The sequence below is a fragment of the Actinoplanes sp. NPDC051851 genome, from assembly GCF_040681165.1.
Taxonomy (GTDB): Bacteria; Actinomycetota; Actinomycetes; order Mycobacteriales; family Micromonosporaceae; genus Actinoplanes.
Map to the genome: position 1 here is coordinate 57,672 of NZ_JBFAYF010000037.1, position 43,896 is coordinate 101,567.

At 70.9% G+C, this 43,896-nt stretch carries 39 protein-coding genes (1 of these 39 cut by a window edge); 17 read left to right on the forward strand and 22 right to left on the reverse strand.

Going from position 1 to position 43,896, the window contains the following annotated elements; all coding sequences use genetic code 11:
* Both AB0M08_RS30125 and AB0M08_RS30130 read left to right on the forward strand, forming a co-directional pair.
* On the forward strand, positions 1–998 hold the final stretch of the coding sequence (locus AB0M08_RS30125; protein ID WP_364500378.1) for a hypothetical protein. 2,311 nt of this gene lie to the left of the window's left edge; 998 of the gene's 3,309 nt are visible here — the last part of the coding sequence; its start codon lies off the left edge, out of view; it ends in the stop codon at positions 996–998.
* 70 nt (positions 999–1,068) lie between these two features.
* A complete protein-coding gene (locus tag AB0M08_RS30130) occupies positions 1,069–3,546 on the forward strand; it encodes an NACHT domain-containing protein (RefSeq protein ID WP_364500380.1) in 2,478 nt (825 codons plus the stop codon).
* Positions 3,547–3,839: 293 nt separating this feature from the next.
* Here AB0M08_RS30130 and AB0M08_RS30135 read toward each other — a convergent pair whose 3' ends face one another.
* The 7 genes from AB0M08_RS30135 to AB0M08_RS30165 form a co-directional block, all read right to left on the reverse strand.
* The gene (locus tag AB0M08_RS30135) at positions 3,840–5,627 is read right to left on the reverse strand and encodes a CocE/NonD family hydrolase (protein WP_364500383.1); all 1,788 of its coding nucleotides are present in this window, start codon (positions 5,625–5,627) and stop codon (positions 3,840–3,842) included.
* A gap of 22 nt (positions 5,628–5,649) precedes the next feature.
* Entirely contained in the window at positions 5,650–6,786 is a 1,137-nt protein-coding gene (locus AB0M08_RS30140; RefSeq protein ID WP_364500386.1) for a hypothetical protein, read from the reverse strand.
* Between the two features lie 112 nt (positions 6,787–6,898).
* Positions 6,899–7,924 carry a hypothetical protein gene (locus AB0M08_RS30145; protein WP_364500389.1) on the reverse strand — a complete coding sequence of 342 codons (1,026 nt, stop codon included), beginning with the start codon at positions 7,922–7,924 and terminating at the stop codon, positions 6,899–6,901.
* 129 nt (positions 7,925–8,053) lie between these two features.
* Positions 8,054–8,515 (reverse strand): SUKH-4 family immunity protein, encoded by a 462-nt coding sequence (locus AB0M08_RS30150; protein WP_364500391.1) that lies wholly within the window; start codon positions 8,513–8,515, stop codon positions 8,054–8,056.
* A 46-nt stretch (positions 8,516–8,561) separates the two neighbouring features.
* Entirely contained in the window at positions 8,562–9,011 is a 450-nt protein-coding gene (locus tag AB0M08_RS30155) for a hypothetical protein (protein ID WP_364500393.1), read from the reverse strand.
* Between the two features lie 172 nt (positions 9,012–9,183).
* Positions 9,184–9,651, reverse strand: a complete 468-nt coding sequence (locus AB0M08_RS30160) for a hypothetical protein (protein ID WP_364500395.1) — start codon at positions 9,649–9,651, stop codon at positions 9,184–9,186.
* Between the two features lie 33 nt (positions 9,652–9,684).
* Complete coding sequence (locus AB0M08_RS30165) at positions 9,685–10,008, reverse strand: hypothetical protein (protein WP_364500398.1); 324 nt, start codon at positions 10,006–10,008, stop codon at positions 9,685–9,687.
* 634 nt (positions 10,009–10,642) lie between these two features.
* Here AB0M08_RS30165 and AB0M08_RS30170 point away from each other — a divergent pair.
* A complete protein-coding gene (locus AB0M08_RS30170) occupies positions 10,643–11,365 on the forward strand; it encodes an alpha/beta hydrolase (RefSeq protein WP_364500401.1) in 723 nt (240 codons plus the stop codon).
* A 58-nt stretch (positions 11,366–11,423) separates the two neighbouring features.
* Here AB0M08_RS30170 and AB0M08_RS30175 read toward each other — a convergent pair whose 3' ends face one another.
* The 5 genes from AB0M08_RS30175 to AB0M08_RS30195 all read right to left on the reverse strand — a co-directional run bounded on the left by AB0M08_RS30175 (position 11,424) and on the right by AB0M08_RS30195 (position 16,886).
* Positions 11,424–12,395: an arabinan endo-1,5-alpha-L-arabinosidase gene (locus AB0M08_RS30175; protein ID WP_364500404.1), complete on the reverse strand. Its 972-nt coding sequence runs from the start codon at positions 12,393–12,395 to the stop codon at positions 11,424–11,426.
* Positions 12,396–12,438: 43 nt separating this feature from the next.
* The gene (locus tag AB0M08_RS30180; RefSeq protein ID WP_364500407.1) at positions 12,439–13,422 is read right to left on the reverse strand and encodes an arabinan endo-1,5-alpha-L-arabinosidase; all 984 of its coding nucleotides are present in this window, start codon (positions 13,420–13,422) and stop codon (positions 12,439–12,441) included.
* A gap of 216 nt (positions 13,423–13,638) precedes the next feature.
* Complete coding sequence (locus AB0M08_RS30185) at positions 13,639–14,847, reverse strand: S8 family peptidase (RefSeq protein WP_364500410.1); 1,209 nt, start codon at positions 14,845–14,847, stop codon at positions 13,639–13,641.
* A gap of 127 nt (positions 14,848–14,974) precedes the next feature.
* A complete protein-coding gene (locus AB0M08_RS30190) occupies positions 14,975–15,604 on the reverse strand; it encodes a ThuA domain-containing protein (RefSeq protein ID WP_364500413.1) in 630 nt (209 codons plus the stop codon).
* 10 nt (positions 15,605–15,614) lie between these two features.
* On the reverse strand, positions 15,615–16,886 hold the full coding sequence (locus tag AB0M08_RS30195; protein WP_364500416.1) for an MFS transporter: 1,272 nt from the start codon (positions 16,884–16,886) through the stop codon (positions 15,615–15,617).
* 25 nt (positions 16,887–16,911) lie between these two features.
* Here AB0M08_RS30195 and AB0M08_RS30200 point away from each other — a divergent pair, with 25 nt between their 5' ends.
* Both AB0M08_RS30200 and AB0M08_RS30205 read left to right on the forward strand, forming a co-directional pair.
* Positions 16,912–17,790 (forward strand): winged helix-turn-helix transcriptional regulator, encoded by an 879-nt coding sequence (locus AB0M08_RS30200; RefSeq protein WP_364500419.1) that lies wholly within the window; start codon positions 16,912–16,914, stop codon positions 17,788–17,790.
* A 435-nt stretch (positions 17,791–18,225) separates the two neighbouring features.
* Positions 18,226–19,587 (forward strand): NAD(P)/FAD-dependent oxidoreductase, encoded by a 1,362-nt coding sequence (locus AB0M08_RS30205; protein ID WP_364500422.1) that lies wholly within the window; start codon positions 18,226–18,228, stop codon positions 19,585–19,587.
* A 69-nt stretch (positions 19,588–19,656) separates the two neighbouring features.
* Here AB0M08_RS30205 and AB0M08_RS30210 read toward each other — a convergent pair whose 3' ends face one another.
* Genes AB0M08_RS30210 through AB0M08_RS30220 form a run of 3 tightly spaced genes read right to left on the reverse strand, consistent with a single transcriptional unit; the run spans position 19,657 to position 23,022 of the window.
* The gene (locus AB0M08_RS30210; protein ID WP_364500425.1) at positions 19,657–21,882 is read right to left on the reverse strand and encodes a bifunctional diguanylate cyclase/phosphodiesterase; all 2,226 of its coding nucleotides are present in this window, start codon (positions 21,880–21,882) and stop codon (positions 19,657–19,659) included.
* Positions 21,883–21,936: 54 nt separating this feature from the next.
* Complete coding sequence (locus AB0M08_RS30215) at positions 21,937–22,059, reverse strand: hypothetical protein (protein WP_364500428.1); 123 nt, start codon at positions 22,057–22,059, stop codon at positions 21,937–21,939.
* 39 nt (positions 22,060–22,098) lie between these two features.
* Positions 22,099–23,022 carry a LysR family transcriptional regulator gene (locus AB0M08_RS30220; protein ID WP_364500430.1) on the reverse strand — a complete coding sequence of 308 codons (924 nt, stop codon included), beginning with the start codon at positions 23,020–23,022 and terminating at the stop codon, positions 22,099–22,101.
* A 124-nt stretch (positions 23,023–23,146) separates the two neighbouring features.
* On the opposite strand from AB0M08_RS30220, the gene AB0M08_RS30225 reads away from it, so the two are divergent.
* Genes AB0M08_RS30225 through AB0M08_RS30250 form a run of 6 tightly spaced genes read left to right on the forward strand, consistent with a single transcriptional unit; the run spans position 23,147 to position 28,198 of the window.
* Entirely contained in the window at positions 23,147–23,863 is a 717-nt protein-coding gene (locus tag AB0M08_RS30225) for an SDR family oxidoreductase (RefSeq protein WP_364500432.1), read from the forward strand.
* Positions 23,864–23,895: 32 nt separating this feature from the next.
* The gene (locus AB0M08_RS30230; protein WP_364500435.1) at positions 23,896–24,750 is read left to right on the forward strand and encodes a transporter substrate-binding domain-containing protein; all 855 of its coding nucleotides are present in this window, start codon (positions 23,896–23,898) and stop codon (positions 24,748–24,750) included.
* A 59-nt stretch (positions 24,751–24,809) separates the two neighbouring features.
* Positions 24,810–25,595 carry an amino acid ABC transporter ATP-binding protein gene (locus tag AB0M08_RS30235; RefSeq protein WP_364500437.1) on the forward strand — a complete coding sequence of 262 codons (786 nt, stop codon included), beginning with the start codon at positions 24,810–24,812 and terminating at the stop codon, positions 25,593–25,595.
* 1 nt (position 25,596) lies between these two features.
* The gene (locus AB0M08_RS30240; RefSeq protein ID WP_364500439.1) at positions 25,597–26,238 is read left to right on the forward strand and encodes an amino acid ABC transporter permease; all 642 of its coding nucleotides are present in this window, start codon (positions 25,597–25,599) and stop codon (positions 26,236–26,238) included.
* A complete protein-coding gene (locus AB0M08_RS30245; RefSeq protein WP_364500441.1) occupies positions 26,238–26,882 on the forward strand; it encodes an amino acid ABC transporter permease in 645 nt (214 codons plus the stop codon). Before AB0M08_RS30240 ends, AB0M08_RS30245 begins: the two co-directional genes overlap by 1 nt.
* Positions 26,883–26,923: 41 nt before the next feature.
* Complete coding sequence (locus AB0M08_RS30250; protein ID WP_364500443.1) at positions 26,924–28,198, forward strand: FAD-dependent oxidoreductase; 1,275 nt, start codon at positions 26,924–26,926, stop codon at positions 28,196–28,198.
* Between the two features lie 177 nt (positions 28,199–28,375).
* Here the strand turns inward: AB0M08_RS30250 and AB0M08_RS30255 are convergent, their stop codons facing one another.
* Both AB0M08_RS30255 and AB0M08_RS30260 read right to left on the reverse strand, forming a co-directional pair.
* Positions 28,376–32,164: a hypothetical protein gene (locus tag AB0M08_RS30255; RefSeq protein ID WP_364500446.1), complete on the reverse strand. Its 3,789-nt coding sequence runs from the start codon at positions 32,162–32,164 to the stop codon at positions 28,376–28,378.
* A complete protein-coding gene (locus AB0M08_RS30260; RefSeq protein ID WP_364500447.1) occupies positions 32,151–33,260 on the reverse strand; it encodes a hypothetical protein in 1,110 nt (369 codons plus the stop codon). Before AB0M08_RS30260 ends, AB0M08_RS30255 begins: the two co-directional genes overlap by 14 nt.
* A 257-nt stretch (positions 33,261–33,517) precedes the next feature.
* Between AB0M08_RS30260 and AB0M08_RS30265 the strand changes: the two genes are divergently transcribed.
* On the forward strand, positions 33,518–34,771 hold the full coding sequence (locus AB0M08_RS30265; protein ID WP_364500449.1) for a WD40 repeat domain-containing protein: 1,254 nt from the start codon (positions 33,518–33,520) through the stop codon (positions 34,769–34,771).
* Here AB0M08_RS30265 and AB0M08_RS30270 read toward each other — a convergent pair.
* Entirely contained in the window at positions 34,721–35,308 is a 588-nt protein-coding gene (locus tag AB0M08_RS30270; RefSeq protein ID WP_364500451.1) for a TetR family transcriptional regulator, read from the reverse strand. The two genes, AB0M08_RS30265 and AB0M08_RS30270, sit on opposite strands and share 51 nt — an antisense overlap.
* 382 nt (positions 35,309–35,690) lie before the next feature.
* Positions 35,691–36,752, reverse strand: coding sequence for a hypothetical protein (locus AB0M08_RS30275; RefSeq protein WP_364500454.1), 1,062 nt, complete (start codon positions 36,750–36,752; stop codon positions 35,691–35,693).
* Positions 36,753–37,006: 254 nt separating this feature from the next.
* Here AB0M08_RS30275 and AB0M08_RS30280 point away from each other — a divergent pair, with 254 nt between their 5' ends.
* Positions 37,007–37,666, forward strand: a complete 660-nt coding sequence (locus AB0M08_RS30280) for a 2-phosphosulfolactate phosphatase (protein ID WP_364500457.1) — start codon at positions 37,007–37,009, stop codon at positions 37,664–37,666.
* A gap of 69 nt (positions 37,667–37,735) precedes the next feature.
* On the opposite strand, the gene AB0M08_RS30285 is transcribed toward AB0M08_RS30280, so the two are convergent.
* Both AB0M08_RS30285 and AB0M08_RS30290 read right to left on the reverse strand, forming a co-directional pair.
* Positions 37,736–38,587, reverse strand: a complete 852-nt coding sequence (locus tag AB0M08_RS30285) for a methyltransferase domain-containing protein (protein ID WP_364500460.1) — start codon at positions 38,585–38,587, stop codon at positions 37,736–37,738.
* Positions 38,588–38,728: 141 nt separating this feature from the next.
* Entirely contained in the window at positions 38,729–39,286 is a 558-nt protein-coding gene (locus AB0M08_RS30290; RefSeq protein ID WP_364500462.1) for an XRE family transcriptional regulator, read from the reverse strand.
* Positions 39,287–39,350: 64 nt separating this feature from the next.
* Here AB0M08_RS30290 and AB0M08_RS30295 point away from each other — a divergent pair, with 64 nt between their 5' ends.
* Together AB0M08_RS30295 and AB0M08_RS30300 are read left to right on the forward strand one after the other, a co-directional pair.
* The gene (locus AB0M08_RS30295; protein ID WP_364500465.1) at positions 39,351–40,571 is read left to right on the forward strand and encodes a benzoate/H(+) symporter BenE family transporter; all 1,221 of its coding nucleotides are present in this window, start codon (positions 39,351–39,353) and stop codon (positions 40,569–40,571) included.
* A 4-nt stretch (positions 40,572–40,575) separates the two neighbouring features.
* Positions 40,576–41,166, forward strand: a complete 591-nt coding sequence (locus AB0M08_RS30300) for a DinB family protein (protein WP_364500467.1) — start codon at positions 40,576–40,578, stop codon at positions 41,164–41,166.
* 66 nt (positions 41,167–41,232) lie between these two features.
* Here AB0M08_RS30300 and AB0M08_RS30305 read toward each other — a convergent pair whose 3' ends face one another.
* Positions 41,233–41,898 carry a TMEM175 family protein gene (locus tag AB0M08_RS30305; protein ID WP_364500470.1) on the reverse strand — a complete coding sequence of 222 codons (666 nt, stop codon included), beginning with the start codon at positions 41,896–41,898 and terminating at the stop codon, positions 41,233–41,235.
* Positions 41,899–42,108: 210 nt separating this feature from the next.
* Here AB0M08_RS30305 and AB0M08_RS30310 point away from each other — a divergent pair, with 210 nt between their 5' ends.
* Together AB0M08_RS30310 and AB0M08_RS30315 are read left to right on the forward strand one after the other, a co-directional pair.
* The gene (locus tag AB0M08_RS30310) at positions 42,109–42,747 is read left to right on the forward strand and encodes a DUF4360 domain-containing protein (protein ID WP_364500473.1); all 639 of its coding nucleotides are present in this window, start codon (positions 42,109–42,111) and stop codon (positions 42,745–42,747) included.
* 524 nt (positions 42,748–43,271) lie between these two features.
* Positions 43,272–43,802 carry a transposase domain-containing protein gene (locus AB0M08_RS30315; protein WP_364500481.1) on the forward strand — a complete coding sequence of 177 codons (531 nt, stop codon included), beginning with the start codon at positions 43,272–43,274 and terminating at the stop codon, positions 43,800–43,802.
* Positions 43,803–43,896: the final 94 nt, after the last annotated feature.

Here is a 43,896-nt window from a genome sequence, read left to right on the forward strand (position 1 = left end):
GCACGGTACGGATCCGGGAGGTCGGCGGGGCCGCGGAGAGGACGATTCCGGCCACCGAGCAGCCTGCGGCGCTGCGATTCTCGCCCGACGGCCGTACCGTGAGCGCCGCGGTCCTCGACGAGGAAGCGGTGGATGCCCTGGACCTCGACCCCATCGCCGCGGTCGTCTTCCCGCAGCAGGCGGCCCGTGACCTGACGGAGGTCGCGTTCGGCGCGGACGGCACGGTGGCGACGGCGGGTATCCAGTTCCTCCGGGTGCAGAGCTGGGATGCGGTCTCCGGAAAGGCCACGACCTCCGCTCCGGCCCGCGGCTTGTGCCGGGGAGATCGGTCGTGGGTGGAGCCCGGTGGCGTTGAGGACCAGGTCAACCTGTGGCGGGCCGGGACCTGCTGGACGCGGGGGACGCGGGTGCGGGCGGATGTCGGCGAGACCGTGACGTCGCTCGCGGTCAGCCCGGACGGGACGATCCTGGCGGCCGGGACCCGGGCGGGATCGATCGCTCTCCTGGACGCCGGGAGCGGTGCGCCGCTGGCCGCCCTCGCCACACCCGACGCCCCGGTCACCGCCCTGGCGTTCGGCCCGGACGGCCGGACGCTGGCCGGTGGTGACACCGACGGTGACGTCCTGCTGTGGGACACCCGCGGTCGCACGGTACGGGCGATCCTCGCCGGGGACCAGCCGGTCGCCGCCCTGGCGTTCGGGCCGGACGGCCGGATCCTGGCGAGCGGCGGCGGGAACGGGGACGTCCGGCTCTGGGACGCCGGCACCGGCATGCGGCGCGGCGGCCTGACCGGCACCGGCGGGCCGGTGCGCGCGCTGGCGTTCAGCCCCGACGGGCGGACGCTGGCCGGTGCGGAGCAGACGATCCGGCTCTGGCCGATCCCGGTCACGCCGGAGGACGCGGTGGCGCACATCTGCGCGGTGATCGGGAACGATCTCAGCCCCGAGCAGTTCGCGCGCTACCTGCCCGGGCAGCCGGCGACCGCGGCGTGTGCGTAGCACCCGAACGGGGGAGCACGCCGGATGATCGACGTGACACGGGCGGATACCCGCTGTCACCATGGCCGCCGTGCAGACCACGTTCGCGGCCGTCGCGGCGGTGCTGGTCGTGACGGCCGTCGCGATACTCGCCGGCGGTGATCCGGTGGACATGATGGACAAGCTCGCCAGCATCGGGAGCCTGGCGCTCGCCGCGGCCGCCGCCGCGATGGCCCGGCGGGAGGCACCGGACCCGCCACGCGCGGTGTCCCGGTGGCTGCCGCGGCGGCACCGGCACGAGTACCTGCGGTGGGTCATCGCCCGGAACCGGGACGTGGACATCCGCGGTCTCGGGACGCAGGGGCCGTTCTCGCTGGAGGTCGAGGACGTCTACGTCGACGTGAGCCTGATACCCCGGCCCCTTCACGAGACGAGCGGTGATCCCCTCGCCGAGGTGGGTGACGGCGAGTCGGTGGAGCGGCGCGAGGTCGGGAGCTTCCTCGCCGAGTGGCCGCCGCGCACCCTCGCGATCGTCGGACCGCCCGGCGGGGGTAAGACCACGCTCCTCCGGCACCTGACGCTGGCCCTGGCCGACCGGCGGCCGCCGAACCGGGCGCTGCGGAAGCGGATTCCGGTCCTTCTCGCCGTACGGGAGAAGGCGCAGGCCATCGCCGAGGATGCCGACCTGCCGCTCGCCGCCGTGCTGCCGTCGGAGTCACCGGGGTCCGCGGCGTGGTTCGACCGGCAGCTCGCGAACGGCCGGTGCCTGATCATGCTGGACGGGCTCGACGAGGTCGCGGATCCGGCCCAGCGGCGGCTGGTGGCGGAGTGGGTGGAGCGCCAGATCGCCCTCCACCACACCAACGGCTTCGTGATCACCTCCCGGCCGTACGGCTACCAGAGCAGCCCGCTCGCGGCGGCGGACGTACTCCAGGTCCGGCCGTTCACCGGGGAGCAGATCGAGCGCTTCATCCTGCGCTGGTACGCGGCGACCGAGGTGCGGTGGACCGGGCGCCGGGACGAGGCGGTCCTCGCCGGGGCCCGGAGGAGCGGCGAGGACCTGCTGCGCCGCCTGCGGGAGAACCTGCCGCTGTACGACCTGGCGATGAACCCGCTGCTGCTGACGATGATCGCCCACGTCCACCGGTACCGGGGCGTGCTGCCGGGCGGGCGCGCCGAGTTGTACCGGGAGATCAGCCGGGTCTTCCTGGGCAGCCGGGACGCGGCCAAGGGAATCGGCGGCGGCCTCTCCGTGGACCAGCGGGAGTCGGTGCTCAAGCACCTCGCGCTGGAGATGATGAAGGCCCGGACCGGTCAGGTCGAGGCGGTCACCGCCGCCCGGTTGATCAGCGACCGGGTGGCGAGGGTCGCGCCGGACACCCGGCCCGAGGCTTTCATGGTCGAGATCGAGCAGAAGTGCGGGCTGCTCGTCGAGCGGGAGACCGGCGTCTACGCCTTCGCCCACCTCACCTTCCAGGAGTACCTGGCCGCGGTCTGGCTGCGAGAGCGGGGCGGCGACGGCTTCCTCGCGGAACACACCGACGACCAGTGGTGGCGCGAGGTCACGCTGCTGTACTGCGCGGACGCGGACGCCGGGCCGATCGTCGAGGCGTGCCTGAAGGAGGACACCGCACGGGCTCTGCTGCTCGCCTCCGACTGCGCCGAGGTGGCCCGGGAGCTGGACCCGCTGATCCGTTCCCGGCTGGACGGGGTGCTCTCCGCCGAGGCGCACTCGGCCGACGCCACCCGTGCCCTGGTGGTCGGGCAGGTCCTGCTCGTCCGCAAGCTGCGCCGTCGCCGGCACCGCGACGACGGCGTCGTGGTGGCCGGCGACCCGATCACGAACGCCGAGTTCGCCCTCTTCCTCCGGGCGACCGGGAACGATGCGCACCGGCCGGCGTGGTGGACCGAGACGCTCGCCGCCCGGCGGCCCGGCCGGCCCGTCATGGGGCTCACCCCGGCCGAGCAGCGGGGCTTCTGCTCGTGGGCGGGCTCGGCCAGCGACGGGAGCTACGAACCCGGCCCCGACGAGGACGGTGGGGACGGGTTGCGGACCGCGGTCCCGGAGGACGGCATGCTGCGCGCGCTGGGCCTGGTCTTCATGTCGATGTTGCGCGACGCCGTCGAGACGCGAGAGCTGCTCGACCCGAAGCTCATGTATCTCGCGCGGCTCGCGAGGGTGACTCTGATGGCCGACGTGTTCCTGCCGGTCGTCCCGCAGATCTCCGACCGTTTGATCGCCGAGCCGCGCTTCGTGGCCGCCGACGACGTGACCGCGGCCTTCTACGACCTGGACGCGAAGCTCACCCTCGCCACGCACAGCCGTGCCGAACTGGCGCTCCTGAGACAGTTCCACGGGAATTGGCTCGACTGGACGGACCGGTCCGATCGGGGTGCCGACGACGTGGTGCCGATCGTGGTCGGTGCCCTGCGGCTCGCCGTACGCATGGTGGAGAAGCCCTCGATGCTCGCGGAGGCGGTGAGCATCCTGGATCGGGCGATCATGCTGCACTGGCAGGCGGGGGGAATCCTCACCCCGGGGAATAAGCTCTGGCTGCGGCGTACCTGAATCGCGACGACGAGAACGGTCTGCGGGAGACGGGCGGCGCACGCGCACGAACGGCGGGGCACGGGCGGCCCGTGCACACGATCAGCCGGGAAACGGGGCGGCCCGCGCACACGATGCGTGATCGTGCGCGCGGGCCGCCCTCATCGCGGCGCGGGAAGGACTCGATCAGCGATCGCGGATCCCCAGCGCCCCGGCGAGCCATGATCGTGTAACGGACCGCCCCTGTGTGCCATCGCCGCGACCCGGCGGCCCGGTGAGGATCAGGACGGGTGCGGCGAGGCGGTCCGAGCGGCTCAGCGTATGTTCTGGATGCGGAAGGTTCCCGGGCCGACGTCGCCGAGCGTCGCGGTGTACTGGCTCAGGTAGGTGTCGAGGAACGGCGACCGGTCACCCTGCGTGGGCACGTCCTTCCGCGGATCCTGTACGGCCAGGTCCAGCCGTGCCCGGGTCACCGCGATGGTGTTGCCGCTCGGGGTGTCCAGCCAGCCTCCGGTGCTGATGGTGCCGATCTGCACGCCGAGCTGGTGTCCGCTCTCGATCAGCCAGTCGGTGGACTTCAGGTCGAACGCGACCGGGCCCGCGCGCTCGATCAGCGCCACGTTCTCGTCGAACATCACCGCGGTCCCGTCCGGGGCGACGTCCCAGAGCCGGACCATCACGTTGCCGGTCGCGCTCGCGGTCAGGCTGATCCGGGGCGTGGCGGTGAGCCGGAGACGGGACGTCACCGGCGTGGACCAGACGAAGTAGCCGTCCTCCCCGGTCAGGCTCCGGATGCCGACCGGCGCCGGATCCGCGCCGTGCTCCATGTCCCACTCCTGGCCGGCCGAGGCCGCGAGCAGTGCCCCGTCGTCGACGAAACGACCATCGGTCAAAGGCGCCTTCCGGTACGCCGTGGGCATCGGCCACTCCGGCTGGGCGCGCCACGCCCCGGTGCTGTCCTCGATCGCGAAGGCCGGCCCGGTCACCGCCGTACGGCCGTCCTTGAGGTAGTGGTCGTAGAGGCGCATGACCTCGTCGAAGAACCCGGCACGGCCCATCTTGAGCCGTCCGTCGGCGTCCGTCTCGTTGCCGCGGACGTGCTCCCACTGCCCGAGCCAGCCGCGCTCGACGCCGTGGTGGTTGTCCAGGTACTCCTGCATGTCCTCCGGTTTGGTGTTGTTCTCGATGAACCCCTGTGTCACGAAGAGCGGCGTGTCCGTGCCCCGGGCCTGGGCCGCCAGGTTCCGGTCCCGCCAGTACGCCGCGTCGAGATCGGGTTCGTCGTTGTTCGCCAGGTTGTCCGAGAGGCATTCCGGGTGGCTCGCCTCGTACGCCGCGTTGGCCCGGTAGTGCGCGGTGTCGTCGGCCATCGGCGTCATCGTGGCGATGCCGTTGTAGGCGTTCGGCGTGCCGGTCACGTTCGGCCGGGGCACCCCGTTGCTGAACAGGTAGTCGTACATGTTCCACACCGGCTCCTGCGCCACCACCGCCTTGAGCTGCGGGAGCCCCAGGTTGTTGCCGACCAGCCCGGTCACCGCGTCGTAGGACTTGCCGTACATCCCGACCCGGCCGGTCGACCAGGGCTGCTTCGCGGCCCACTGGATCGCGGCCTTGACGTCGGCCTGCTCACCCGGCCCCACCCAGTCGAGACAGCCGGTGCTCCCTCCGAAACCCCGCAGATCCACCATCACGTACGTGTATCCGCGGGCGAAGACGCCGGCCCCACCGGTGAAGTCGGCGAACCGGCTCGACGGCCCGGCCTGCGCCCACCCCTCCGGCCCGGTCTGCCCGGCGTGGCTGAAGTAGGGCCCGACCGCGAGGATCACCGGCGTCCTGCCGTGCGGCGGCAGGTTCGCGGGCCGCAGCACGTCGGCGTGCAGCTCGACACCGCTGTGATCCGACGAGGGGAAGTAGGCCTCGGTCCACACGGCACCCTCGGGCACCCGCGGATTCTCCTCGTGGGTGACGCCGTCCGGCGCGGGGCTCGCGGCGACCGCCGGCCCGCTCATCGCCAGGATCACCGCGGCCACCAGCGCTCCGGCGACGGCCGTCCCTCGTCTGCTCGTGCTCAACCCGACCCCCAGGCAATCGATGAATGTCACTGCCTGGCTGACGTTACCGGGTCTACGTCCGTGCGGAGCCGTTCTTCTTCCGGGAGAACATCCGGCGGAGACGGCGGAAGAAGGCGATGACCGGGCTGCGGCTGCCGGGGCGGGTCTGGGCGGCGGGCGCCGTGGTGGTGGGGGCCGGCGGTGCGGGGTTGAGGGCCGCCTTGGCCGCCGTGTGCCGGGTGAGCTCCGCGTCGAAGTCGGCGTCGGTGGTGGCCGGGGTGACCTGCCCGTTCGCGCGCCAGGCGGCGGCCTCGGTCACGGCGGTGGTGAGGCGGGTGTAGTACTCGGAGGTGGTGGGGACGTCGTCGAGGTCGGCCCAGGCGAGCAGGTGGGTGAGGACCGCGTCGTACTCCTTCATCGGCCTCGACGCGGTGTGCGAGGCGAGCTTCTCCTCGATCTGCTTCATCCGATCGGGGCTGAAGCCCGCGCCCGGCAACCGCTCCAGCAGATCCGCGGTGGTGCGGAACACGTGCGCGCTGAACGCCTCCTTGTCGGCTTTCGGAGTTGCGGCCAGGCGGGCGTCCTGCCGGTTCTCCTCGGCGCGCGAGTCGTCCTCGATGGTCACGCCCGCGGGCACCGGCGGCACCGGATAGTTGAGCATGTCCGAGTCGTAGGCCTCGTTGATGGCGATGTGGGTGACCTCGTGCACCAGGACCGCGAGCCGGTCGTCGCCCACGGCGGCGGCCGGGTAGTTGACCCGGTAGCGGTTGGGGCCGCCGGCAGGCCCCGGACCGAGGTTCTGGGTTGTCGCGCCGGAGGCGGACGCGGTCTCCTGGTGCCAGAGGTCGACCTGGTCCAGGTACGGCACCAGTTCGGCGAGCAGCGCCAGCATCTCGGGGTTCGTGGTGTTCTGCTGGTAGTCGAGCACGAGCTGTTTCTCCGCCGGGGTGGGCGGGCCCACCGCGGCGCCGGCCTGCTGTTGCTGCTGGCCGCCGGCGGGTGTCTGCAGCATCCGCTGCACGGTGAGCATCCGGCCGACGTTCGCGTTGCCGACGCTGCGCTGCAGGGCGAGCACGGCGGCCGGATCGGTCAGGTCGTGGGCGCCGGGCGCGGCAGGGGTGCCGGTGGTACGCCGTTCGCGGGGCTCCCGGGCCGGACGGTCGGGTGTGGTGTTCTGGCGCCCACGGTGCTGCATCCGGCGTTGTTGCATCCGGCCACTATGTCCGATGAAGGCCGGACGTCGACAGGGTGAACGGTGAGGTCTGCCCCTGCGGCGGGTGAGGTCTGCCCCTGCCGTCCGCGCGGGTGGCCGGGCCGGGCGGTCAGCGCGGGACGAGCTTGCGGAGGACGGCCAGGACCCGGTCCCGGCGACGGTCGGGCGGCGGCGGCGGAGTGGCGGCGGCGATCGCGGCGTCGACGGCCGGCCTGGCCGCCGTGATCCGGTTCCGTTCGGCCTCGAGGGGTGCCGCGATGCCCGGGGTGATCGCGCCGGCCTGTCGCCATGCCGTGGTCTCGTTCACGGCGGCCACCAGGCGCTGGTAGAACTGCGACGTGGTGGGGATGTCGTCCTGATCGGACCAGACGAGCACGTGGGCGAGGACGCCGTCGTACTCGGAAAGGGTGTTCTGCATGGTGTGGATGCCCAGCTTGTTGGAGATCTCGCGCATCCGGGCCGGGCCGAACCCGGAGCTCGGCAGCAGCGTGATGAGATCGGCGATCGTCCGCGTCGCGTAGGCGCTGAAGCGCTGGAGTTCGGCCGGGTCGGTGAGTCCGATCCGCTCCTGCTGCCGCTGGCCCTCGTGCTGGGCGACGGGCCCGATGGCGGGTAGCGGTTGTACCGGGTAGTTGAGCATCTCCGCGTCGTAGGACTCGTTGATCAGGATGTGGGTGACCTCGTGCACCAGGATCGCGACCTGCTGCTCGACCGTGCCACCGGCGCCGTAGTTGATGGTGTACCGGTTGGCGCCGGCGGCGGTGGTGGCCGCGTCGTCGATGTGGGTGTTCCCGCCGCTGGTCGAGGTCGGCGCCCGGGTGAAGGACGAGATCCGGTGCAGGTGCGGCATCAGCTGGTTGAGCAGGTTCCGGACGTCCTGGTTCGCGGTGTTCGCCAGGTAGTTCTGGATCTCCTGGACCTCGTTGATGGTGATCGGCACGGCCGGCGGCGTCTGGTTCGCGGGCAGCGGCGGCTGCGTCACCCGCTGCACGGCGAGCATCCGGCCGACGGTCGCGTTCCCGGCCGCACGCTGGAGGGCCAGGACGGCGGCGGGACCGGCGGGGGTACGGCGATCGCGGGGCTGGTGGGTCGGCGCGCCGCCGGTCCGGGTGTCCTGATGCCCGTGCTGATGCATGCTATCCACTGTGCCCGATGAAGGCCGGGCGTCGGGCGCGTGAACGGGAGATCTGCCCCGGCGGTGCGTGATGCTGCCCTCGTCGTCCCCGGGCGATCTCCTTCACATCTCGGACAAAGTAGGATCGGGCTAGTGCTCTGTGTAGTCGCCGTTCGAGATGTCCCAGATGAGTGCGCGCCAGAACGAGTCGGGGTCGGCGAGGGTTTCCGGGTCGATCGCGGTCAGCAGGCCGCGGGCGTGGTCGGCGGCGGCGTCGTCGGATTCGTACCGCTGGTCGGAGAGGGGCCGGGCGGCGTTGAGGGCGGCGAGGCTCTCGGCGAGCTGCCGCACGGTGGCGTTGAGCGGGTCGATCTCCGCTGACCAGGATGGTGCGGTCCAGACGGAGCCGTCGGTGATGTCGACGATGACGTCGATGCCGGAGTCACCCCAGGTCCCGATGACCGCGTAGCCCGGGTTGCGCTGCCAGACCGTGATCCGCTCGTCCGGGTGAAAGGAGACGGCACTGTCGTCGGGAAGGCCAGCGCCGGTCAGAACCGCGACGCTGTCCGCGTGACGGATCAGGGCAGCATCCTGAGGTGTGTAGACGGTCATTGCGGTCCGGCGCTGCCTTTCGTGAACAGTTTGTCGATGGCGTCTTTCAGGCGACCTTGGCGGCGTCGCGTACGGACTCGGGCTGCCAGCCCCAACTGTAGGAGACATCGGCTCCGGGAGTGAATTCATCGATCAGGTCCTGGCAGCGGTTCCCCGTCGGACAGGGGGAGTATTCGACATACATCTTGACGTCACTCGCCTCGGTCCTGAGGTCGACGTCCTCCTGCCTGATCTCGGGCTCGCCGGGGGCGCGACGGGCGTTCCTCTCCGCGGCGATCTTCTCACGCATCTTCTTCATCATGTCGTTCTCGGCATGGTGATCGGCGTTTGACTTGCCGTCGACCTCGTGGGTGTTGCCGTAGCGGTCTTTGAAGGTGGTACCGCCGTAGGTGTTCTTCCGGCCGTTGCCCGCCACCCCTGCGGCACGGTCGTTGAGACGGGCCTGCTGCGCGAGGCGGCTCTCCCGGCTGTGCCCGTACCCCTCCTTGCGGTACACCGACGGGACCGGGTCATTTGTTCTGCGTGCGGGTACACCGTTTGACGGCCGGGGATACGACGGATCTTTCGGCTTTCTCGGTGCACGGACCCGCCTTGGCGGCTCGTCCACGAGTCTGACGGCTTTGGCGACGACCTTCGAGAGTCCGGCAGGCGGATCGACTGCCTTGCGCCTAGCCACCAAGCACCGCGTTGGTCGCCATGTCGATCAGTTGGTCGAGGACAGCCGAGGTGATGATCTTAAAAATCGGAATCTCAAGCAGGGAGGCGCCGAATGTGGCCACCGCGGTGGCGATCGCCTGGGCGATCTCGATGACGAGCACCGCGAGTTGCACGATGACCTGGATCTTCAACGCGAGGACGATCGCTGCGCACACGATCAGGCCCGCGCCGGCCGCGATCGCACCATTCGCGGAGTCGGCGAGCGTGGCGTTCGGGCTATCCTCGTGGCTCCACCAGTTCTGGAACGCGGTGACCGCGCTACCGCTGTTCACCGACCACACACTGGAGGCGACCCGCGATGCGTCACCGACGGTCACCCCGATCTCCTGGCCGAATGTGATCCACTCCTGGCCGAGCTGGAAGAGCTTCTCCTCATCGGAAGTGGGCCAGTCGTAACCCAGCATCGCGATGACGGACACGAGTTCACCGGGTAGTTCGAGTCCCATCCGGGCTCAGGCCAGTCGTCCGGCAATGGCCTCCAGGCCTGCGGCTGCATCATCGTCCGCCTGTTCGACCGTGCGTGCCATCTCGACGATGTCTTCGCCTGCGTAGCCGATCTCCTCGGCCATCGTTCCCCAGCATTGGAACGTCCAGTCAGAGAAGTACTGGTAAGCCGTACCGACCAGGGTGCCGATCGTGTCGTGACCCCACGCACCCTCGTATGCGGCGATTCGGCCTCTGAAAGCGTCAAGCTTCGCCGCGAAGTCGGTGCCGACGTCCCGCATCGACCCGCCGGACGCTCGCATGGCCTCAAGATCCACATGCAATTCCGTCACTGGCATTCCCCTCGATGCGCCGACCGCGGGCCACAGCATAACTACACCCGTGTAGACAGTCATGGCGGTTGCCCGGCCTGCGGTCTTCCTGACATCGACGCTTGATCGCTCATTGTCAAGCGCCTGATCGTGACCTGAGCCATTGCGTGAACCTTTGAGGATGCCGGACTCGTCGGCTGACCCGTATCGCTCCCAATCCTTTTGTACGAAGGTCGACCTGGCCGGCCATGTCGGTGACCCGGTGGGATGAGCGCAGGTTGATCCAGTGCGCTGGTGCGCTGGTGCGCTGGTCTCGGACCTCTCGCTGCCGACGGCGCGACACAGCCCATGATCAAAGTGGCAGGGGTGGTTGCATGTTGCCACCATGGCCGCTGTGCAGACCCTGTTCGCGATCGCCGCAGTGGCGGCGGTGGCCGCCGGTGCGGTCGCTCCGCGATCGGATCCCGATCCTGCTGGTCATTCGTGACCAAGCGCAGGCCGTCGCGGAGGATCGGCGCTGCCGATCCTCCGGCTGGCAGGCGAGTGGGCTTGTCCGGATGGGGGACCGGCCTTGGCTGCGGCGGGTCTGAGGCGGGGGAGTGATACCGCGTGGTGAAACCGGGGTCTAATAGCGGACAAAAGTAGTCTTTCTGGTATGACTGCGATTCTCATCCATGGTGTGCCGGACACGCATCGGGTCTGGGACGGCGTACGTGAAGAGCTGAAGCGGGACGATGTGGAAGCGTGGGATCTGCCCGGGTTCGGGGTGGGGCGGCCTGCGGGGTTCGGGGGGACCAAAGAGGAGTACGTGGATTGGCTCGTCGAGCGGATCGAAGGGGTCGGGGAACCCGTACATCTCGTGGGGCATGACTGGGGGTGCATGCTCACGGCGCGGGTCGCGTCGGTGCGGCCGGATCTCGTGCGGAGCTGGGCCGGGGGGAACGGGCCGGTCAGCAAGCGGTATGTGTGGCATCCGCTCGCGCAGATCTGGCAGGACCGGGTCGCGGGGGACCGGTTCATGGCCGAGTTCGATCCGGTGGCGTTCGCGGGGCAGCTCGTCGAGGTGTACGACGTGCCGGGGGAGCCGGCCCGGGCGGCGATGGGACGCGTCGACGAGAGGATGAAGGACAGCATCCTGCGGCTCTACCGGTCGGCGGTGGAGGTCGGTGAGGAGTGGGCGCCGGGACTGCGGGACATGACCGCCCCGGCGCTGGTGTTCTGGGGTGTGCGCGACCCGGCGGTGCCGGTCGAGTTCGGGCGGGAGCTGGGGCTGGAGACCGGTGCCCGGCGGGTGGCCGAACTGGACTGCAACCACTGGACGCTCCTGGAACGGCCGGCCGAGGTCGCGGCGTTGCTGGAGGAGCACTGGTGCGACTGAACGTACGGGAGGAACCGGAAGCGGCGCCGGCAGTGAGCCGGCGCCCTCCCGCGGAGCGTCAGTAGACGTAGGGCCAGGCGGAGCTGTCCCAGGCGAGCAGGTTGATGCCGAGCTTTCCGGTGCCGGACGAGTTGTAGTAGTGGTAGACGAGGACGTCGGCGTCGCTGTCGGTGAAGACGGCGGGATGGCCGGGGCCGTAGATGCTGTCGTGCGTGGCCAGGATCTCGGTGCCGCCGCCGGCAGTGGTCAGGGTTCCGGCGCGGTCCTTGTACGGGCCGGTGATGCTGGTCGAGCGGGCGACCATGGTGCGGTACGTGCTCGCCGTGCCCTGGCAGCAGAAGTCGAAGGACATGAAGAGGTAGTAGTAGCCCGCGTGGTAGAAGAGGAACGGTGCCTCGACCGACTTGCTGTTCACGAAGCGCTCGGCGATGTTGTAGATCGTGCTGTTCGCGGGCTTGCCGGTGCTGGAGTCCAGCTGGACCATCTTGATGCCGGTCCAGAACGAGCCGAACGTCAGCCACCACTGGCCGGACGAGGTGACCGTCAGGTTCGGGTCGATGGCGTTGTACGTGCTGCTCGTCGAGGTCTCGATCACTTTGCCGTAGTTGGTCCACGTGCCCGCGGCGCCGGTGGTGCTCGAGGCGAGGAAGATGGCCGACTTGTTCGAGCCGAACGTGGAGGCGGCGTAGTACATCAGGTACTTGCCGCCGTGGTACGAGATGTCCGGCGCCCAGAGGGTGGCGCTGCCGCCGGTGTAGTCGTCGGCCCAGGACGTGCCGTTGGGGAAGGCCTTGCCGGCGGCGACGAAGGCCGTACGGTCGCTGGAGGTCTTGAGGGTGATGCCGTCGCCGGTGGTGGCGAGCAGGTAGGTGCCGTCGCTCTTCTTGACGATCGACGGGTCGTGCGCGTCGGTGGAGCCGGTGACCGTGCCCGGGTTCGGGTACGTGGCGGCGGACGCGGTGCCGGCGCCGGTCAGCGTGGCGGCGGCCACGACCACCGTGGCGAGCAGGATGCGGAAGCGTCGGTGCATGGGGATGCGCCTTCCGTGGGGGATGTAGGGGACGGGTGGTTCTCTAATGCACGAAGGGCCAGCCGGCCTCGTCGTACGCGATGGGGTCGATGCCGAGGTAGGGGGAACCGCTGTCGGCGTAGTAGTGGTAGACGAGGAGGTCGCCGTCGTCGTCGCTGAACACGGCCTCGTGGCCGGGGCCGTGGACGTCGTCGTGTCCGGCGAGGACCTCGGTGCCGCCGCCCGCCGTCATCGGGGTGCCGTCGCGGTCGGCGAACGGGCCGTTCGGGGATGTGGAACGGCCGACCATGGTGCGGTAGGTGCTGGCGGCGCCCTGGCAGCACCGGTCGAAGGAGACCCAGAGGTAGTAGTAGCCGCCGTGCTCGACCAGGTACGGGGCCTCGATCGCGGTGTCGCCGCGGGTGGCGAGCGCGGTCATCGTGTCGCCCGTGCGCAGACCGGTGGCGGGGTCCAGCTCGATCTGCTTGATGCCGGTCCAGAACGAACCGAACGTCAGCCACCAGCGCCCGGTGCCGTCGACGAACAGGTTCGGGTCGATCGCGTTGAAGTCGTCGGACGTCCGGCTCTCGATCACCAGGCCCCGGTCGGTCCAGCTGCCCGGCGCGCCGCTGGGGCTGGTGGCGAGGAAGATCGCGGAGTGGTGGGAGCCGAACGTGGAGGCCGAGTAGTAGAGCTGATAACGGCCGTCGTGGTACGAGATGTCCGGGGCCCAGAGGTCGGGGTTGCCCGGGGTGTACTCCGCGGTCCACGGGGTGCCGTCGGGGAAGGCGGCGCCCGCGTCGGTCCAGGTCTCCCGGTCGGCCGAGGTCTTGAGCCGGATGTTCGCACCGGTGTAGGCGATCAGGTAGGTGCCGTTCCCGGTCTTCACCATGGACGGGTCGTGCACGTTCGAGTCGCCGAGCGCGAGCAGCGGTTCGGGGTACGAGCCCGGCCTGGTGACCCGGGGTGCGCCGGGCGCGTCGATGCTCGTCGAGCACGCCGCCAGGAGCAGGAGGGCGGCGAGGCTCAGCAGGGGTCGTACGGGCATCGTGCTCCCTATCGGGCCGGCGCCGGGGCTGGGAGGGCCCGCTGCGCCGCGTGGGGGAGTGCGATGCCGCTATCGCACCTTGTGTTTCTCGTATGTTAACGATCACAAATGCGAAGTCAAGAGGAGGCTTCGTCTGTCGGGTTCAGATAGTGCGCGCTCACATGATCCAAAGGATCCCCGGACCGTGCGGGGGCACGGTCCGGGGCCGGGGACTGATCAGTTCACCACGTGGAGCAGGAGGTTCGGGGTGCCGGTGCCGGCGTTGGTGACGACGTCGGGGGTGGCGTTGGTGGTCAGGTACGAGGAGACCTGGGCCGGGGTGTAGGCCGGGTTGGCCTGCAGGACCAGGGCGGCCGCGCCCACCACGTGCGGGGTGGCCATCGACGTGCCGCTGATCGTGTTCGTGGCGGTGGTGCTGGAGTACCAGGACGAGGTGATGCTCACGCCGGGGGCGAGGATGTCGACGCAGCTGCCGTAGTTGGAGAAGCTCGCCGCGGCGTCGGTGCTCTGGGTGGCGCCGACCGTGATCGCGGTGGGCACCCGGGCGGGGGAGTAGTTGCAGGCGGGGCGGCGGATGCCGAGGATGTTGCCGTTGCCGGCCGCGACGCCGTAGGTGACGCCCGCGGCGATCGAGGCGGTGACGGCGTTGTCGAGGGTGGTGCTGGCGCTGCCGCCCAGGCTCATGTTCGCCACCGCGGGCTTGACGGCGTTGGCGGTCACCCAGTTGATGCCGGCGATGACGCCGGTGGTGGTGCCGCTGCCGTCGCAGTCCAGGACCCGGACGCCGACGAGCTGGACGGCCTTGGCGACGCCGTACGTGGCACCGCCGACCGTGCCCGCCACGTGGGTGCCGTGGCCGTTGCAGTCGGTGGCGTCGCTGTCGCTGTCGACGAAGTCGTAGCCGCTGACGGCCCGCCCGCCGAACTCGGAGTGGGTGGTGAGGATGCCGGTGTCGATGATGTACGCGTGCACGTTCGACCCGGTGTTCGGGTAGGTGTAGGTGCCGCTGAGCGGGAGGCTCGCCTGGTCGATGCGGTCGATGCCCCAGGTGGCGCCGGTCTGGGTGGCGTCGGCCGTGATGACCTGGTCCTGCTCCACGTACTCCACGGCAGGGTCGGCGGCGAGGCGCTTGGCGGCGGCCTCGGTCATCCGGGCGGCGAACCCGTGCACCGCCGCGTCGTAGACCTGGGCGACGCTGCCGCCGTAGGAGCCGATCAGGGTGTGCGCCGTCGTGCGGGCGGGGGTCGCGCCGTCCTTCAGAACGACCAGGTAGCTGCCGGGCACGGCGGTGGCCGAGCCGGCGGCGCGGATCTGGCCGGTCGGTGCGGCGGACGCCGCGGTGCCACCGACGGCGATCAGGGCGGTCGCGAGCGTCGCCGTCAGGACGGTCCGGGCGGCGTGCCGCGCCGGGAGACGTCGGGCCATGAAGATCTCCTTACGATCACAAGACATCGATATCTGTGATTGTAAGGAGGTCCGCGCGCCATTCGTTAGATAGCAGTTCGTCTATAGCATGGGATTCTGTTCACACATATTGAAATGAATATATGTTCTATTCTCGAGTCCAGCGGATGCCGTCGACGACGTGGGTCAGGAAGGCCGGGTCGGACCACGCGGCCTCCTCGTGGCCCAGGCTCGTGTACCAGGAGCGACCGTTTTCGATCTGGCGGCACCAGGCCTGGGGATGCGGCGCCGGCATGGTGAAATCGCCCGGCTCATAGGTCGCCTCGTCGACGCTCACGAGCAGGAGCGATTCCTTCCGTACGTCGGTGAACGCGTACCACTCGTCGGTGAAGGTCCATTCCGGCGGCAGGTGGGCGGTGGAAGGGTGGCCCGGGGTGACCCGCATCGTCGCGGTCTGTACCCCGGCGGGGTGGCCGGCGAAGCGGGCGCCGAGCAGGGTGCCGTACCAGTCCCAGGTGAGCTCGGTGCCGGCGGCCGAGTGGATGCCGGCGAAACCGCCGCCGTTCTCGACGAAGGCGCGCAGGGCGGAGCGGGCCGGGGGGTCGAGCACGTCGCCGGTGGTGGAGACGAAGGCGACCGCGTCGAAGCGGGCGCACGCGGTGACGGCGGACGGATCCTCCGAGTGGGTCACCGTGAAGTGGCGGGACAGGGCGGTGACGGCGGCCGGGATCGAGTCGTGGCGGTAACCCGTGGTGCGCGTGAAGACGAGCAGATCCATGGGAACAGATCTACCCGATGACGCTCTGCCCACGGCGTACCGGAGAGGGGTTGGGAATCTCGAGGTCTTCGAGGTTGTGCAGGCGGCGGACCGGGGAGAGCAGGTAGATCACCGGGGAGACGGCGGTGAGGGCGCCGAAGAGCAGCAGCGTGGTGCGGGCGCCGAGCGGGCCGGCCAGGGCGCCGGCGAGCAGGCCACCGAGGGGGATGGCGCCCCAGGAGACGAACTTGACCGTGGCGATCACGCGGGAGAGCAGCTCGGGAGGGCTCGCGGTCATCCGGTAGGTGCGGGTCGTGACGCTGAGGATCACGGTGGCGGTCGCGAGGACGACGTTGCCGGCGGCGAAGGCCAGGAACGCGGTCCGGCCGGTGCCGAGCGGGATGACCAGGGCGCCGGCCACGCTGACCACGGCGGTGATGAGCAGGGCGCGGGCGGTGCCGACGCGGCTGGTGAACCAGGTGGTCAGCGCCGCCCCGATCAGCGAGCCCAGGCCGTCGGCGGCGAGCAGCACGCCGGTCAGGCCGGGGGAGGCGTGCAGTTCGCGGATCAGGTAGTACGGGAAGAGGGCGATCAGCGCGCCGTTGACGAAGTTGGTCGCGGTGGCGTCCCACATGCACGGGCCGATGATCGGGTGGCGGACCACGTAGCGGAAGCCCTCGCGGATCAGCGCGGTCATCGGCGGGCGGTCGCGGTCCGGTGCGGCACGGCGTTCCGGGAGGGTACGCAGCAGCGAGGCGGAGAAGAGGTAGCTCGCCACGTCCACCAGCAGCGTCGGGACCGCGCCGAGCAGCTGGGTCAGCGCGCCGCCGAGGGACGGGCCGCCGAGCTGGGTGGCGGCGTGCATGCCGGAGTTGAGGCTGTTGCGGGACTGGATCTGATCGGCCGGGACGATCGTCGGCAGGAACGTCTGGTTGCCGACGTCGAAGAGCACCGTACCGAAGCTCACCACCAGGGCGACCACGATCATCTGGGTGATCGTCAGCCGGCCGCCCCACCAGGCGAGGGGGATGGAGAGCAGGGCGGCGGCCCGGACCAGGTCGGCGCCGACCTGCAGGGTGCGCAGCGGCAGCCGCTCGACGATCACCCCGGCCGGGAGGCTGATCAGCAGATACGCCAGGTAGGTGGCGGCGGTGATCAGGCCCATCTCGAAGGCGGAGGCGTGCAACACGGTCAGCGCGGTGAGCGGCAGCGCCACGCCGGTCACCGCCGAGCCGAGGTGGCTGGTCGCGCCCGCGGTCCAGAGACGCCAGAACGGGGTGAGTCTCGGGGGAGTAAGTTTCATAATGGAACTGACTATAGTGGTGAGCGTGCGGCAAGTAGACCTGGAAGACGTGGACTGCGGGATCACGCAGGCGCTCGGAGTGCTCACCGACTGGTGGACGTTCCTGATCGTGCGGGACGTGGCGGGCGGGGTGACCCGCTTCGACGCGCTGCAGAAAGAACTCGGGATGAGCCGGCGTGCCCTCGCCGAACGGCTCGCCGCGCTGGTCGAACACGGCGTCCTGGAACGCCGTCGCTACACCGACCGGCCGCCGCGCCACGACTACGTGCTCACCGGGAAGGGCGAGGGGCTGCTCCCGGTGCTGCTCGCGCTCCAGGAGTGGGGGGACCGGTACGTGCTCGGCGACGGGTCGCTGACCGCCACCGCGGCGGCCGGGTCCGCGGAACACCGCCGGGTCCAGGGGCTGGTCGGGCGGGTACTTCCGGATCTCGTGCTACCCCGGCAGGACGGGGCGCCGGTCGCGCCTTCCGCGGCCGGGGTGTGGACCGTGCTGTTCTGCTTTCCCGGAGCATTCGCGCCCGGGTCGCGCGGGCTGCCGCCGACCTGGGGGGAGATCCCGGGGGCGCCGGGGTGCACGCTGGAGACGACGACGTACGGTGCCCGGCACGACGCCTTCGTCGCGGCCGAAGCCCGGATCCTCGGGGTCAGTACCCAGCGGCCGGACCAGCTCCACGACTTCGCCGAGCACGCCGGGCTCCCCTACGACCTGCTCTCCGACGCGGACGGGCGGCTCGCGGCGGCGCTGCGCCTGCCGACGTTCCGGGCCGGCGGCGCCGACCGGCTCAAGCGGCTGACCATGCTGGTCGATCCGGGCGGCGTGATCCGCGAGGTGCAGTTCCCGGTCACCGACCCGGCAGCCTCGGTCGGCGAGATGCTGACCGTGGTCGAGAGGTGCAGCACGTGACGGATCGACTCGTTCACGTCTCCGCCGGCCGCCCGGGGGCGTGCTGGCAGGCGGTGTAACCGGCCTGGCGGGGGCTGGGCCGCCCGGCCAGCGGGCGCTCCCTGCCGGTAGGCGCTCTCGGCCGGTGGGCGCTCCTGGCCAGCGGGCGCTTCCGGCTGGCTGGCGCTCCTGGCCGGTGGGCACTCCTGGCTGGCGGGTACTCCCGGCACCGGAGCGGCGGAGGTGCGTTGCTCGATGTTCATGGCGGTGGGGGACCGCACGGCCATGGCGGCGTCGGCGATGTTCGCCCCGATGGTGCGGGGTGGAGAGGAACGGGTGGTTGGTGCCGTAGTGGCACCGGTCGCCTCGCCGTGATGGGTGTGTGGGGGAAAACGTGAACGTGAGCCGGAATCGCGTCGCACGATGAGGGGCGAGGCACGCGGGAGGGGGAGAACCGTGAGTGACCGGCACAGGGTCGTCGTCGTGGGGGCCGGGTTCGGTGGGCTCAACGCCACCAAGGCGCTCGCCCGCGCGGACGTCGACGTCACGCTGATCAACAGCACCACCCATCACCTCTTTCAGCCGCTGCTGTACCAGGTGGCGACCGGGATCCTCTCCGAGGGCGAGATCGCGCCGCCGGTCCGGGAGATCGTGAAGCGGCAGGAGAACGTCGAGGTGCTGCTCGGGCAGGTGACCGGGATCGACGTGGGGAAGCGGACGATCAGCGCCAACGCGCCCGGCGGGATCGACTACCAGTTGCCGTACGACTCGCTGGTGGTGGCGGCCGGTGCGTCGCAGAGCTACTTCGGCAACGACCACTTCGCGCAGCACGCGCCCGGGATGAAGAGCGTCGACGACGCGCTCGAGCTGCGCGGGCGGATCTTCGGCGCGTTCGAGATGGCGGAGATCGAGACCGATCCGGCGGCGATCGGGCGGTGGCTCACCTTCGTGGTGGTCGGTGCCGGGCCGACCGGGGTGGAGATGGCCGGGCAGATCGCCGAGCTGGCCCATCGTACGCTGCCCGGACAGTACCGGCGGATCGACCCGCGGCAGGCCCGGGTTCTCCTGGTGGACGCGGTCGACACGGTGCTGCCCACGTTCGGCGGACGGCTCTCCGCGCAGGCGCTGCGGCAGCTGGCCAAGCTCGGCGTGGAGGCCAAGCTGGGCGCGAAGGTGGTCGGCGTCGACGAGGGTGGCATCACCGTCGAGCTGGCGCAGGGCCGGGAGCGGATCGACGCGGCCACCAAGATCTGGGCGGCCGGGGTGGCCGCCTCGCCGCTGGCCCGGACGCTCGCCGAGGCCACCGGCGCCGAGGCCGACCGTGCCGGGCGGATCATGGTGCGGCCGGACTGCACGGTGCCGGGTCATCCGGAGATCTTCGTGGTGGGGGACATGATGTCGCTGGACCGGCTGCCCGGCGTCGCCCAGGTGGCCATCCAGACCGGGCGCTACGCCGCCGCGACGATCCGGGCCCGGGTGGACGGCAAGCCCGCACCGGGGCCGTTCGCCTACCACGACAAGGGCAGCATGGCGACGATCTCCCGGTTCTCCGCGGTCGCCTCCACCGGGAAGCTCCAGTTCACCGGATTCGTCGGGTGGCTGATGTGGCTGGCCGTCCACCTGATGTACCTGGTCGGCTTCAAGAACCGGATGTCCACTGTCGGCCACTGGTTCGTGTCGTTCCTCGGGCGCGGCCGCTCCGAGCGGGTCACCACCACGCAGCAGGTCGTCGCCCGTGAGGCGATCCGGCACCTCGGCCTGCTGGACACCTCGATCCCGGCTCCCGAGCCGTCGCCGGTTCCCGCGTCACGACCTTGAAAGATCAACACCTTTTCCGGGTACGATCCCAGCTCGCTCTGCCGTACCGGAAAAGGTGTCCGAATCTCATCAGGCTGCGGCGACGCTGGCGGTGTCGGCGAGGAGGCGCTCGATGTCCGGGCGGGGCGCCGGTTTGAAGAAGTAGAAGCCCTGGGCGTAGCGGTAACCGAGGGTGAGCAGACGATCGGCCTGTTCCCGGGTCTCGACACCCTCGGCGACCGCGCGCAGGCCCATGGTCCGGGCGATGGTGCTCAGCGACGACGCGATCGCCTCCTGCTCGGCGGTGCCGGTGACGCCGTCGATGAACGACTTGTCGACCTTGAGCGTGGTCGCCGGGCAGGTGCGCAGCAGGGTCAGCGAGGACTGCCCGGTGCCGAAGTCGTCGAGCGCGACACCGACGCCGAGCTCGCGCATCTCCCGGACGGTCTGCATCGCGGCGCCGTCGTCGAAGACCGCGGTCTCGGTGATCTCGATGGTGATGCCGGCCGGGTCCACGCCGTGCCGGGCCATCGTCGCGGCGAGGTGACCGGGCAGATCCGGGTCGAGCAGCTGGCGGGCCGAGACGTTGATGTTGACCCGGGGCGCGTTCGCGCCGTACCGGTGCTGCCAGGTCGCGGCGTCGGCGCAGGCGGTCTCCAGGATCCACCGGCCCAGGTCGAGGATCACGCCGCTGAGCTCGGCGACCGGGATGAAGACCGCGGGCGAGACCATCGGGCCGTCCGCGGGCTGCCAGCGGACCAGCGCCTCCATCCCGGTGATCCGGCCGTCGGCCAGCTCCACGATCGGCTGGTAGTACATCCGGAACTCGCCGCGGTCCAGCCCCCGCCGGAGCGCGGCCGTCATCTCGGTGTAGTCGCGGACCGCGTCCTCCAGCTCGGCCGTGTACCCGCACGCCCGGTCGATGCCGTTGAACGTGGCCGACTTGAGCGCGAGGTCGGCCCGGCGGAACAGGTCCGCGCCGGTCGCCGCGGTCGCCACCCCGGCGCAGACGGTGACCAGCAGGTCGTCGCCCTCCACCCGCAGCGGGGTGCGGAACGCCTCGATCACGTCGTCGGCGATCCCGGTACGGTCGCCGGGCAGGTGGACGCCGAACCCGTCACCGACCAGCCGGGCGACCGTCGCGCCCGGCACGGTCGCGGCGATCCGCTCGGCGGCGGCCCGCAGCACCGCGTCGCCCTTCTCGTCGCCGATCCGGTTGTTGAGCAGGTGGAACCCGTCCAGGTCGCAGAGGAGCACGACGGCGGGTCCCGGGTGCTGCCGGACGAGCTCGCTGAACCGGCGCCGGTTCAGCAGCCCGGTCAGGTCGTCGTGGCCGGCCTGCTCGTCGAGACGGTTCAGCAGGTGGGCGTTGTCGATCAGGGCGGCCAGCTGCCGGGTCACCACCAGCACGATCAGCAGTACGGTGCCGCCGAGGTACCCGGCCGGCAGGTACCCGGCGCGCAGGGTGATCAGGACCAGGGTGACCGTGGTGACCGCGACCGAGGCGTACAGCGCCACGCTGATCCCGCGCCAGGCCGGGCGGACCGGGCGGGGCCGGGCCCGGACCTGCGAGCGGGCGGCGAGCGTGAAGAAGAGCCCGACCCAGGCGAGGACCAGCGCGACGACGCTGATGTGCGGCCACTGGCGCAGCTGCGGGACCAGGGCCCAGGAGACCGGCGCGAGGAAGCTGACCGGCGCGAGGTACCAGAGCGACCAGCCGTACCCCGGGCCGACCCCGGTGACACCCGCCTTGATCACCGCGAGGATCCCGGCGCAGGCGACGATCGCGGCGATGCCGAGCATGGCCGCCGCGACCAGCCGGTCGTCCTCCGGGACCGGGGTGACCTGGAACAGCCGGGCGGTGACGATCGCGTCGGCGACCCCGATGATCGCCACGTCCAGGTACATCCGGACCCGCTCCCGCCAGTGCCGGCGCCGCCCGGGCAGGCGCAGCATCGAGGCGATCGCGCCACCGGCCGCGACCAGGTAGAGCACGCTGGTCAGCGGGTCGGCCAGGACGAGGTGCCCGGCGCGCACCGTGGTGACCGCGTGGACGAGCGCGCCCAGGAAGAGGAAGACCGTGCAGAACGTGAGCCGGTTCCAGAACGTGCGGGCCGGCCCGCCACTGAACCGCGCCGTGACCAGGCCCGCGACGACCGCGGTGCCGATCGAGGCCAGGGCCGGCGGCCAGAGCACCCACGACGGCAGCGGCCGGACGGTGCCGGCGACGGTGAGCACGGCGCTGAGCACGGCCCACCCGACGGCGAGACACGCGAGGACCCCGGCCACCCGACGCGTCTGCTTCACGTCTGACATGGCCCGACGATCGGCGGCGCCGCGCGCCGGATTAACAAAACGCCAGGGTGCCGGTCACCCCACGCGTACGGAGACCGCGACGTCGTCGCCGAAGGGCACGGCGAGGTAGCCGTTCTCCGGTGCGCGGACCCGCGGCAGGTGGTCCGGGCGGTGGTCGGCGTCGTCCGCGACGACCATGGCGCCGGGCCGCAGGTGGGCATCGCGTCACCCGGGGGCCTAGGCGGGGGTAGTGGCCTGGACGCGGGCCAGGATGCGCTGGGCGTACCGGATGAATTCCGCGGTCGCCGGGGAGATCGCGCCGGCCCGGCGGGTGATGAAGGCGAACGACTCCACCACCGGCGGGTCGAGGGGGGCCCAGTGGAGACCCCGGCGGGTGATCATCGAATGGCCGACGTGGAAGGAGACCAGCGAGTCGCCGATGCCCTGGGCGGCCAATTCCAGGGCGTGGGTCTGGAATTCGACCTCGACTATCGGCTCGAGGACGACGCCGGCGCTCTGCGCCCGGGCCAGCAGTGAGACCCGGAGCGGGTCGTCGCGGGACCAGCGGGCCTCGGAGAGGATGAGCCGCCGCTGGACGAGGGTGGCGATGTCGACCGGGTGTTCGGCGTTCTCCCGCTGGTTCGTCACGTAGACGACCTGGTCGGTGAAGACCGACGGGGAGACGTTCAGCTCGCGGTCGTCGATGGGGAGCTGGACGATGCCGGCCTCGATCTCGCCGGCCCGGACCAGGTCGGCGACCTCGGCGGAGTTGAGCCCGATGACCCGGATGCGCACGCCGGGATGCTGGGCCCGGAAATCGCGGATGAGGTCGGTCAGCAGATAGAGATGGGCACTGTTGAACGTGCCGAAACTGACCGTTCCCTGGTCGATGGATTGGATGCGATTGCTTGTCTCCACCATTTCCGAGACACCGGCGAGAACCTTCTCGGCGAGCGGCAGCAATTGCTTTCCGGCGTCGGTCGGAAGGAGCCTCCGGGAGGTCCGCGTGAACAGCGGGAGGCCGAGCGTCTTCTCCAATTCGCGGATCTGTTCGGAGAGGCTGGGCTGCGCCACGTGGTGCGCGGCGGCCGCGGCGGCGAACGTGCCGAGCCGGGACGCCGTGACGAAGTACTCCAGCTGCCGGACGGTCGGCAGGCCCATCGACCAGCCCCTTTCCTCAAGGTAGAACCTATATCTAGCACAAGATTCTGAGTCTTGCCCTTGGCCTGGAGCGGCTGGTGCACTGGCCGCACCGCCGAGATCACCGCAACGTCAGGGGCAGTCGATGAGTTCACCCACAGGTATCGCCGTCGTCACCGGCGCGGCCAGCGGCATGGGGAAGAGCACCGTGGAGGTGTTCCTCCGCGAGGGCTGGACGGTCGTCGCCGTCGACCTCGTGGCGGCGGCCGCACCGGCCGGTTCCCCGGGCACGCTGGTCCCGGTGATCGCCGACGTACGGGACCGGGCCGCCCTCACCGCGGCGCTGGACCGGGCCCTCGGGCCGGGCAACGGCGTCGAGGTCGTCGCGAACATCGCCGGCGTCTACCCGCCCACCACGCTCGACACCTACGACGAGCCGACCTACCGGCGCGTCTTCGACATCAACGTCCTCGGCGTCCTCAACGTGACCGCAGCCCTCCGCGGCCGGCTGCACGAGGGCTCCTCGGTGATCAATTTCGCCTCCACCGACGCCTTCACCGTGTCGCCCGGGCAGCTGCTGTACGGCGCGTCGAAGGCCGCCGTCGTGATGCTCACCAAGTCGCTCGCCCTCGAACTGGCCCCCGACCGGATCCGGGTCAACGGGATCGCCCCCGGCTGGGTGGCCACCCCCGGCAACGCGGCGACCGGCCGGATGGAGGCGGCGGCCGCCTCCATCCCGCTCGGCCGGGTGGCACAGCCCGAGGAGATCGCCGAATGGGTCTGGCTGCTCTCCACCGGGTCGCACGCCGCCTTCGTGACCGGCGAGACCCTCATGCTCTCCGGCGGCGCCGTACTGCGCTGACCGCCTTCCCCCTGAAGAAAGTGAACCGATACATGGCTGAGATACGTCTTGTCGCCCTTCTCGGTGTCGCGGTGCTCGCCCTGGCCGCCTGCACCACGACCACCTCGTCGGCGAGCACTCCCGCCGCGGACTGCACCCCGCAGACCGCCGGGCTGACCACGTTCACCGCGGGGACCCTCACGGTCGGCGTACCGGAGAACCCGCCGTACACGAAACTGAACGGCACCGAGGCCTCCGGCATGGAGATCGACATCATCGCGAAGCTCGCCGCCGCGGAGTGTCTCGCGGTCGCCTATACGCCGATCACCTACGCCAACGGCATCGCGATGATCAACAACCAGAAGCGGACCGACATCATCACCGGCGGCTGGTACGTCACCGCCGAGCGCGCCGAGCAGGTCGGCTTCACCACGCCCACCTACTACGACCAGATGGCGATCATCTCGAAGAGCGGCGTCGACACCGTCGCCGGGCTGGAGACCATCGGCACCGTCGGCTCGGGCACCGGCTTCTCCTGGCAGGACGACATGACCGAGGTCCTCGGCGACAGGCTCAAGACCTATCCGAGTACGGCCGAGATGAAGCAGGACCTGGTCGCCGGCCGGATCCAGGCCGCACTCGACGGCTACGGCGTCGCCACCGAGGCGTACAAGGGCACCGACTTCACGGTGAAGCAGGCCCAGGCCGACACCCGCGTCGCGATCACCACCGAGAAGCCGATCTCGGCCTTCCCGATCGACAAGGACAACAGGGCGCTCTCCGACGCGTTCAGCGCGCTGATCGACGGCTACCGGGCCGACGGCACGCTCGCGAAGATCGCCGCCGAGTACGACCTCGCCGCCGACCTGGTGGTGCCCGCCGACGTGGCGGCCACGTCGACCCGCTGACGCCAGCCCGGCCGGGGCGCCCACCCGCGTCCCGGCCGGACCGACCCGAGGACCAGGACATGACCGCATCCCTGTTCACGCCGGCGGGCGAGGCCGCCACCGCCGGTGTCACCATCGCGAACCTCGCCAAGAGCTTCGGCTCGCACCTCGTGCTCGACGACATCTCCGTGACGGTCCGCCCCGGCAGCGTGACCGCCCTGATCGGCCCCTCCGGATCCGGCAAGAGCACCCTGCTGCGCTGCGTCAACCTGCTGGAGACCCCGGACGCCGGCACGATCACGGTCGGCGCGCAGACCGTGCACGCCGGGCGGCGGATCGCCGACCGGGACCTGCTGGCCCTGCGCCGCCAGGTGGGCATGGTCTTCCAGTCCTTCAACCTCTTCCCGAACCTGTCGGTGCTGCGCAACGTGGCGCTGCCGCAGCAGAAGGTCCTCGGCCGCAGCCGCGAGGAGGCCGAGGAGCGCGCGCTCGCCCTGCTCGACCGGGTCGGGCTCAGGGACAAGGCGCAGCAGCATCCGCAGCGCTGCTCCGGCGGACAGCAGCAGCGCATCGCGATCGTCCGGGCGCTCGCCCTGGACCCCCGCGCGATGCTCTTCGACGAGCCGACCAGCGCGCTCGACCCCGAGGTCGGCGTCGAGGTGCTCGCCGTCATGCGCGAGCTGGCCCGGGACGGCATGACGATGATCGTGGTCACCCACGAGATGCAGTTCGCCCGGGACGTCTCGGACCACCTCGTGGTGATGGCTGACGGCCGGATCATCGAGGAGGGGCATCCCGCGACGATCATGGCGGAGCCCGCACAGGAGCGCACCCGGCGCTTCCTCAGCGCGGTCCTGGAGCGCTGAGATGCCCGCCTCGCTCACCGCCGTGCTGCTCGGCCTCCCGCTGACCCTGGTGGTCACCGCCGCCGCCTTCGCCCTCGGCGCGGTCGGCGGCATTCCGCTCATGCTCGGCCTGCGCTCCCGCTTCACCCCGGTACGGCTGCTCGTCCGCCTCGCCGTCGACCTGCTCCGCGGCGTACCCACGATCGTCTGGCTGTTCCTGCTCTACTTCGGGCTCGCCGTCGGCGACGTCCGGCTCAACTCGCTCGGCGCCGCGATCCTCGGCCTCGGCCTGGTCGCCAGCGCCTACCTCGCCGAGATCTACCGCGGCGGCTTCGCCGTCGTGCCGAAGGGCCAGACCGAGGCCGCGCAGGCGCTCGGGCTGAGCCGTACCACCACCTTCGTCCGCCTCCTCGCCCCGCAGGCCCTGCGCACCGTGCTCCCGACGGTCACGACGTTCCTGCTGATGCTGCTGAAGGACTCCTCGCTCGCCTCGACCGTCGGCGTCCTGGAGATGACCGCCCAGGCCACCGCCTTCTCCCGGCAGAACGTCAGCACGGCCGGGCTCACCCCGTTCTTCGTCGCCGCCGGCGTCTACATCGCCATCAGCGTGCCGCTCGCGATCGCCGCCCGCGTCCTCGACGCCCGACTGTCCGGGAGCCACTGATGGATCTGGGCGAATACCTGCCGCGTCTGGGCGACGGCCTGGTGGTCAGCCTCCAGCTCACCGTCATCTCCGTGCTTCTCGGGTACGCCGTCGGCCTGCTCTTCGCGCTCGGCGTCTCGTCGGCGAACCCCTGGCTGCGCTGGCCGTCGGTGACCCTGGTCGAGATCGGCCGCGGCATCCCCGCCCTCGTCGTGCTCTACATCGTCTACTACGGCCTGCCCTCGGCCGGCCTGCTCTTCGACAGCTTCCCCGCCGCCGCGATCGGCCTCACCTTCACCGCCGCCGCGTACTCCTCCGAGACGATCCGGGCCGGCATCCGCTCGGTCCCCGCCGGGCAGCGCGAAGCGGCGGCCGCACTCGGGCTGGGCCGGGCCACCACGTTCCGCCGCGTGGTCCTCCCGCAGGGCCTGCGCTCGGCGATCCCCGCGCTGATGGGACTCGCCGTGCAGTCCTTCCAGACCACCTCGCTGGCCTACTCGATCTCGGTCAACGAGCTGATGGGCCAGGCGTACCAGGCCGGCGCGGTCACCTTCCGGTACCTGGAGGTCTACGCGATCACCGGCCTGCTCTACGCGGCCATCGCGGTCCCCGCGACCTGGCTCTCCGTCTACGCCGAACGCCGTCTCTCCCACGGCTACCTCTGAACCGCTCCTCGATTCGTCTGCTCCTCGAAAGGAACACCCTGATGACCCGCTACTGCGTCATCGGTGCCGGCGCGGCCGGCATCTCCGCCCTCCAACAGCTGCGCGAGGCCGGCCACCAGGTCGACTGCTACGAGAAGACCGACCGGGTCGGCGGTCACTGGAACACCGACTACGACGCCCTGCACCTGATCACCTCCCGGGACATGACCGGTTACGAGGGCTTCCCGATGCCGGCCGACTACCCGAACTTCCCCAGCCGTGACCAGGTCCGCGACTACCTCCACGGGTACGCCGCGCACCATGGCCACGACGACGTGATCCGGTTCGGCACCGCGGTGGTCTCGGTCGTCCCGATCGCCACCGACGGCCCGGTCGGCTCGGCCGGCTGGACCGTACGCCTCGACAACGGCGAGATCCACGACTACGACGGGGTGCTCGTCGCCAACGGCCACCTCTGGGACCGGAAGACCCCGGCGCTCGCCGAGCACTACACCGGCCGGCAGCTGCACTCCGGCGAGTACCGCAACACCGGCGACATCGAGGGCGGCCGGGTGCTCGTCGTCGGCGCCGGCAACTCCGGCTGCGACCTCGCCGCCGACGCCGCCGCGCACCGCATCCCGGCCGACATCGTCATCCGGGAGGGCATGTACTTCCAGCCCAAGGCGTACTTCGGGGTGCCGCGGCAGCAGATACCGTGGATGGGCCAGTTCGCCCCGGACGAGCAGGACCTGATCGCCCGGCTGCTCGCCCGGGTCACCATCGGCCGGGCCGGCGACTACCCCGGCATGCCCGAGCCGGCCTACCGGACCCTGGCCGAGGGCCGCACGGTCGTCAACGACCTGCTCCTCTACTGGATCCAGCACGGCCGGATCCGGGTCGTCCCCGGCATCGACCGGATCGAGGGCACCACGGTCCACTTCACCGATGGCACCGCGCGCGACTACCCGACGATCCTCTGGGCCACCGGCTTCCGTGCCAGCCTGCCGTTCCTCGACGACGCCCTGATCGAACGCCGCAACGACACCCCCCTGCGGTACGCCGCCGGGATCGTCCCGAAGGGCCTGGAGAAGCTCTACTACATCGGCCTGACGGCCCCCCGTGGCCCACAGATCCCGGTCTACGGCGTCCAGACCAGGATCGTCCTGCGCATGATCGAGCTGCACGAGGCCGAGCCCGAGCGCTTCGCCGGCATCGCCGCCTACCTGGGCGAACTCCAGGAGCCGGACGACCGCATCGACATCGTCCGCGCCGCATGGGACGCCCAGCGCGCCGACACCACCCGCCTGCTCGACGCCATGCGCGCCGCCCGCGTCTGAGCGGACGCGCCCTCGGGGGTATCTCTTCAGGAGTGAGCGTCGGCCGTGCCCGGTTCCGTGTGTCGAGTCCGGTCCCGCTCCGCGGCGATACGGTTCAGCAGACCCGGGAGATCCCCCCGGAGGAGCGGCCGGCGCCGGCGAAGCCGGGGCGTACGGAGGAAATGATCGTGGGGTTTGTCAGTGATCTGGTTGTTGACTCTCGATCTGCGGTAGTTCCCGCATTTCGGTCACGTGGAGACCGAGGAGGGTGACCTCGGCCAGTTCGAGGGCGACGTCGCTGGAGCGGCCGTCGTCGGCGTCGGCGAGGATCACCGGCAGGTCCTCCTCGCCGGGCCGGGAGACCCCGATGCTGAATCCCGTGACCACCTCGGCCCACTCCGTCGCGTCGAGGCCGCTGTGCCATAACCGGACCGTGGAGCGCCACCAGCCGATCGGATCCTCGCCGGGGGGTGCGAGATCGCGCAGGCCGGTCGAGCCGCCGTCGAGCAGGAGGCGGATCGCGATCAGGTTGGCGGTGTGGCACGCGATCATCCGGACCATGTCCGGGCGCCGCGGCAGGTAGTCGCGGTAGGCGTGCTCCGCGAGGGTGCGTGCGGAGGCCAGCATCGCGGTGACCGCCGCGGCGCTGTCCTGGTTGACCACCGTGGGTAACCGGTCGAAGATCTGTTGGAGGAACATCAACGTCGGGCGGCGGCTCATCAGTGGCCGGTGGGACAGCAACGCCCGTAACAGCCCGTCGTCCCGGCCCGCTCCGGCCTGCTCGACCAGGGCGGCCGTCTGCTCCGCGACCAGGTATTCGGCGAAGGTCCGGTGCAGGAACTCGTAGTGGTGCGCGCCGTCGTCGACCTCGGTCGAGGTCACGAGGAAGAAGTCCGCGAAGGCGTCCGGCGACGGGTCACCCGCGAGCCGGGGTAACCGCCGTCCGGGGCCGAGGGCCGCCAGGTCCTGCCACAGCTCGGCCCGGCCGATCCGTGGTGCGGACCGGTTGAACATGCCGAAGGCGGCCACGCACAACCGGCGGCGGTACTCGTCGGCCAGGGGATCGGTGGGGACCGGCACACGGTCACGGGCGATCACGGTGTCCAGCAGCCCCCGGTACAACCGCGCCATCGACAGACCGGACTCGACGGCCTCCGGCGCGGCGGCGTGATAGGTCGCGAGCATCGTCAGCAGGAGCGGATTCCGGCCCAGGTCGCCGCAGCGCAGCGCGACGGCCGTGCTCAGTGGACGGAACGACGGCCGGTCCGCGTTGGCCGTGTTCCAGACGGTCAGCAGCCGGCCCATCCGGGTCTCGTCGAAGTCCTCGATACGGACCAGCAACGTCCCGTCCGGAACGGTGAACCGGCTCACCACCGACGTCCTGCTCGTCGCCAGGCACGACACCGGCATGCCGAGGTCCGCCAGCTCGGTCTGGAACCGCTGGATCCGCAGCAGGTAGTCCGGTGTCGCCTCGCCGCTCTGCAGGCACTCGTCCAGGCCGTCCAGGATGACGATGCGCTGGGTGGTACGGGCCGACAGCTCCGCCCAGGAGACCGCGTCACCGAGCGCGGCCTGCGTCGCGTCCTCCCACTGGCGCCGGATCGGCAGGCGCGTGTCGATCCGGCGGAGCGGAACCCGCAGTACCAGCCGCCCGTTCTCCGACAGCCGCCCGCTGAGGACCCTGGTCAGCAACGACTTCCCGGACCCGGGGTCGCCGAGCACGAGCAGCGGGCTGGAGATCGCCCGATCGCCGGTCAGGCAGTGGGCGAGGAACTCACTGAGCCCGTCGGCCGAGGCCTGCCGCTGCCACCAGGCCGCGTCGGAGACGGACGCGGAGGGCGTGGCGACCGCGGCCCGGAACCCCGGCTCCACCCAGCCCGCGCCGACGGTGGGGTAGGTGAGCTCGGTCACCGGCAGGGATCCCGGCAGGGACCCGTCGAGGGCGGCCCGGTTGATCGTGAGAAGGCGGCCGACAGCCGGATGCGCCGCCGGGAGGTCCACGCTCCGGGGCTCGTACGGCGTGTCCGGCAACGTCGTGAGCAGTCGCTGCAGACTGCGCAGCTCCACCTGGCGACGGGTGTCCTCGTGGTCACTGACCGCGGCCAGCAGGGCGAACTCCGGGACGTCCGCCGCCAGGCGCATGTAGCCGTCCCGATAGCGGTTCTCCCAGCCCGTCACGACATCGTCGGTGAACTCGGTGGCCTCCCTGTCGAGAAGGCCGGCCAGGTCCGCCGCCGACTCCCTGATCATGGGCCGCAGCCGGTCGCGGAGGTTGGCCTCGAAACCCACCGAGGTCGAGGGCATCGCGACCTTGGCGTTCCGCTTCTCCCAGTCCAGCAGTCGTATCGGCTCGTCCGGCGCCGGTTCGAGCCGCGGGGCGTGTGGACCGAGCTCGTCGTCGACGGCTTCGAGCAGCGCCGAGAGCACGACGACCGTGTGCCCGGCCGTGATCAGCTCGTGACGTTGCCGGCCGGTGCTGCGGCCCACCCTGAGCGGCAGGGTCGTCCGTACGCCGCTGACCACGCGCATCATGTCGGTACGCGTGCCGAGCCAGTCGAGCTCCGGCGAGACCAGCGCGCCGAACACGGCGAGTGCCCCGGCATAGGTCTGCGGTGCCCGGTCCGGGCGCTCGGTTCTGCGCAGCACCGACCACATCGAACGCCAGATGGAACGCCGGCCCGGCACGGACCGGCGGAGGACGGCGGACGCCGCCGTGACCACCCGCAGCGGCAGGCCGGTCGCCTGGGCGATGGTCCGGTGATCCCACGCGGCGAGCACCTCGGCCAGCGAAAGGCGTTCGACCTCGGCGACCATGGTGAGGAACTGCCGCACCCGCCGGACGGCCGGGCCGCCCGGCGCCGCGTCCGGGTGGGTGGACGTCGCACCCGTGTCAGCGGAGGCCGCACCCGTGTCGCCGGACGTCCAGGTGAGCCACGGTCCGCGCGGCACGATGGACGCGGCGATGCTCTCGGCCGGTGAACCCGGCCGCAGGGCCTCCGCGCCCGCCAGGTCGGCGGCGAGCAGGGCCCGGTACGACGCGGCCAGCAACGGCGGTGCGGCCACCGCACGCCGCCGATCCACGCCGGCCCCGGGGCCGGACATCTCGAGCGCCCGGACGTCGGGGTGGTCCGGCAGCAGCTCCCGCAGCAGGCCGGTGACCCGGTCGAACGCGGCGTCGTCCGATGCGGCATACCGGGGGAGGGCGTGCGCACCGATCATGCCCAGGATCGGGTCGCGGGCGATCAGGTCGTCGCCGACCGACTCGTCCCGCAGGATCGACACGTCGCGCCGGATCATGGCGGCGGCGGCCTCGACGGCGTTGTGCGCCGGATCGCCGGACCGCCACGGCACACCGATCGGCGTCATGTGCACGGCGAGCCCGGGAGTCACCGGCTGCCGGTCGGTGGCCGGGTCACCGGTGACGTCGAACAGGATCGTCTGCCATCCGGCGGCGAGCCAGACGGGCCGCTCGGCGGCCTCCTCCCCGGGGGCGCGCAGCACGTGACCGCCCGGCGGCAGCAGCCAGGTCCGGACGCTCAGCCCGGGCGCGGAGTCGTCGGTGCCCACCGGTGGGGCGGCGGCCGGCTCGGCGAGGACCGGATGGTCGTCGCCTGCCGGGCGCCGGCTGGCGACGATCAGCACCGCGGCCCGGCCGTCGTGCCGGGCGGCGGCCGTGCTGGCCCGCTCGACGGCCGCCGCGAAGCCGGGTAGCGGGGTGGACGCCGACCGTACCGGTGCCACGCAGGGGAATCGCAGGTCGGCGTCGTCGTGCCGGTAGGTCTGGCCGGCCCGGACGGCGACCGTCCGGGCGCGTTCCGCGTCGCCGCTGCGCTCCTCGATCCGGTAGAGGCCCGGGGTCACCCGGACGTCGACCGCGCCGACGGCCGCGGCGACCACGATCAGATTGCCGTCGCGGACGGTGAATTCCCGGCCGGCCTGCCGTGAGCCCAGCCGGATCCGTGCGGTGGGCTGGTCAGAGATGGACAACGACATTCCCTCCCCGCACCGTGATGTCCTTCAGCGCGTCGTCCGCGCCGTGGCGAACCAGTTGGTAGAGCCCGTTCGGGAGCTTCAGGTCCCATACTCCATCGCGCGCGGCCCAACTGCCGATCACCATGAGCCGTCCGTCGAGCAGATCCACCGGTTCGGCGCCCGGATCGGCGAAGTGCACCTGCACCGCGTAGCACTCCGCGGTCTTCGCCGGGCGGCCGGCGGGCGGACCGAATTCCATGTCGTCGTCCCCGGAGAGGTCGGCCTGCTGTCCGTCGGCGCCCAGTTCCGGGTCCGACATGTTCCCGGACACGAGGCCCCGGAGATCACCCCAGCGCATCCCGTTCGAGTCGATGCAGCGCAGGCTCTGTACCAATGCCGAGGTGAACACCCCACGCATGCCCTGCGGCGTGCGGCGTTCCCGGGCGGAAGCACCGAATTGAGTGCTGTAGGCGAGCACCGTCCGTACCCGCCGGGTCGAGTCGGCGTGACTGAACGGCAGACCGAACGACGGCGCGCCGGGTTTCAGCGTCCGGCAGCAGTCCGAGAAGATCACGATGTCGCGGAACAGGCCGGCACGCTGGTAGAAGTATTTGCACGCGAAGACATTGATGTTGTGGCCGAGTTCGCCCAGGCTGGCGTTGGCGGTGAACATCGCGCCGGCGTCGCTGCCGTCCGGAACCATGCCGTGGCCGGCCAGGTAGATGTAGAGCCGGCTGCGCTCCCACGCGGACGGGTCGGCGGTGACGAGCCTGCCGACGGCGTCGTTGACGTGCCGTAGGGCATCGACCACGTCGGCGACGTTGGGGCGGGCTTGATGGATCGCCAGTCGTCGATCATGGTCGCGGGGCGCGGGTACCTGGCGGACGTTCTCCAGCGGCACGGCGCCGCCGTCCAGGCTGACGAGCCAGTCCAGGAAGGCGGCCTCGTCGTGTCGCGGGCCGTGGAGGTCGGTGAGCCCGGGATAGAGATTGACGCCGACCGTGACGGCGAAGTGGGCGTCATGGGCGGGGCCGATCGGCAGAGGCGGAGACTGCGCAGAGTACTCCGGACCGTCCGCGGCGCTCAGGTCCCGCCGGTGCCGTTGGCTCACAAGGTAGGCACGATGCCAGTCTCCGCCCGGAAAGTCTGCACCTGACTAGCGTTTCTCCCCCGAATGATCCGGTAACCGTTTCTCTGCGCAGCGGTGTGTAGTTTCCCCGCCACTCCCCGCCGTCGGCGTCGGCAAGGCGGAGCGGGCGTTCTGGTACGAGGACGGCTCCGTCGTCCGCCGGCCACGGCCGGGATCCGAACCGGGTGAACTGCGAAAAAAACCCCAAAAGTGCCTATATTGATCGGTACGGTCCGGTCGTGGTTACCAATACAGAGTGTCAAGACGCGGGCCGGAAGAGCCCCGCCGGAGTGGCCCTGGTGCTGGCCCTGTTGCCGGCCATGATCGGGCTGATCGCCGTCATCGCCCCGCGGTCCGCGCAGGCCGGTGAGCCGGCGCGCAGCCCGTCCCGCACCGCCGTCCCCGGAGTCGGCGGGCTCATCGCGCTGCGCCCGGACGGGAGCGTCTTCGCCACCGTCAGCGGCGGGATGGTGCGACAGTGGAACACCGCGACCGGGCGCTGGTTCGGGAAACCGGTCAGCGGTCTCGGCGGGACGGTCCACGCCATCGAGTTCAGTTCGGACGGCCGGCAACTCGCGGTCGCCGACGACGGCGGTGTGTCGCTCTGGGATCCCGCGACCGGGCAGCCGGCCGGTCCGCCGTTAACCGGCCACGTCGGGCCGGTGCGCTCGGTGGTGTTCAGCTCCACCGGCCGGATGGCCACGGCCGGTGACGACGGCACGGTGCGGCTGTGGGATCCCGTCACCGGGCGCCTGCTGCACACCGCGACCGGCCGTCCCGGCGGCGTGCGGTCGGTGGTGTTCAGCCGCGACGGCAGGCGACTTGCGGCCGCCGGAACCGACAACACCGTGCGGCTGTGGGAGGCCGACACCCTCCGGCCCGTCGGCGAGACGCTGACCGTGCGGCCGGGCCCGGTGAACGCGATCAGTTTCAGTCCGGACGGGCGGCTCCTGGCCGTCTCCGGCGGCAACGACGTCGTCCGGTTCTGGTCCCCGGCGACCGGTGAGCCCGCGGGCGCCCCGATCGTCGCCGGCTCCGGCCCGGTCTACGCCCTGACGTTCAGCCGGGGCCGCAAGCTCCTGGCCACCTCATCCGGCGGCGATCACACCGTGCGGCTGTGGAACACGGTGACCCGTAGCCCGGCCGGTGCGCCGCTCGTCGGCCACACCGCCCCGGTGCGCGCCCTGCGGTTCGGCCCGAACGGAAGACTCCTCGCCACGGGCAGCGACGACGGCACCGTGCGGCTCTGGGACACGGACACCGGAATCCCGGAGGGCGCGCCGCTGACCGGGCACCGGGGCCAGGTCTGGTCCCTGCGGATCACGCGTGACGGCGGGCGCCTGATCACCGCCGGCGCCGACGACAGGGTCCGCCTCTGGAGCATCCCGCCCCGGAACCCTGCCGGTGCCGGGCGGCCGGGCCGGCCGCCTGCCCGCTCGTGGTCACAGGCCGGCGCGCAGCATGAGCAGGCAGCTGCGGATGAGTTCCGGTAGGAGCGTCTCGGTGGCGCCGGTGGCCCACTGCACGATCGAGAGGTGCAGCGTGACGGTCAGCGCGCCGCCGAGCAGGCCCGGGTAGGGATCGGTGCGGTGATCGGTGTCCGTCCGCTCGCTGACGATCCTGATCAGGGAACGCTGGGCCCGGTCCCGCATCAGCATCGCCTCGACGCGGGTCTGCGGGTCGGCGTCGATCATGCGGATCAGGGAGGCGAACGCGTCGCGGTTCTGCGTCATCTCGACGACCGCCGCGGGCAGGGTGTGTAGCAGGCAGTCCCAGAGCGGCTCCCCGGGCGGGCGGCTGCGGATCCGGGCCACCATGGCCTGCCGCTGCTGGTCCAGCTCGTCGGGGATGGCCTCCTCGCGGTTGCGGAAGTGGTATCGGAACGTGCGGGTCGTCAGGTCGGCCCGGGCGGCGACGGATCCCGGCGTCACCGCGTCGAGGCCGTCCTCGAGCATCATGATCCAGGCGATCCGGCTCAGGGTCGTGCGTGCTGCCGTGTTCCGGTGGTCTCGGGTTCTGGGCCGAGTCATGCTGTTCTACCTGCGTGGTCCCGTCGCGGGGGCGGCTCCCTTCTGGGGGGGAAAGGGAGCCGCCCGGTCTCGGTGGTTCAAAATTGACGCGGTCCGGACATGAACCGTTTCATGGTGCTCCTTTGCGAATGGAGACGACACCGACCGCCGCAACCGTGTGGATCAGGCCCGGCCCCGATGACCGGGACCGGCCCGTTCGCTCACTCGCCGACGTGCTCGTGTGGGAAGGCGATCGCGCGGGCCCCGGCCGGCTCGGCGGTGACGTCGCCCGGGCCGGTCCAACGGAAGCCGCCGTTGTGGGTGACGATCCGGTGCGGCCCCGGTGCACGTCCTCGATCGAGACGTCGCGAGGCGGTAGGCAGAACCGCTGGGGAGCCGGACGTCACGAGACCCTGCGTAGGCCGCCGCCGTCCCGAAGCAGGTATGCGGGTGGGTCAGGCCGGTCGTCTTGCGGCACGGAGTGGAATGGCCGGCCGTCGTCGCTGATGACGGCCTGGCGGCCGACACCGTCCTGGGTGTACTCCAGTGTGGCGGTCCATTCGATGTCCTCGGCCGGGCCTTCGGCGATGCACAGGTCGAAGACTTCCGGGTCGGTGGCCGACACCTTGAAGGGGAACTTCGTCGCGGGCAGGGAGGTGCCGTACTCGTCCTCTCCTCGCATTGCCGTGACCCTCGGCGGATGTGCGCCGAAGTCGACGGTGAATGCCCGAGGCAGCATGGCGCTGCCACAGTCGGATATGTCGGCGATCCGGGTCCGGCTCGTCAAGGGGTGCCGGTTCGTGACGTCGATGGACAGGCCGGTGAGGATGGCGGCGTTCGCCGAGTTGTTCTGCACCGTGAACTGCACCCAATTCACCGCGCGCCAGCCGCCAGCCTGCGCCACCCATGTGGCGAAGTCTGGTGAATGGTTGATGGCATCGTCGGGGGTCAGCGATCTCGGCAGGGCGGATCTCAGCGCATGGGCGGTGCCGGGGAAGTAGTAGATCGATGCGGGGCAATCGATGTCGAATCCGCGATTCGCCACCCTGGTCATGATCGGTGCGCTGAGCGGCGTCTCCGCCGGGGGTGGTGCCCCCGTCGACGGGGTGCGCCGGGTGGCGATCACCACGACGGCGACCAGCGCGGCCATGACCGCCAGGGACAGGATCATGTAGCCGGGCGACATTCCCACGCGGAGGTCGCCGCGTACCTGGGCGGTGTGGTCGCCGATGGTGATCGTGCTCTGCTGATGGACCCCGGGCGCCGGCGAAGGCGGCGGAGCCGGTTCGGCGTTCCGGTCCAGGGCCATCACCGCTACGAGGATGCCGCCGATCGTCAGGACGATCACCGTCGTCGCGATTCCCCACGAGGGATGATCGGTCAGAATATTGATCGTGAGGCCGGTCGCCGTGGACAGCACCACCGTGGAGCCGGCCGCGATGGCTTGCCGGGAATCGTTGAACATGCGACGCGCTCCTGAGTCCGCAGTGCGGGGAAAACGTTAGAATCCATGAGCTCCAAACAGGGACATTTCAGGAATTAGTCATCCGTTCGAGTGCGTCGTTCACCGCCGTGAGGCGGTCGGCGACGGGGCCGATGGTGAGCAGGCCACGGGAAGCGCCGGCCGGGCATGGTCATGCGCCGTACATGTCGTCTCTCCGGTTCGTGAGGCGAGGATCTGTCGCGTGTGATGGTCCGCGATCGGGGATGATCTCGGGAATGGACGCTCGCTTCGCCGGTATCGCGGAGGTGGCTACGGCCCCCACGACCGCTGTCGTCATCGATGTCATGCGGGCCTTCACGGTCGCCGCCTGGGCCTTTGCGCGGGGAGCGGAGAAGGTGGTGCTCGCGGCGTCGCTGGAGGAGGCGCTCGACCTCAAAGCGGATCACCCGGACTGGATCACGCTCAAGGACGGGCCGCCCGCGCCCGGGTTCGACCTGGTCAACTCGCCCGCCCTGCTCAGATCGATGGACCTCTCCGGACGTACGGTCGTGCAGAAGACCACCAACGGGACGGTCGGCGTCCATGCGGTCAAGGGCGCGTCGCTCCTGCTCTGCGCGAGTTTCGTGGTGGCGTCGGCGACCGCTCGGCTGCTTCCGGCCGCCGGTGATGTCACGTTCGTGGTGACCGACGGCGACGAGGATCTGGCCTGCGCGCAGTACATCGCCGACCCGCGGGCCGGGGCCGCCCCGTTCCTGGCGCGAGCGGCGGCGTCCCGTGCGGCGGCCGGTCTCGCGGACGGGGCGTGGCGGGGCCTGCCCGGAGTCCACGCCGACGACGTGGCGCTCTGCCTGGAGGCCGACCGCTTCCCGTTCGCGATGGTCGCGGCATCCGAGGGCCCGCTCATGGTGCTGCGCCCGGCCGACGTTTCCGCGTGACCGGCATGGATGTGGCGCCCGCGTTGCCAGGGCGACATCCGGACGGCCGTTGCCGGGGGGTGGGAGCGGTCAGGCGGTGCCGATGGCGAGGACGTTGCCCTCGCTGATGTAGCCGTCGGGGTGGTGGAAGGGGTTCTGCGGGTGGCCCGGGTCGAGCAGCGGTGCCCAGTCCGCGGCGGGCAGGCCGAGCCCGGTCGCCTGGCCGGCCAGTTCGGCGAAGGCCGGCGCGTAGTACGCCCGCACGTCGGGGGTGAACGGGGCGAAGTGCTCGATGAGGACGGTGCGCTGCCGGACGGCGCCGATGCCCGCCTCGCGCATCCAGCGGTACAGGTCGCGGGCCCGCAGGACCTGCTGGGCGTAGCCGGGGGTCGCCCCGGCCGCGCGGAACAGGTCGGCGAAGAGGTGCGGGTCGCCGGGGCGGACGGCGAAGCAGGCGGCGTCCACGTCCTTGATCGTGATCAGGCCGCCGGGACGGGTGACCCGGCGCAGCTCGGCGAGCGCCACCCGCAGCTGGTCGTCGGTGAGCAGCTCGACGGTGTTCGAGCACCAGACGGCGTCGAAGGTGTCGTCCGCGTACGGGAGCCCGGTGATGCTGCCCTGGCGCAGATCCACCGGGCAGGGCAGGTCCCAGCCGGCGACCCGCGCGCCGGCACGGGCGACGTGTTCCGGGTCGAGGTCGATGGCCGAGACCCGTCCGCCGGGGCCGGTGAGCGCGGTCAGCCAGGGCAGGAACTCGCCGCCGCAGCACCCGGCGTCCAGCACCCGCATGCCGGTCCGGATCCCGGCCAGGCCCAGCAGCTCCCGGTACGACTGCCGGCAGGCCCGGAAGTGCGCGCCGGCGATCGACGCGTGGGTGAACGGCCGCCCGGTCGAGGCGGTGACGCCCCAGGTCTCGGCGGCGGCGTCGTCGCTGGTCAGCATGGGACCTCCTGGATCAGGCCGGGGACGGCCGGCACTCGCCCGGGACACGAAGATCGTAACTTCGCAATGAATCCCCGTCCGGCGAATGGAGTCCGGTCCGTCGCTCCATCGGGTGAACCGTCCCGGCCGTCCCGCGCGGCTCTAGGCGGGGCGGGGCGAGCGGATCAGCAGGACCGCGGTGGCCTCCTCGTCGCCCAGTGCCTCGTAGACGTGGGCGGTGTCCGCCTGCCAGGCGTGGTGCTCGCCGGGGCGCACGATCGCCGGCGCGTCGGCCCGGCCGGCACGGAGCACGCCCTGGATGGTGGTGAGGTGCTCGGTCACCCCGGGAGCGTGGGCGGGGGAGCGCTGCAGTACGCCCGGGCGTACCCGGATGGTCAGCAGTTCGAACGTCACGCCCGGCTCGTGGAAGACGGTGAGCAGGCGGGGCGTGACCGCCGATCCGCGGACCTCGGCCATCTGCGCCGGCGGGGCACCCGGCTCCAGCAGCAGCGCGGTGACCGGCACGCCGAGCACGCCGGCCACCGCGTGCAGCGTCTCCAGTGTGGCGTTGCGGGTGCCGTGCTCCAGGCCGGAGAGGGTCGCCTTGCCGATGCCGGCGGCCCGGGCCAGCGCCGACAGCGAGGTGCCCTGGGCCAGTCGCAGCCGGCGTACGCGCTGCCCGACCGCCAGCCCGGCTTCGCTTGTGGGGTCCGCGTTCACCCGGCTAGTCTGGCATCCGCCCAGCGTTCCGTTTACGGAACAATCGTAGGCGGAGGGAGCGGGCATGCCACGGTGGGACACGGCCCAGCCGGCACTGGCCGGTGTGGTCAGCGCGGTGGTCGGATACGCCAGCTCGTTCGCCGTGGTGCTGGCCGGGCTGCGGGCGGTCGGCGCGAACCCCGCCCAGGCCGCCTCGGGACTGCTCGTGCTCTGCACCGGTATCGCGGTGCTCGCCGTCGGGCTCAGCCTGCGCTACCGGATGCCGATCAGCATCGCCTGGTCCACCCCGGGCGCCGCGCTGCTGGTCGCCACCGGTGCGAACGCGGGTGGCTTCCCCGCCGCGGTCGGCGCCTTCCTGGTCTGCGGCGCCCTCATCGTGCTCGCCGGGCTGGTGCCCTGGCTGGCCCGCGCGATCGACGCGATCCCCCGGCCGATCGCCGGTGCGATGCTGGCCGGGGTGATCCTCAGCCTGTGCGCGGCGCCGGTGCGCGCGGTCATCGACGTACCCGAGCTCGCCATCCCGGTCGTGCTGACCTGGGCGTTGCTGATGCGATTCGCCCGCCGGTGGGCGGTGCCCGGCGCGCTCGCCGCCGCGGTCGTGGCGATCGCCGTCTCCGGCGTCGACGGTGGACTGTCGCAGGCGTCGCTGCGCCCCGCCCCGGTCTTCACGATGCCGGAGTTCACCGTCACCGCCCTGATCAGCCTGGCGCTGCCGCTCTTCCTGGTCACCATGGCGGCGCAGAACGTGCCCGGCATGGCGGTGATGGCCACGTACGGCTACCCGGTCCCGCTGCGCGCCGTGCTGGTGACCAGCGGCGCCGCGACCATGGTGGCGGCACCGTTCGGCGGCCACGCGCTGAACCTGGCGGCGATCACCGCGGCCCTCACCGCCGGCCCGGACACCCACCCCGACCCGGCCCGCCGCTGGACCGCCACGGTCGCGCTCGGCCTGGGCCAGCTCACCCTCGGCCTGGGCGCGGGCCTCGCCACCGCGCTGGTGCTCCTCTCGCCGCCGGTCCTGGTCATCGCCGTCGCCGGCCTGGCGCTGATCCCGGCGCTCGGCTCGTCGCTGGCGAGCGCCGTGACCGAGCCCGAGGGCCGGGAGGCGGCCGTGGTGACCTTCGTGGTGACCGCCTCCGGCATGACCGTCCTCGGCGTCGGATCGGCCTTCTGGGGCCTGGTCGCCGGCGGGCTGACCGCCCTGCTGTTGCACCGCCGCCGCCTCCCGGCCCCGGTCGCACCCGCCGGGCCGGTCACCGCGGGTGTCACCGGCCGGGGAGACTGACGCCATGACCGAATCGGACGATGCGAAGACGGCGCTGCGCGACTACCTCCGGGAGACGCGCGAGGACCTGATCTGGAAGCTCGACGGGCTCAGCGAACGGGAGGCGCGGCTGCCGCGTACGCCGACCGGCAACAACCTGCTCGGGATCGTCAAACACTGCCTCAACGTGGAGGCCGCGTACTTCGGGCGGACGTTCGGGCGGGAGTTCCCGGACGTCGGCGAGCTGGTGCCCGAGTCGGCGTACGAGAAGGATCCGCAGGCCGACTGGTACGCGACCGCGGACGAGACGAAGGACGGCCTGATCGACCTCTACCGCCGGGTCGGGGAGTTCGCGGACCGGACCATCGAGGCGCTGCCGCTGGACGCGCCGGGGGAGGTGCCGTGGTGGCGGCCGGAGACCCGGGCCGTGACCCTGCAGCGGATCATCGTCCACGTGATCGCCGACCTGGCCCGGCACGCCGGTCACGCCGACATCCTGCGCGAGCAGGCCGACAACGCGATCGGCGTGCGCCAGGAGAACTCGAACCTGCCCGACGACCACGACTGGCCGGCGTACGTCGCCAAGCTCACGACCCTCGCCGACCGTTTCCGGTGAGCGGTGCCGTTCCGCCCGGACCCGCTCTGGGACGACCTGGCCCGGGATCGGCCTGAGAAGACCGGGTCAGCCGCCGAGCCGGACCGAATCCAGTCCGGCGCGGCGGTTCAGGACGCCGCCGAGCAGCGGGGCGCCGAACCAGAGGAACGTCAGCCACGGGGTGAACCAGCAGAACAGGAGCGTGGCGAGGAAGTACCACCCGACGATCCAGGAGATCCGGGCGTCCCGGCGGTAGACGTCGAGGTCGACGTCGTCGCGGAGCAGTCCGTCGTTTAGGGCCCGGCGCTGGACACCGGAGCGCAGTAGCAGCAACGTCGCGACGGCGACGGTGAACAGGCCGGCCGCCGCGGGGTTCAGCGTGTTGTGGTCGTAGACCGTCGTCGCGTAGGGCAGCAGCCCGGCGAGCAGCAACAGCGGGAAGTGCAGCCGGATGAGGCCGGGGGACATCCGGACGAGACGGTCGAGTAGTTGGTGGTGCTGACGCCAGACGACCCAGAGGATGTAGAACGCGAGGAGGTACGCGGAGAAGGACGGGATCTGCTCGTACAGGAAGTGCAGCAGATTGCGTGCCGCCTCGGCGCGACCAACCTCGGCGACCTCGAACTCGGTGCCCTCCTCGGGCTTGGGGATGTCGATGACGAGCAGCGTCATCGCGATCGCGAACACGGCGTCGGTGAAGAAGCCGACACGCTCCGTTGTGTACCCGGCGGGAACCATTTCGTCGTTCTGCACCGCGCGATTCTGGCGTACGGCGACCGGCCCCGGTGAGCCAGGGCGAGCGTGCCGGTCGTCTGAACGGGCACCCCCGCTCCGCCGTACGTTCAGCATAAAACGCGGAAGTCACCTTCAAGAACTAATTCCCGGTACGCCGGAATTGCCTTTCCACGGCCGCGGAATCTAGCTTTCCCAACGGCTACATTCCGCGATCTGTAAAGGACCCCCATGCGCATTTCACTCGCCGTCGCCGCCGCCTCGTTCGCCGCCGTCGCGGGCGCCGCCGTGCCGTCCGGCGCGTTCGCGGCCCCGCCGGTACCGGCCGACGAGATGGTCATCGACGTCGTCGCGGCGAACGGCTCCGGCTGCCCGCTGGGCACCGCGGCGGTCACGGTCTCCCCGGACAACAAGGCCTTCACGGTCAGCTACAGCGAATACACCGCCCAGGCCGGCGGCACCGCCAAGCCCACCGACTTCCGCAAGAACTGCCAGCTCGGCCTGAACGTCCACGTCCCGCAGGGCTACACCTACGCGATCGCCAAGGCCGACTACCGCGGCTTCGCCCACCTGGAGAAGGGCGCCTCGGCCACCCAGACCTCGTTCTACTACTTCCAGGGCGAGTCGAAGACCGACCGCAGCCGCCACGTCTTCACCGGCCCGTCCGACAGCGACTGGCAGCGCACCGACGCCGTCTCCGTCAGCTCCCTCTCCTACCTGCCCTGCGGCGAGCGCCGCTACCTGAACGTCAACACCGAACTGCGGGTGACCTCGACCGGCCCGGACAAGAAGAAGACCAGTTTCATCACCATGGATTCCACCGACGGCAACCTCGACACCATTTACCACGTCGCCTGGAAGAAGTGCTGACCCCTATTCGAGAAATCCGGATGTCCACCGCCGGTGCGGTACCGAGTGCGGCATGCCACTCGTGTCATCGTTCACGACTCGGCTCGTAGGCCCGGAACCATGGCGTGGCGGCCGTCCAGGGCGATCTCCCGGTGGCGGCGGTGGGGATGGGGATCTCCCCGGCCGGGGTGGGCCCCGTCCGGCCTGGCTTGATCGACATTTCATGATCAACTGTGGGGGGATGATCTTCACGGCTGGCGGTCGCGGGTGTCTCAGCGGGCTGGAGTGACCTCTGGGTGCCAGCTCTCCCGTCGCGGCTGGCGTTCACGGGTCAATCGGACGCAAGGCCACGCAGTTAAGGGTTTCGGGTGGTTGGCGACACTCTTTCGATGGACATGGGTGTCTGAGGAACGGGACCTCGCGGTAGGCAGGTAGTCGACCAAGATCTATCTGCTGTCCGGGAGGTCCCGTTGTCTGTCGAGTCTGCCACGGTCACTTTCACCCGCACTGTCACTGTCGCGGCGGGAGTGTTCGCGCCCGGGCATGTGGGGGAGCTGACGCCGTTTCTGCCGTTTGAACTGGTGGATGCCGTCCTGGAAGAGACGGGCCGGGTACAGCAGCGGGAACGGCTTCTGCCGTCGCGGGTGGTCGTCTACTTCATGATCGTGCTGGGGATGTTCCCTCATCTGGGGTACACCCTCGTGTGGGCGAAAATGGTGTCCGCGCTGAAGCCGTTGTCGCTGCGGTCACCGTCGGAGTCGGCGTTACGGCAGGCTCGCCGCCGGGTCGGGACAGCCCCGTTACGGGCTTTGTTCGAGGTCGTGGCCGGGCCACTGGCCCGGCCGGACACGCCCGGGGTGTCCTACCGGGGTTTACGGACGGTCGCGTTCGACGGCTGTAAATCGTTCAAGAGCGCGGACAACCAGGCCCAGCGGAACTGGCTGGGCCTGGTCCGATACCGGCTGGGCCTGGCCGGATATCCCCAGCTGATGCTGATGGCGCTGGTCGAGACCGGAACCCGGGGACTGCTCGGTGTCCGATTCGGCCCGGCAGGACCCGGCGGGGAACCCGGCTAGAGCTTGTCAAGTTGTCTGTGTAAGTTGATCTGGATTCATTGATGGTGGAGATCGTTATCAGGTGTTGGGTTCGGCGTTTGGGTGCTTCTCGAGA

Bases quoted from the DNA above. Each gene is read 5' to 3' on its own strand.
- AB0M08_RS30250 (WP_364500443.1), top strand. From the start codon at position 26,924: ATGACCCGCTACTGCGTCATCGGTGCCGGCGCGGCCGGCATCTCCGCC.
- AB0M08_RS30215 (WP_364500428.1), bottom strand. From the start codon at position 22,059: ATGGTCGTCGCGGACGACGCCGACCACCGCCCGGACCACCTGCCGCGG.
- AB0M08_RS30140 (WP_364500386.1), bottom strand. From the start codon at position 6,786: ATGCAACAACGCCGGATGCAGCACCGTGGGCGCCAGAACACCACACCC.
- AB0M08_RS30225 (WP_364500432.1), top strand. From the start codon at position 23,147: ATGAGTTCACCCACAGGTATCGCCGTCGTCACCGGCGCGGCCAGCGGC.
- AB0M08_RS30270 (WP_364500451.1), bottom strand. From the start codon at position 35,308: ATGACTCGGCCCAGAACCCGAGACCACCGGAACACGGCAGCACGCACG.
- AB0M08_RS30190 (WP_364500413.1), bottom strand. From the start codon at position 15,604: ATGGATCTGCTCGTCTTCACGCGCACCACGGGTTACCGCCACGACTCG.
- AB0M08_RS30275 (WP_364500454.1), bottom strand. From the start codon at position 36,752: ATGTTCAACGATTCCCGGCAAGCCATCGCGGCCGGCTCCACGGTGGTG.
- AB0M08_RS30210 (WP_364500425.1), bottom strand. From the start codon at position 21,882: ATGTCAGACGTGAAGCAGACGCGTCGGGTGGCCGGGGTCCTCGCGTGT.
- AB0M08_RS30235 (WP_364500437.1), top strand. From the start codon at position 24,810: ATGACCGCATCCCTGTTCACGCCGGCGGGCGAGGCCGCCACCGCCGGT.
- AB0M08_RS30195 (WP_364500416.1), bottom strand. From the start codon at position 16,886: ATGAAACTTACTCCCCCGAGACTCACCCCGTTCTGGCGTCTCTGGACC.
- AB0M08_RS30230 (WP_364500435.1), top strand. From the start codon at position 23,896: ATGGCTGAGATACGTCTTGTCGCCCTTCTCGGTGTCGCGGTGCTCGCC.
- AB0M08_RS30245 (WP_364500441.1), top strand. From the start codon at position 26,238: ATGGATCTGGGCGAATACCTGCCGCGTCTGGGCGACGGCCTGGTGGTC.
- AB0M08_RS30300 (WP_364500467.1), top strand. From the start codon at position 40,576: ATGACCGAATCGGACGATGCGAAGACGGCGCTGCGCGACTACCTCCGG.
- AB0M08_RS30145 (WP_364500389.1), bottom strand. From the start codon at position 7,924: ATGCATCAGCACGGGCATCAGGACACCCGGACCGGCGGCGCGCCGACC.
- AB0M08_RS30180 (WP_364500407.1), bottom strand. From the start codon at position 13,422: ATGCCCGTACGACCCCTGCTGAGCCTCGCCGCCCTCCTGCTCCTGGCG.
- AB0M08_RS30295 (WP_364500465.1), top strand. From the start codon at position 39,351: ATGCCACGGTGGGACACGGCCCAGCCGGCACTGGCCGGTGTGGTCAGC.
- AB0M08_RS30280 (WP_364500457.1), top strand. From the start codon at position 37,007: ATGGACGCTCGCTTCGCCGGTATCGCGGAGGTGGCTACGGCCCCCACG.
- AB0M08_RS30310 (WP_364500473.1), top strand. From the start codon at position 42,109: ATGCGCATTTCACTCGCCGTCGCCGCCGCCTCGTTCGCCGCCGTCGCG.
- AB0M08_RS30240 (WP_364500439.1), top strand. From the start codon at position 25,597: ATGCCCGCCTCGCTCACCGCCGTGCTGCTCGGCCTCCCGCTGACCCTG.
- AB0M08_RS30170 (WP_364500401.1), top strand. From the start codon at position 10,643: ATGACTGCGATTCTCATCCATGGTGTGCCGGACACGCATCGGGTCTGG.
- AB0M08_RS30150 (WP_364500391.1), bottom strand. From the start codon at position 8,515: ATGACCGTCTACACACCTCAGGATGCTGCCCTGATCCGTCACGCGGAC.
- AB0M08_RS30175 (WP_364500404.1), bottom strand. From the start codon at position 12,395: ATGCACCGACGCTTCCGCATCCTGCTCGCCACGGTGGTCGTGGCCGCC.
- AB0M08_RS30185 (WP_364500410.1), bottom strand. From the start codon at position 14,847: ATGGCCCGACGTCTCCCGGCGCGGCACGCCGCCCGGACCGTCCTGACG.
- AB0M08_RS30285 (WP_364500460.1), bottom strand. From the start codon at position 38,587: ATGCTGACCAGCGACGACGCCGCCGCCGAGACCTGGGGCGTCACCGCC.
- AB0M08_RS30220 (WP_364500430.1), bottom strand. From the start codon at position 23,022: ATGGGCCTGCCGACCGTCCGGCAGCTGGAGTACTTCGTCACGGCGTCC.